This window comes from Abyssibacter sp., from assembly GCF_964229365.1.
GTDB lineage: Bacteria > Pseudomonadota > Gammaproteobacteria > Nevskiales > OUC007 > Abyssibacter.
Map to the genome: position 1 here is coordinate 1 of NZ_CAXRDQ010000071.1, position 56,166 is coordinate 56,166.

The 56,166-nt window shown below is 61.8% G+C and carries 58 protein-coding genes (1 of these 58 only partly in view); 17 read left to right on the forward strand and 41 right to left on the reverse strand.

From position 1 onward, the window contains the following. On the forward strand, positions 1-603 hold a 603-nt coding region (locus ACE1EY_RS11550), incomplete at its 5' end, for a DUF6445 family protein (RefSeq protein ID WP_370300215.1). A gap of 58 nt (positions 604-661) precedes the next feature. Here ACE1EY_RS11550 and ACE1EY_RS11555 read toward each other — a convergent pair. Next, entirely contained in the window at positions 662-1,669 is a 1,008-nt protein-coding gene (locus ACE1EY_RS11555; protein WP_373928081.1) for a fatty acid desaturase, read from the reverse strand. Between the two features lie 275 nt (positions 1,670-1,944). On the opposite strand from ACE1EY_RS11555, the gene ACE1EY_RS11560 reads away from it, so the two are divergent. Next, positions 1,945-2,946 (forward strand): LLM class flavin-dependent oxidoreductase, encoded by a 1,002-nt coding sequence (locus ACE1EY_RS11560; RefSeq protein ID WP_370300217.1) that lies wholly within the window; start codon positions 1,945-1,947, stop codon positions 2,944-2,946. 133 nt (positions 2,947-3,079) lie between these two features. On the opposite strand, the gene ACE1EY_RS11565 is transcribed toward ACE1EY_RS11560, so the two are convergent. The 12 genes from ACE1EY_RS11565 to ACE1EY_RS11620 form a co-directional block, all read right to left on the reverse strand. Continuing rightward, positions 3,080-3,697 (reverse strand): DUF1294 domain-containing protein, encoded by a 618-nt coding sequence (locus ACE1EY_RS11565; RefSeq protein WP_370300218.1) that lies wholly within the window; start codon positions 3,695-3,697, stop codon positions 3,080-3,082. A 308-nt stretch (positions 3,698-4,005) separates the two neighbouring features. Next, positions 4,006-4,296, reverse strand: coding sequence for a HigA family addiction module antitoxin (locus ACE1EY_RS11570; protein WP_291512638.1), 291 nt, complete (start codon positions 4,294-4,296; stop codon positions 4,006-4,008). A gap of 16 nt (positions 4,297-4,312) precedes the next feature. Beyond that, entirely contained in the window at positions 4,313-4,603 is a 291-nt protein-coding gene (locus ACE1EY_RS11575) for a type II toxin-antitoxin system RelE/ParE family toxin (RefSeq protein ID WP_291512637.1), read from the reverse strand. 546 nt (positions 4,604-5,149) lie between these two features. Then, a complete protein-coding gene (locus ACE1EY_RS11580) occupies positions 5,150-5,563 on the reverse strand; it encodes a hypothetical protein (protein ID WP_373928082.1) in 414 nt (137 codons plus the stop codon). Then, a complete protein-coding gene (locus ACE1EY_RS11585; protein ID WP_370300219.1) occupies positions 5,547-6,065 on the reverse strand; it encodes a hypothetical protein in 519 nt (172 codons plus the stop codon). The genes ACE1EY_RS11580 and ACE1EY_RS11585 overlap by 17 nt, the downstream gene beginning before the upstream one ends. 5 nt (positions 6,066-6,070) lie before the next feature. Continuing rightward, the gene (locus ACE1EY_RS11590; RefSeq protein ID WP_370300220.1) at positions 6,071-7,048 is read right to left on the reverse strand and encodes a hypothetical protein; all 978 of its coding nucleotides are present in this window, start codon (positions 7,046-7,048) and stop codon (positions 6,071-6,073) included. 75 nt (positions 7,049-7,123) lie between these two features. Further along, on the reverse strand, positions 7,124-7,657 hold the full coding sequence (locus tag ACE1EY_RS11595; RefSeq protein WP_370300221.1) for a hypothetical protein: 534 nt from the start codon (positions 7,655-7,657) through the stop codon (positions 7,124-7,126). Continuing rightward, positions 7,657-8,049: a TIR domain-containing protein gene (locus ACE1EY_RS11600; RefSeq protein WP_370300222.1), complete on the reverse strand. Its 393-nt coding sequence runs from the start codon at positions 8,047-8,049 to the stop codon at positions 7,657-7,659. Before ACE1EY_RS11600 ends, ACE1EY_RS11595 begins: the two co-directional genes overlap by 1 nt. Positions 8,050-8,164: 115 nt before the next feature. Beyond that, complete coding sequence (locus tag ACE1EY_RS11605) at positions 8,165-8,818, reverse strand: hypothetical protein (RefSeq protein WP_370300223.1); 654 nt, start codon at positions 8,816-8,818, stop codon at positions 8,165-8,167. A gap of 101 nt (positions 8,819-8,919) precedes the next feature. After that, positions 8,920-9,321 (reverse strand): hypothetical protein, encoded by a 402-nt coding sequence (locus ACE1EY_RS11610; protein WP_370300224.1) that lies wholly within the window; start codon positions 9,319-9,321, stop codon positions 8,920-8,922. A gap of 166 nt (positions 9,322-9,487) precedes the next feature. After that, positions 9,488-10,069: a hypothetical protein gene (locus ACE1EY_RS11615; protein ID WP_370300225.1), complete on the reverse strand. Its 582-nt coding sequence runs from the start codon at positions 10,067-10,069 to the stop codon at positions 9,488-9,490. 107 nt (positions 10,070-10,176) lie between these two features. After that, on the reverse strand, positions 10,177-11,772 hold the full coding sequence (locus tag ACE1EY_RS11620) for an isocitrate lyase (RefSeq protein ID WP_370300226.1): 1,596 nt from the start codon (positions 11,770-11,772) through the stop codon (positions 10,177-10,179). 216 nt (positions 11,773-11,988) lie between these two features. Between ACE1EY_RS11620 and ACE1EY_RS11625 the strand changes: the two genes are divergently transcribed. Then, positions 11,989-12,927: a LysR family transcriptional regulator gene (locus ACE1EY_RS11625; protein ID WP_291514784.1), complete on the forward strand. Its 939-nt coding sequence runs from the start codon at positions 11,989-11,991 to the stop codon at positions 12,925-12,927. 73 nt (positions 12,928-13,000) lie between these two features. Here the strand turns inward: ACE1EY_RS11625 and aceB are convergent, their stop codons facing one another. From aceB to ACE1EY_RS11640, 3 genes are all read right to left on the reverse strand, one after another. Beyond that, positions 13,001-14,602: a malate synthase A gene (gene aceB / locus ACE1EY_RS11630; protein ID WP_370300227.1), complete on the reverse strand. Its 1,602-nt coding sequence runs from the start codon at positions 14,600-14,602 to the stop codon at positions 13,001-13,003. A gap of 220 nt (positions 14,603-14,822) precedes the next feature. Further along, entirely contained in the window at positions 14,823-15,305 is a 483-nt protein-coding gene (rraA, locus tag ACE1EY_RS11635; RefSeq protein ID WP_291514777.1) for a ribonuclease E activity regulator RraA, read from the reverse strand. Continuing rightward, positions 15,302-15,811 (reverse strand): disulfide bond formation protein B, encoded by a 510-nt coding sequence (locus ACE1EY_RS11640; protein ID WP_291514776.1) that lies wholly within the window; start codon positions 15,809-15,811, stop codon positions 15,302-15,304. Before ACE1EY_RS11640 ends, rraA begins: the two co-directional genes overlap by 4 nt. A gap of 104 nt (positions 15,812-15,915) precedes the next feature. On the opposite strand from ACE1EY_RS11640, the gene ACE1EY_RS11645 reads away from it, so the two are divergent. Continuing rightward, entirely contained in the window at positions 15,916-17,949 is a 2,034-nt protein-coding gene (locus tag ACE1EY_RS11645; protein ID WP_370300228.1) for a hypothetical protein, read from the forward strand. Between the two features lie 49 nt (positions 17,950-17,998). On the opposite strand, the gene ACE1EY_RS11650 is transcribed toward ACE1EY_RS11645, so the two are convergent. Beyond that, positions 17,999-19,384 carry a class II fumarate hydratase gene (locus ACE1EY_RS11650; RefSeq protein WP_370300229.1) on the reverse strand — a complete coding sequence of 462 codons (1,386 nt, stop codon included), beginning with the start codon at positions 19,382-19,384 and terminating at the stop codon, positions 17,999-18,001. A 158-nt stretch (positions 19,385-19,542) separates the two neighbouring features. On the opposite strand from ACE1EY_RS11650, the gene purB reads away from it, so the two are divergent. Together purB and ACE1EY_RS11660 are read left to right on the forward strand one after the other, a co-directional pair. Continuing rightward, entirely contained in the window at positions 19,543-20,910 is a 1,368-nt protein-coding gene (gene purB, locus ACE1EY_RS11655) for an adenylosuccinate lyase (protein ID WP_291514773.1), read from the forward strand. A 16-nt stretch (positions 20,911-20,926) separates the two neighbouring features. Next, complete coding sequence (locus tag ACE1EY_RS11660; protein ID WP_370300230.1) at positions 20,927-21,394, forward strand: hypothetical protein; 468 nt, start codon at positions 20,927-20,929, stop codon at positions 21,392-21,394. Positions 21,395-21,401: 7 nt separating this feature from the next. Here the strand turns inward: ACE1EY_RS11660 and ACE1EY_RS11665 are convergent, their stop codons facing one another. Together ACE1EY_RS11665 and ACE1EY_RS11670 are read right to left on the reverse strand one after the other, a co-directional pair. After that, positions 21,402-21,803, reverse strand: a complete 402-nt coding sequence (locus ACE1EY_RS11665) for an acyl-CoA thioesterase (RefSeq protein ID WP_373928083.1) — start codon at positions 21,801-21,803, stop codon at positions 21,402-21,404. A gap of 79 nt (positions 21,804-21,882) precedes the next feature. Continuing rightward, a complete protein-coding gene (locus ACE1EY_RS11670) occupies positions 21,883-22,266 on the reverse strand; it encodes a hypothetical protein (protein ID WP_370300232.1) in 384 nt (127 codons plus the stop codon). 191 nt (positions 22,267-22,457) lie between these two features. Between ACE1EY_RS11670 and ACE1EY_RS11675 the strand changes: the two genes are divergently transcribed. After that, positions 22,458-23,045 carry a hypothetical protein gene (locus ACE1EY_RS11675; protein WP_370300233.1) on the forward strand — a complete coding sequence of 196 codons (588 nt, stop codon included), beginning with the start codon at positions 22,458-22,460 and terminating at the stop codon, positions 23,043-23,045. Positions 23,046-23,144: 99 nt separating this feature from the next. On the opposite strand, the gene ACE1EY_RS11680 is transcribed toward ACE1EY_RS11675, so the two are convergent. From ACE1EY_RS11680 to ACE1EY_RS11690, 3 genes are read right to left on the reverse strand one after another with little or no spacing between them, the layout of a single operon-like run. Next, entirely contained in the window at positions 23,145-23,516 is a 372-nt protein-coding gene (locus ACE1EY_RS11680) for a MazG nucleotide pyrophosphohydrolase domain-containing protein (RefSeq protein WP_291514768.1), read from the reverse strand. Continuing rightward, entirely contained in the window at positions 23,509-24,168 is a 660-nt protein-coding gene (locus ACE1EY_RS11685; RefSeq protein WP_370300234.1) for a CoA pyrophosphatase, read from the reverse strand. The genes ACE1EY_RS11680 and ACE1EY_RS11685 overlap by 8 nt, the downstream gene beginning before the upstream one ends. Beyond that, positions 24,152-24,490: a type 1 pili tip component gene (locus tag ACE1EY_RS11690; protein ID WP_291514766.1), complete on the reverse strand. Its 339-nt coding sequence runs from the start codon at positions 24,488-24,490 to the stop codon at positions 24,152-24,154. The genes ACE1EY_RS11685 and ACE1EY_RS11690 overlap by 17 nt, the downstream gene beginning before the upstream one ends. A gap of 144 nt (positions 24,491-24,634) precedes the next feature. Here ACE1EY_RS11690 and ACE1EY_RS11695 point away from each other — a divergent pair, with 144 nt between their 5' ends. The 3 genes from ACE1EY_RS11695 to ACE1EY_RS11705 all read left to right on the forward strand — a co-directional run bounded on the left by ACE1EY_RS11695 (position 24,635) and on the right by ACE1EY_RS11705 (position 26,111). After that, on the forward strand, positions 24,635-24,952 hold the full coding sequence (locus ACE1EY_RS11695; protein WP_370300235.1) for an SCP2 sterol-binding domain-containing protein: 318 nt from the start codon (positions 24,635-24,637) through the stop codon (positions 24,950-24,952). 65 nt (positions 24,953-25,017) lie between these two features. Next, entirely contained in the window at positions 25,018-25,608 is a 591-nt protein-coding gene (locus ACE1EY_RS11700) for a class I SAM-dependent methyltransferase (protein ID WP_291514764.1), read from the forward strand. Further along, positions 25,605-26,111 (forward strand): histidine phosphatase family protein, encoded by a 507-nt coding sequence (locus ACE1EY_RS11705; protein ID WP_291514763.1) that lies wholly within the window; start codon positions 25,605-25,607, stop codon positions 26,109-26,111. Before ACE1EY_RS11700 ends, ACE1EY_RS11705 begins: the two co-directional genes overlap by 4 nt. Before the next feature lie 51 nt (positions 26,112-26,162). Here the strand turns inward: ACE1EY_RS11705 and ACE1EY_RS11710 are convergent, their stop codons facing one another. The 18 genes from ACE1EY_RS11710 to ACE1EY_RS11795 all read right to left on the reverse strand — a co-directional run bounded on the left by ACE1EY_RS11710 (position 26,163) and on the right by ACE1EY_RS11795 (position 48,356). Beyond that, a complete protein-coding gene (locus tag ACE1EY_RS11710; RefSeq protein ID WP_370300236.1) occupies positions 26,163-26,687 on the reverse strand; it encodes a gamma carbonic anhydrase family protein in 525 nt (174 codons plus the stop codon). Between the two features lie 34 nt (positions 26,688-26,721). Next, positions 26,722-27,396: a tRNA (adenosine(37)-N6)-threonylcarbamoyltransferase complex dimerization subunit type 1 TsaB gene (tsaB, locus tag ACE1EY_RS11715; protein WP_370300237.1), complete on the reverse strand. Its 675-nt coding sequence runs from the start codon at positions 27,394-27,396 to the stop codon at positions 26,722-26,724. After that, on the reverse strand, positions 27,393-29,306 hold the full coding sequence (locus ACE1EY_RS11720) for an ATP-dependent DNA helicase (RefSeq protein WP_370300238.1): 1,914 nt from the start codon (positions 29,304-29,306) through the stop codon (positions 27,393-27,395). Before ACE1EY_RS11720 ends, tsaB begins: the two co-directional genes overlap by 4 nt. Positions 29,307-29,331: 25 nt before the next feature. Next, positions 29,332-29,958, reverse strand: a complete 627-nt coding sequence (locus ACE1EY_RS11725) for a tetratricopeptide repeat protein (protein WP_370300239.1) — start codon at positions 29,956-29,958, stop codon at positions 29,332-29,334. Then, positions 29,955-32,228, reverse strand: a complete 2,274-nt coding sequence (gene mrcB / locus ACE1EY_RS11730) for a penicillin-binding protein 1B (protein WP_370300240.1) — start codon at positions 32,226-32,228, stop codon at positions 29,955-29,957. The genes ACE1EY_RS11725 and mrcB overlap by 4 nt, the downstream gene beginning before the upstream one ends. Before the next feature lie 78 nt (positions 32,229-32,306). Further along, positions 32,307-33,032 (reverse strand): phosphate signaling complex protein PhoU, encoded by a 726-nt coding sequence (phoU, locus tag ACE1EY_RS11735; RefSeq protein ID WP_291514757.1) that lies wholly within the window; start codon positions 33,030-33,032, stop codon positions 32,307-32,309. A 24-nt stretch (positions 33,033-33,056) separates the two neighbouring features. Further along, complete coding sequence (pstB, locus tag ACE1EY_RS11740) at positions 33,057-33,887, reverse strand: phosphate ABC transporter ATP-binding protein PstB (protein ID WP_370300241.1); 831 nt, start codon at positions 33,885-33,887, stop codon at positions 33,057-33,059. 56 nt (positions 33,888-33,943) lie between these two features. Then, positions 33,944-35,635: a phosphate ABC transporter permease PstA gene (pstA, locus tag ACE1EY_RS11745; protein ID WP_370300242.1), complete on the reverse strand. Its 1,692-nt coding sequence runs from the start codon at positions 35,633-35,635 to the stop codon at positions 33,944-33,946. Then, entirely contained in the window at positions 35,632-37,917 is a 2,286-nt protein-coding gene (locus tag ACE1EY_RS11750; RefSeq protein ID WP_370300243.1) for an ABC transporter permease subunit, read from the reverse strand. The genes pstA and ACE1EY_RS11750 overlap by 4 nt, the downstream gene beginning before the upstream one ends. Positions 37,918-38,050: 133 nt before the next feature. Beyond that, positions 38,051-39,217: a porin gene (locus ACE1EY_RS11755; protein ID WP_291514754.1), complete on the reverse strand. Its 1,167-nt coding sequence runs from the start codon at positions 39,215-39,217 to the stop codon at positions 38,051-38,053. Positions 39,218-39,325: 108 nt separating this feature from the next. Then, positions 39,326-40,291, reverse strand: coding sequence for a phosphate ABC transporter substrate-binding protein PstS family protein (locus tag ACE1EY_RS11760; RefSeq protein WP_291514753.1), 966 nt, complete (start codon positions 40,289-40,291; stop codon positions 39,326-39,328). Between the two features lie 95 nt (positions 40,292-40,386). Beyond that, positions 40,387-41,691 carry a phosphate regulon sensor histidine kinase PhoR gene (gene phoR / locus ACE1EY_RS11765; RefSeq protein ID WP_370300244.1) on the reverse strand — a complete coding sequence of 435 codons (1,305 nt, stop codon included), beginning with the start codon at positions 41,689-41,691 and terminating at the stop codon, positions 40,387-40,389. Continuing rightward, complete coding sequence (phoB, locus tag ACE1EY_RS11770) at positions 41,688-42,380, reverse strand: phosphate regulon transcriptional regulator PhoB (protein ID WP_370300245.1); 693 nt, start codon at positions 42,378-42,380, stop codon at positions 41,688-41,690. Before phoB ends, phoR begins: the two co-directional genes overlap by 4 nt. Before the next feature lie 153 nt (positions 42,381-42,533). Next, the gene (gene pepN, locus ACE1EY_RS11775) at positions 42,534-45,146 is read right to left on the reverse strand and encodes an aminopeptidase N (protein WP_370300246.1); all 2,613 of its coding nucleotides are present in this window, start codon (positions 45,144-45,146) and stop codon (positions 42,534-42,536) included. A gap of 36 nt (positions 45,147-45,182) precedes the next feature. Beyond that, positions 45,183-46,301 carry a beta-ketoacyl-ACP synthase III gene (locus ACE1EY_RS11780; RefSeq protein ID WP_291513476.1) on the reverse strand — a complete coding sequence of 373 codons (1,119 nt, stop codon included), beginning with the start codon at positions 46,299-46,301 and terminating at the stop codon, positions 45,183-45,185. Between the two features lie 28 nt (positions 46,302-46,329). Next, positions 46,330-47,778 (reverse strand): prolyl oligopeptidase family serine peptidase, encoded by a 1,449-nt coding sequence (locus ACE1EY_RS11785; RefSeq protein ID WP_291513477.1) that lies wholly within the window; start codon positions 47,776-47,778, stop codon positions 46,330-46,332. A gap of 7 nt (positions 47,779-47,785) precedes the next feature. Further along, complete coding sequence (locus tag ACE1EY_RS11790) at positions 47,786-48,073, reverse strand: hypothetical protein (protein WP_291513478.1); 288 nt, start codon at positions 48,071-48,073, stop codon at positions 47,786-47,788. Between the two features lie 13 nt (positions 48,074-48,086). Continuing rightward, positions 48,087-48,356: a hypothetical protein gene (locus tag ACE1EY_RS11795; RefSeq protein WP_291513479.1), complete on the reverse strand. Its 270-nt coding sequence runs from the start codon at positions 48,354-48,356 to the stop codon at positions 48,087-48,089. Between the two features lie 41 nt (positions 48,357-48,397). Here ACE1EY_RS11795 and ACE1EY_RS11800 point away from each other — a divergent pair, with 41 nt between their 5' ends. Beyond that, positions 48,398-48,922, forward strand: coding sequence for an alpha/beta fold hydrolase (locus ACE1EY_RS11800; protein WP_370300247.1), 525 nt, complete (start codon positions 48,398-48,400; stop codon positions 48,920-48,922). On the opposite strand, the gene ACE1EY_RS11805 is transcribed toward ACE1EY_RS11800, so the two are convergent. Next, the gene (locus tag ACE1EY_RS11805; RefSeq protein WP_291513481.1) at positions 48,919-49,377 is read right to left on the reverse strand and encodes a thioesterase family protein; all 459 of its coding nucleotides are present in this window, start codon (positions 49,375-49,377) and stop codon (positions 48,919-48,921) included. The genes ACE1EY_RS11800 and ACE1EY_RS11805 overlap by 4 nt on opposite strands. Before the next feature lie 118 nt (positions 49,378-49,495). Here ACE1EY_RS11805 and ACE1EY_RS11810 point away from each other — a divergent pair, with 118 nt between their 5' ends. From ACE1EY_RS11810 to ACE1EY_RS11835, 6 genes are all read left to right on the forward strand, one after another. Next, positions 49,496-49,981, forward strand: coding sequence for an SUF system Fe-S cluster assembly regulator (locus tag ACE1EY_RS11810; protein ID WP_291513482.1), 486 nt, complete (start codon positions 49,496-49,498; stop codon positions 49,979-49,981). A 6-nt stretch (positions 49,982-49,987) separates the two neighbouring features. Beyond that, complete coding sequence (sufB, locus tag ACE1EY_RS11815; RefSeq protein WP_370300248.1) at positions 49,988-51,439, forward strand: Fe-S cluster assembly protein SufB; 1,452 nt, start codon at positions 49,988-49,990, stop codon at positions 51,437-51,439. Between the two features lie 37 nt (positions 51,440-51,476). After that, positions 51,477-52,226 (forward strand): Fe-S cluster assembly ATPase SufC, encoded by a 750-nt coding sequence (sufC, locus tag ACE1EY_RS11820; protein WP_291513485.1) that lies wholly within the window; start codon positions 51,477-51,479, stop codon positions 52,224-52,226. Further along, on the forward strand, positions 52,223-53,479 hold the full coding sequence (gene sufD / locus ACE1EY_RS11825; RefSeq protein WP_291513486.1) for a Fe-S cluster assembly protein SufD: 1,257 nt from the start codon (positions 52,223-52,225) through the stop codon (positions 53,477-53,479). Before sufC ends, sufD begins: the two co-directional genes overlap by 4 nt. Continuing rightward, positions 53,476-54,720, forward strand: a complete 1,245-nt coding sequence (locus ACE1EY_RS11830; protein ID WP_291513487.1) for a SufS family cysteine desulfurase — start codon at positions 53,476-53,478, stop codon at positions 54,718-54,720. Before sufD ends, ACE1EY_RS11830 begins: the two co-directional genes overlap by 4 nt. Positions 54,721-54,881: 161 nt before the next feature. Beyond that, positions 54,882-56,166: the start of an EAL domain-containing protein gene (locus ACE1EY_RS11835; protein WP_291513488.1), read on the forward strand. The gene runs 1,787 nt beyond the window's last position; the window shows 1,285 of its 3,072 coding nt (coding positions 1-1,285); the start codon lies at positions 54,882-54,884; the stop codon falls past the right edge of the window.

Below are 56,166 nucleotides of genomic sequence, written 5' to 3' on the forward strand. Positions count from 1 at the left end.
ACCTCCTTTCTCGTTGTAGACGATTTTCTAGATAACGCCAACGACCTGCGAAACGCCGCGCTGCAGCTCAGCTACCCGGAGCAGAGCACCTACTATCCGGGCCGGAATTCCGTCCAGCGCATCGACCTGCAAGGACTCACCGAGGGCATTTCGCAGTTGGTTGGCGAGCCGCTGAAGCCGGCGTTGCCGCGAGAGGCTCACGCCAAGTGCAGGATCACGCTGGCGAAGGACGTCGGCACCGCCAAAGTGCACATCGACCGCGCCCACTGGTCAGGCATCCTGTACCTCAGTCGTCCTGAAGACTGCCGCGGCGGCACGGAGTTCTTCCGCCACCGGCCGTCCAACTCGGACCGCGCGCCCTACGACGACCGCGAGGCCCAGCAATGGGGTTACGCGTCGGCAAAAGCGATGGTGACCGAGGCCGGCGAACAGACGCTGGACGATTCGAAATGGGAACACACGATGACGATTCCCATGCGATTCAACCGGCTGGTCCTGCTGCGGCCCTGGCTTTGGCACACCGCGGGCGAGAACTTCGGGACAACGATGGAAAACGGGCGGCTGGTCTATCTGATGTTCTTCGAATCCGCGCCGCGCGTCTGATACCGCCCCGCGCTCTCGGCCGCCTGTGCGTCGTCGGGGACGGCCAGGGACCACATCACTACGCTCGTGTGGCGCGTGCCTCGGCGACAGAGACCAGGCGTTCGCGCTCGGTATCCCACAGCACGTAACGCAGCGACGCCCGAACATCCGCCAGACCAATGCGGCGCACGTCCTTGAACAGGCGTGAATAGCTGCGGTGACAGTCAGCAATCTGGTAGTTCGGAATACGAGCCGACAGGTGGTGCACGTGGTGATAGCCGATGTTGGCCGTAAACCATCGCAGCACGCGGGGCAGCACCAGAAAACTCGTGCCGTGTATGGCGGCGCGGTTGTAGCACCAACCTTCGTCGCCCGTCGCATAGGCGTGTTCAAAATTGTGCTGCACGGTGAACAGCACAATCCCGACCGCACCGGCCAGCGAAACGCTCAGCACATACAGCACACCGAACAGTACCGGCCCCAACCACCAGGCCATCGCGACCCAAGCGCCCAACAACACCAGATTGTTCAGCAGCATGTGCCTGCCTTCGGCAGGCGTATCCCAGTAACTGGAATTAAACGCGGCGGCGTGGGTTCGCAGCGTGCGTCCGCCCCGCCGTGTATAGCGCGCCCAATGCGTCAGCCACTGCAGCGTTCCCTTGATCCAGGTCAACCGAGGGTTGATCAGCACGTAGACCAAGCCCGCCACCGGCGCGAGAAAAATCGAGCGAGCCCGCACGTAATCCCGTTGCTGAGACGGACTGAGGGCATCGAACTCGGCGACCGACAGAATCGCCAGCGGGCCTCGGTAGCGCTCCCAGTTGCCGTTGGTCGCGTGGTGCACATTGTGGTGGCGCGACCACACGTATTGAGGCATGCCCGAAAGCACGCCAAACAAAAAGCCGAAACCCTGATTCAGTGCTGGGGTGTGGAACAGGCTGCCGTGCCCGCATTCGTGCATCAGCACGAAGGATCGAACCAGAAAAAGCGTCATCAGGCCGAGAATCGGCACGCTCATCAGCGGCATGGTAGGCACGACCATTGCGGCAGCCACCCACAGTCCCGCCAGCGGGATTAGCGTGGTCATGCATTGGCCAAGCCCGGCCCAATTGCAGGAGCGCGCGTAGCGCGCAACCATGGCTTGCTTTTCTTGTTTGAGCGCAGCGACAGCTGGCACAGACCACCCCTTCCCCAAGTCCGGTGCGAACCGTCTAATCAACCCCGACGCTCGAGTGAGGGTGGCGCAGCCGCGCGCTCATTCTAGGGGAAACTCCGATCGGGTGCTGGCATTCGCACCGGGCCGTCCCCATTCACTGCTCATTCATGTCACGCCATGCGGTGTCCACCACACGCGGGAGCCCAATGACCAAGCTATCCGTTCTCGATCTTTGCCCGATCAACGAAGGCAGTACCGCGAGTGACGCGCTCGCAAACTCGGCCGACCTCGCCCTGCACGCCGAGCAATGGGGCTACGAGCGATTCTGGCTGGCCGAACACCACAACATGCCCGGTATCGGCTCCGCGGCAACCGCCGTGGTGATCGGCCATGTGGCGGCGGCGACCTCGCGCATCCGCGTTGGTGCGGGCGGCGTCATGCTGCCCAACCACGCACCGCTGGTCATCGCCGAACAATTCGGCACGCTGGATGCGCTGTTCCCCGGCCGGATCGATCTCGGGCTCGGCCGAGCCCCGGGTACCGATCAGAACACCATGCGCGCGCTGCGCCGCTCCTTCGATCAGCAGGTCGATCGCTTTCCGGACGACGTGCTCGAACTTCAGCGCTATCTCGGCGGCGATGCCAACGCCTTGCCGCGTGGTAACGATATTTTTGCGACACCGGGCGCCGGTAGCCAAGTGCCGCTCTGGATTCTCGGCTCCAGCCTCTACGGCGCCCAGCTGGCCGCGCGGCTCGGACTGCCCTACGCCTTCGCCTCGCACTTTGCGCCGCAGATGCTGGATCAGGCCATCGCGGTCTACCGCAGCCAGTTCCAGCCCTCCGCACAGCTCGACAAGCCCTACGTGATGCTGGGATACAACATTTGCGGATCAGATACCGATGAGGCTGCGCGCTACCTCGCCAGTTCCGGCGCGCAAATGCTGCGCAACCTGCGCCTGGGTCGCCCCACCAAACTGCCGCCACCGGTCGACCACTTCGAAGCCAGCCTACAACCCGCCGAACGCGCCATGCTGGATGCAACCCGCGCCTGCTCAGCCATCGGCTCGAAGGACACCATGCGCTCAGCCATGCACGCCTTCATCGAGCGCACAGAGGCAGACGAACTCATGCTGGCGGCGCACATCTACGACCACGACGCGCGGCTGCGTTCGTACGAAATGGCCGCCGAGGTGTGTGGCGTGGAGTGAGACTAGGCCGAGCCTACGCAGCCCTCAGGGCCTCTCGATACCAGGCCATTCCCGGCTCGATGGAGTCCGCATAGGTCGGCGAGCTTTCCCAGAACTTTCTCAGCGTCGATAATTAGGCAGCGTTGCTCCAGAGCTATCGTATTATCTGCTTAATTGAGTCAACATCCCCGCCCGCGACCAAGTATGCAAATGCCAACACGTTCAGACCCGCTGTCATCCAAAACACCGACAAGAATTCACGCTTGCTAGTTTTGTGACGGAAATAACGCTGTGCCACCACTCCGCCAGGCCAGCCACCAAGCAAGCCCATGAGATGCAACGAGGATTCCGCGGTACGCCATCTTCCAGACTGGGCTGATGCCTTATCCCACCCGTATGCAAGAAACGTCATCACGCTTAGCACGGCGTAGACGAATAGAACAAACCACGGCAATCGACCAAGATATGCCGATGCGATCACCAATAAACAGAAAAACAAAGTGAACGAAATTGGAACACGGCTGCTACCAAGCCTATGAGGCTTCGGCTTGTTCACATGTTTCTGGTCCGAGAAGCGCACGTTCTCTGCCCTTGATTTACCGTTCTTTCCCTCTGCCACGACATAAGTGATTATGTCGCCAACAGAAGGTCGCCTAGCACCATTCGGGAAGGCTTTGATGTGCACAAAAACCGAGCTGCCGTCACCATGCCAAGAGACGAAGCCGAAACCCCGCTCATCATCCCAGCGCGTAATTCTTCCTTGTAAACGCATGCAATTATTTGTCTTTGTGGCCTAACGCCTAAGTTCAGCGGAATTTGTGGCGATGCCTGTTTTTGCGGCAGCAAAAAATGGGTGGAGGGTCAAACGTCCGCCGCAATGATGGAATGGACTCCTTCCGCCGTTTTACCGGCATCTGAGTGAAAATAGGGACAGACCACAGTTTTGAGCAACACACCCTATTTATCGCTTACCCCCTTCCCTGATTCGCCCCACTTCCCTCGCGAGTAACCATAAAACGTGGTCTGTCCCCTATTGTTCACGCTGCGTCCGGCGCCGAAAGCACGTAGTTGATTGAGTTGTTATACGGCAACTTTCTCAAGAGGCTGGATGTGTTGAGACGGCCTAGTGGACGACAGATCATGGTTGGCCTGAAGGTTCAGCCAGAACTCTGGCGATGTGTTCAGCGCCTCCGACAGCAGCCACGCCGTTTCAGGAGTGACCCCGCGCTTTCCACGGACAATTTGATTGACCCGCTGAATGGGAATGCCGAGGTGATCTGCAAGGGCGCGCTGCGTCTGACCCATGGGCTCCAGGAATTCCTTGAGCAAAACCATCCCAGGATGGGACGCTTGGCGATTTGATGGAATCATGATTTACCTCTCTGCATCAATGGTAGTCAGCGATACGGACATCGCTACAATTTGATCCGAGCCACCGAAACACGATGCGCCATTGAGCATTGATACGAATGCTGTGAAATCCTGCGAGATCGCCACGAAGCGCTTCAAGCCGATTTCCCGGCGGCGAGCGCAAATCATTCAGTGATGCCGCAGCATTCAGCAGATCAAGCTTGAGCAGGGCTGACTCAACGATGTTGGCCGGAATCCGTCGTGCCCTGGCGCTGTTCTTGCCATGGAACAGATCTTCGGTTGCTCTATCTCCGAATGACTGAATCATGCCCCAACATTAACGGATGCACGACATCCGTGCAACGCCGGTCGGCTGTTGCCGTACGCCTGAGCTCAGCGGCGTTTGAGGCGACGCCTGCTTTGCAGCAGCAAAGCGGGTGGCGGGTCAAACGTCCGCTGCAGTGATGGAATGGACTCCTCCCGCCGTTTTACCGGCATCTGTGTGCCAAGCTGGTGTTTCTGAGTGAAAATAGAGTGAAAATAGGGACAGACCACAGTTTTGAGCAACACACTCTATTTATCGCTTACCCCCTTCCCTGATTCGCCCCACTTCCCTCGCGAGTAACCATAAAACGTGGTCTGTCCCCTATTGTCCTGTCCCCTATTGTCTCCCCTATTGTCTCCATCAGGCGTGAGCCAGGTCCGATTGAACGACGTTGCGTGGCTGCTGAATACCCGGCCAAGAAAACGTTTTGACTTTCAGACCCCGCAGGAGCTTTTCGACCAAGCAGCGGCGGATTACCTCAATCATGTTGCACTTGATTCTTGAATCCAAGCTGTCCCGTATTGTTCTTTTGCACGCTTCAGCTTCATGTTACGTGCCATCCTTCGATAGGGAATAACCTGAACCAAACAGGTCTTTAGTGACATGGTAGGTCACGCCATTAGAGGACTGGGACAATTCTGCGGCACATCCGATTGCTCTTGAAAGCGCTCCAGCAAATCTAGCCTGTACGATTTCGCCCGGGTCTTCCACGCTTCTTATCGCTTCCGACCAAAGATTGAGCTCATTGACCTTTCGATAACACCCCGTCACAGCGTCGTCTCTAAGAGTGTTGAGAAGTTTTGTTACCTGATCTTCCTGTGCCATAGAGGCCCAAGAAAAAAGAGACAAAATCACTACGACTGGCACATAACGCCTTGCATAAGGGGCGCGTTTGGAGCGTAGCCCGCAGGGCGTAGCGGAAAATGCGCCCCACTCCATGCAATTGTTAGCTTTCATCTTCATCAGGTTTGAAATATTCCCGCTTCTTTTCCGCTCGTGATGCCTTATCACTCAATTCAATCTCTAGATTATTAATGTGGATAAACTCAAGTATTGCCGAGATGGCAAACAACAATGCAGTTGATGCAAAAAATATAGCCAGCCAGCTAAGCCAAATTGGCGTGTTGCTGGTGCCGATAGCGAATGCTGCTCCAGCCAGCAAGCCTATTGCAACTGCTGAAATAACACCGAGGAGCAACCGAGCTTTTAGCTGATGAATTCTGTGTTGCACATTTTCGATAAGGCGCTTTTTCGACCAGTAGGCTAGCCCCTCCAACTTCGATATGTTGACTAGCTTTGAAACAACCGCGAGTGTAACGCTTTGAACTATTCCAGTTACAACGGCGAAAGCTGCCAATGCGCGGGCAGCAGCTTTTGCTTCAATTTGGGGAAGCAAATTGTCTGCTACAAGGTAGCTAATCAAGGCTAGAGCGCCGTAGAACAATAATCTCTTTGAGTTCAACATGATGACTAGGCGTCGATGACTATCTTGTCATCTGATACCAGTTCATTTAGCCAGTTCTTAATTCGCTCCCACATTTCATCACGCCTGATCAATCCCTTGCTGTTCGTGGGAACTGACACCGGCTTCTTGAGCTTTATTTCATCTCGAGTTATTTTTCCAGAGCGAGTATGGATGGTGTAATCAAGCTCGGAATCCACATGCCGTAATTGATTGGAGATATCATCCATCAACTCAGTCGAATCATCTTTTTGGTTGTTTGACCACGTTAGAAATAGACGAACTTCAAGAGAACGCTCTCGCATGATGTCACTAGCGGAGAGCTTGGATGGGAGGTTGATCTCTGCTGGCAACAAAGTACGCAAAGCCTCCCAAGCGGAACCGCTAGGCTTTAGTGAAATAGACTTAGTATCAGAAATTTCACCACTTACTCGCGGGGCTGGCGTTTTCGACGGCGACAAGTCCACAGGGGCTTTGACTTCAATGCCCTTCGTGTTCCCAAGCTCTTTTTCTTTCTCAATCGGCGGCTGGTCACACAAAGCGACAAAATCTTCATCCGAAAGCACCCCTTCTTCTCTGAGAAGCCAATTCACATACTCTTCAAACTGAAGCGATTTTAGCGATGTAGATTGCGCGAGAATTACCGCATTGCCTTGGATACCGAAGTACAAAATTGAGTGCAGGAACTCTGTTTTATCGCCAGGTGGGGCAATGCTAGATAGCTCTAATTGCTCCGCATCGTCATCGAATTCTGCAGTTGGCTGCTGGTGCCCTCTCGTGTAATCAAACATCTCGCCCACACGCAGGCCCTTGAACGGGCCGTTGTAGTTGATAAGGCGAAACCGTCCTTCGTGATCTGTACTCTGTCTTCGTGACAACGCCGCAGACTTCGACTTCAACGCGCTTGTCAGCAGACTTTGCAGATCGCTCCCATTGGCTTCGTTGTTAAAGCGGGCGACCTTGAATATGAGATTTTTAGTTGTCATATGAACTCTGCCAATGAAAGCTAACGCTGGACTTGAGCCGCGCGCACGCAGTGCGCGTCGGACTCCAAGGACTTGTTATGCGACGCCACACCGAATCCAACTGACGAACCCCGCCCAAGGAAATGTACGGATTAGAACCACAAAGTGTAGAAACAGAAACACCCATGGCACCCAACTTTCTATGTGGCTGATAGGCCGATAAAGCTTGGGGTTGTTTCCCCGCTGCACAGCGTCCCATTCTGCATCGTAGGGGCTGATAGGCAATCGCTTTTCGATGTCTTGAACGACCTGCCATTTCGCGGAATTCAGATTGCGGTACGCGATAACGATGTTGTACCAGAACAAAGTCATTAAACAGCCCGCAAGGGCGAGTAGCCACATGTACTTTGGCTCTGAACCGATGGTGAGGTAACCCACGAAAGCCAGAATCGCTGAGTTGACGCTTAAGAAGTACGTGTTTGCGGATGTGCGACGCTGACTGATCCGGTCCGCCATCTCCACGTACAGCTTGTACTGCTCAAGTAGGTGGGAGTGCCACTTTTCGTTCGGTGGGTAAGTGGCACCTTCTTCCAACTCGTTCCAAAGCTTTGAATCCGGCACCTCGACCATCACCTTGCTCCAGCAATTAGGCGCTTCAGGTTGGGCCAGGTCCAGTTATAGACCTTATCCGCCGAAGACGCCGACGTTGGTTTGGTGCAAGGTTTGTCTGAGTATGCGGCTAAAAGAAAATGGCTCTTTTTTTTGTCCTTGGCGATTCTTAACTCTGCGGCAACCCCCTTTGCGGTGTGGGTGTTGGTTCCGCAGAGAACAATAACGACGTCGACGTTATCCATCCTGCGTCGAACCTTTTCCTCCCAATCGCCAGTAAGGTGATCTTTTACAGAATTGTCCTTGAAGTCGAACGGGCTATCGGGCTTTTTTGCCTGACCGGCCAACATTAGCTTCGCACCTGCGTCATTGTCGTAGTCGAAGCTGATGAATGCACGCTTCTTTTCGGTCATACTGCTCTCCCCCAAGTTGTTTGTTCAGAATACCTTGTGCAGGCATAGCGCCGCATAACGCTGAAGTTGAGCCACGCGTGCGCAGCACGCGTCGGACTCGAACGCCCTGTTATGCCTAGATTTCATTCAACTCCTTACGCATTTTGGCCTGCATCTCTGCGGACTTGGCCTGAATCAACTGACCCTGAGCTTCCAGCGCGGATTGCTTCTCCTTCATGCCCAATTGATCGCAAGCTAAAATTAACTGCGGAAATGCCTTGACGAAGTCGCCGGCGGAATCCATCGACTCTTTCATGAGGCTCTCCAACTCTTCCATAAGCTCGACGAGAGCGTCGCTTGCGGTCAGCTTCAGCGATTGAGACTCACTTTTTAGCACGTGGTACTCGGCTGAAGCATCATTCATAAGCGACATAATGTTTGTGCTAAATCGCGTGATGGCTGCGTCCTTCTCCCCATCGTCTTGAGCACTCAGCATTTCTTGGAAATACTCAGCCATGAATGGCTGCATTTTCGACAACATTTCTGACTGGTAGCTTTTTCCAAAGCTGTCCAGTTTCGATAGGTGTTTTTCGTACTGACTTAATCTGAGCTCGAATATGTGCTTTCTTCGCTCCAAGTCGAGGTCAAGCTCATGCTGCTTATCCGCCAATGCACGCTGATGTGATTGGCTGTTGAAGTACACGAAGGCTCCCCAGCCTACATTTGTAAGCCCCAGAGCCCAGGCAAAGTACCCAGGATTCGCTTGAATTAATTCGTAAATGGCTTCCATGGGGCCGTTCTAGGCATAACGCCTATTAGGCGACCTATCCAACATCCAGATATAGATAGAACTATCCACATCTAGATATCCACGCTCGGTTCCATCCATATCTATATATCCCCTGCTCCAGGCCAAGGCTCAGTATTGCCCTGAATCACGCGGCCGGACAAGCCAAGCCTCTGCACGTCTGATTTCGAGATCTCCCACCAGCGCCGCTGCGGGTTCCATCGCCCGCCTGCGTCCCGAGCTTTTCGTTGGAGGTCTTTCTCGTCATAGCCGATTTGTACGGCGCATGTTCCGGCCTGCTGGGGATGGGGTGAGGCATTGTGCTGTATGGATGTTGGTACGGGCGGCATCCAGAAGCGTTCTTCGATGATGATTTCGATCGTCTTGTAGCGCTTGCGGGCATCTGCATCGTAGACGTAGCGCACCCGCAGCAGCCGATCGCCGTGTTCGGCGAGCAGTTTTTTGGTGCCGGGGTCGCCCGGTCGCAGGGTGAGTCGCGTTTGCATGGATGCTGGGTGCCGGTGTCGGCAAGGGGCTCTCAGTGATTAACGAGAATGCCCTGCTTTTCCGGACATCGGATTTGCACAATGCTGATTCCGGGCACAAAAAAACCGCAGGCGTCGCCACCTGCGGGTTGTTTGTTGATGTTGCCGTTGGTGCTTACACGCGGTGTTACTCAGCCGCCGCCGTTACCACTGCCACGTGCGCCGCATCGATATCGGCGTTGATATAGGCCATGCCCAGGGTGTGCAGGTACTCGAGGCGATCGGCCTTCATCAGGTCGATATCGGGCACGTTCAGATTATTCGCCTGGTAGATGCCGGCAAGGTAGGCCATGTACGCCTCGCCTGCATCATGCAGCAGCAAGGTGGCGGCGCCGACATCCGGTTTGACCTGGGCGTTGAGGCTCTCGGGCAAGGTGGCGGCAAACACCACGGGGTGCTCGTGGCCGCCAAAGCGGCTGCTGCGTTTTTGCACGATCTGCTGCGCCCAGTAGTACGCGAGTTCCTTGCTGGGGGTGAGGTAAACCGGCTCGGTTGTGGCCTGAAAGCTGTTGCCGATGGTGGCCATGGTCTTTTCGGTAGCCGCTTGCATGTCGCGGTCGCCGGAGCGCTTGATGCCGTGCCGGGCAATCGATTCGGCCAATGCGGATGATGTGCCGTGATACCAGGTGTTGCTGGTGGCATAACCATGCTCGCTCAGCAGTGCATGGCTGTCTTTCAGGTGGTCGGGAGGCAGTGTCGAATCAGGCATGGTGGATGGCACTCCGGGTCATAAAAAAAGGCGGCCCCAGCAGGAACCGCCTTTTCGCTCAAGATGGCCCCGGCGCATCGGGCACCGGGGCTTTCAAGGCTCTCGGATCAGCTGAACTGGTTCGAGGTGTTGTTCGCGCCGCCGGCCTTGAGGGCACGGTCGCCTGCGAAGTATTCCTTGTGGTCGTCACCGATGTCGGAGCCCGACATGTTCTGGTGCTTCACACAGGCGATGCCCTGGCGGATTTCCTTGCGCTGCACGCCGGCCACGTAGCCCAGCATGCCCTGGTCGCCAAAGTATTCCTTGGCCAGGTTGTCCACCGACAATGCCGTGGTGTGGTACGTCGGCAGGGTGATCAGGTGATGGAAGATGTTCGCGTCACGTGAGCAATCGGCCTGGAAGCTACGCACCTTGTCGTCGGCATCGGCAGCCAGTTCGGAGTCGTCGTACTTGGCGTTCATCAGGTCGGCGCGATCGTATGCCGACACGTCCTTGCCTGCTTCAACCCAGCGGTCGTAAGCCTGCTGACGGAAATTCAGCGTCCAGTTGAACGACGGGCTGTTGTTGTAGACCAGCTTGGCGTCCGGGATTTCCTCGCGCACGCCGTTCATCATCGCGGTGATGTCGGCAACGCTCGGGGTGGCGGTTTCGATCCAGATCAGATCGGCGCCGGCACGGATGGCCTCAATCGAGTCGAACACGCAACGCTCTGGGCCGGTGCCCGAACGGAACTGGTACAGGCCAGACGGCAGACGCTTGGGGCGCACCAGCTTGCCATCGCGGCTGATCAGCACATCGCCTGGGGCGGTGTCTTCCGGTGCAACTTCTTCAACGTCGAGGTAGGAGTTGTAGCGGTCGCCCTGGTCGCCCGGCTCGTTGACCACGGCAATTTCCTTGGTCAGGCCAGCGCCCTCGGAGTCGGTGCGCGCAACGATGATGCCGTTGTCGATGCCCAGTTCCAGGAATGCGTAACGCAGCGCGCGAATCTTGGCGTGGAAGTCGGCGTGCGGCACGGTGACCTTGCCGTCCTGATGACCGCACTGCTTCTCGTCGGCAACCTGGTTTTCGATCTGCAGCGCACAGGCGCCGGCTTCGATCATCTGCTTGGCCATCAGGTAGGTGGCTTCGGCGTTACCAAAGCCAGCATCGATGTCGGCAATGATCGGCACCACGTGGGTTTCGTGGTTGTCGATGGCGTTCTGCACTTCGGCTTCCTTGGCCGAATCGCCGGCTTCGCGCGCTGCATCCAGCTCGCGGAACAGCATGCCCAGCTCGCGGGCATCAGCCTGGCGCAGGAAGGTGTAGAGCTCTTTGACCAGCGAAGCGACCGTCGTCTTTTCGTGCATCGACTGGTCAGGCAGCGGGCCAAATTCAGAGCGCAGCGCAGCGACCATCCAGCCCGACAGATACAGGTACTTCTTGTCGGTGCTGCCGAAGTGCTTCTTGATGGAAATCAGCTTCTGCTGGCCCACGAAACCGTGCCAGCAACCCAGCGACTGGGTGTACTTGGTCTTGTCCTTGTCGAACTCGGCCATGTCACGACGCATGATGTCGGCCGTGTACTGGGCGATCTCCAGGCCGGTCTTGAACTTGTTCTGCGCGCGCATGCGGGCTGCAGATGCGGCATCGATCTCATCCCAAGAGCTGCCTGCAGCTGCTTTGACGCGCTGCAGTGAGGCGATGTCGTCCTTGTACTGTGTCATATTGAAAACCTGTTGATTGATCAAAAGACAAGAGCCGCAAGTCGTGGTGTTGGTCGCCGGGGCTCCTGAAACGCGGCCGCATTCTAGCGACCCTTGGATAATAATTCTAATAAATGGCTATTATTCTCACTATTCATGCAATGAATAGATGAAGCCCTCGCGAGTTGCACCGAATTGCGTATGCGGTCGCGCAGGCTATCTCAATGATGAACCGGTATGAACCTCAAGCACATTGACCTGAATCTACTGGTGTATCTGGATGTGTTGCTGCAAACCTGCAGCGTCACCCAGGCCGCCGAGAGTATGGGCATCAGCCAGCCGGCCATGAGCAATGGCCTGCGGCGGTTGCGCGAGTTGTTCTCCGACCCGCTGCTGATTCGCACCAAGGACGGCATGGCACCCACCGAGCGCGCAAGGGCCTTGCAGCCACTGGTTCGGAAAATCGTTGCCGATGTCGAACTGGCCGTGGAACCCGACAAGGGCTTCGAGCCCGCAAACGCCGAGCGTGTATTCAGGTTGTCGGTGAGCGATTACAGCGAATGCACCTTGCTGCCGCCCTTGCTCCGCGCCATGCACAACATCGCGCCAAACATCACGCTCGATATCTTAACGCCCAGCGACGTCAGCCACAGTGACGTAGAGGGTGGCAAGGTCGACCTGGTCATCAATCGTTTTGATGACCTGCCGCAGTCGTTTCACCATCAGACCATCTGGCGCGACAGCTTTTCGTGCATGGTCAGCCGGCACAACCCGATTCGCGACCACTTCGATCTGAGCAGTTATCTGGACGCCAGCCATGTTTGGGTGAGCAAAACCGGCATGGGCATCGGCGTGGGTGTGGAACCCGGCACCATGCAGCAGCTGGGTTGGGTGGATGATGCCCTCGCCCGCCTGGGCAAGCGGCGCAAAATCCGCGTGTACACCCGTCATTATCAGGCCGCCATGCAGCTGGCCGAACTGGATGACCTGGTGATCACCCTGCCCAGCAAGTCGGCCAAGCTACAGAAAGACAATCCCGATGTGGTGATTCTGCCGCCGCCGTTCGAGATACCCGAAACCGAGCTGAAGATGGCGTGGAGTTCGTTGTTGCAACACAACCCGGCGCACCAATGGCTGCGCGGGCTGATCGCCAGGGTTGCCAGCGAACTGGACTAGCGAACTGAACTAGCGGACTAGCGGAACAAGCCGGCGGGCGATGACGCGATCTCGCGCATGCCGTGATGGCCACTCACGGCAGCAGTTCGTAGGCCGGCAAGGTCAGAAAGTCTGCCAATTCGTCAGCAATGCACAGCCGGTGCATCAGGTCTCGCGCGGCGGTGAAGCGTCCTGATTCGAAACGCGCCTCCCCCACTTCGGCTCTGATGTTTTCCATCTCTTCCGAGAGAAGCTGTTCAAACAGCTCGACGGTGACCTCGCGGCCGTCCTCGAGCTGCCCCTCGGGATGATGAATCCACTGCCAGACCTGCGTGCGTGAGATCTCGGCGGTGGCGGCATCGTCCATCAGGTTGTACAGCGGCACGCAGCCGTTGCCGGAAATCCACGCTTCGATGTACTGCACCGCCACACTGATGTTGTTGCGAAGGCCGACCTCGGTGATCGGACCTTCGGGTTGCCGCAACAAGTCGTCGGTGAAGATGCGCCAGTCCAGCGGCTTGTCGATCTGGTTGGGGGTGGGCATGTGCTCGTCGAACACCGCCCGCGCCACCGGCGCCAGACCCGGATGCGCCACCCAGGTGCCATCGTGGCCGTTGGCGACTTCGCGTTGCTTGTCGGCACGCACCCTGGCAAAGACCTTTTCGTTCGCGGCCTCGTCGTTCTTGACCGGGATGAACGCGGACATGCCACCCATCGCCATCGCGCCGCGCTGGTGGCAGGTCTGGCACAGCAGCTTGGAGTAGCTGTCCATGCAGTGCTGCGCCATGTCGACCACGAAGCGGTCGGCCATCACCCGGCCCGGCTGCAGCTTGAGCGTCTTGATCATGCTGAAGATGTAGTCCCAGCGGCCGCAGTTGAGGCCAACCACATGGTCGCGCAGTTCGTAGAGGATCTCGTCCATCTCGAAGGCTGCGGGCAGCGTCTCGATGAGTACCGTGGCCTTGATGGTGCCGCGGTTGATGCCAAGCTCGTCCTGCGCCGCGTTAAAAATGTCGTTCCAGAGCCGCGCTTCCAGGTGGGATTCGATCTTGGGCAGATAGAAATACGGCCCGGAGCCCTGTGAGAGCAGCGCCTTGGCGTTATGGAAGAAGAACAGCGCGAAATCGACAATGGCGGCCGTGGCCGGGGCGCCGTCGATGCGCAGGTGGCGTTCGACCATGTGCCAGCCACGGGGCCGCACGAGGAGCGTGGCCCGTGATTCGTTCAGGCGGTACGCCTTGTCGCTGCTTGGTTCGGTGTATTCGATGGTGCCGGCGACGGCATCCATCAGGTTGAGCTGACCATGCATCAGGCCAGACCAGGTGGGCGCCTGGCTGTCCTCGAAATCGGCCATGTAACACTGCACCGGCGCGTTCAGGGCGTTGATGACCATCTTGCGATTAACCGGGCCGGTGATCTCCACGCGGCGGTCTCGCAAATCTCGTGGAATGCCGCGGACGCGCCAGCTCGCCTCGCGAATGTGCTGGGTGTCTGGCAGAAATTCGGGTGTTACGCCCCGGTCGAACAGCGCCTGCTTGGCCGAACGTGTGGCCAGACAGGCCCGCACGGTTGGCCTGAACCGGCTGACCAGCTGGCGGGTGAACGCAACAGCCTCTTCCGTCAGGACCCGTTCAAAACCGGGTTCGAACGGGCCGAGGATGTCGACATTGCCTACCGTGGTGACCGTTTCCGTCATGTAAGTCGTGGTTGACCTGAATGCACAGCGGTACTGCCCGGCGGGGGAATTGCGCAGGAGCCCGACAGGGCGCGCATTATAGCGACGGCAGGCACCTAGGGAATCGCGGGTCTGTTCACGCCGCAAAGCGGCTGCCTGAAAACAGGCCGGGCGACATTCTCAGTAGCGTGAGCTTATTTCCGCAGGCCACTGAATTCGCCAGCATTTCCGCTATAGGCGTTTACAGTTCCAGCGCTTCAGCAGCCGTGATGAGGCCGTCGACATCAGCGTAGAGGTAGTCGCCTTCGCGGAACTCCACGCCACCGAACTTCACCGGCAGGCCGAGTTCGCCGATGTTCTGCTTGCGACTCTTGAGCGGGTGGGCCGCCACTGCCTTGACGCCGACCGAGCAGCCTTCGATTTCTTCGCAGTCACGCACGCAACCGTTGACCACCACGCCGGCCCAGTTGTTGTCCTCGGCGAGCTCGGCCAGGTTGCCGCCCAGCAGTGCGCAACGCAGCGACCCACCGCCGTCGACGACCAGCACGCGGCCCTCGCCCGGCTTTTCGAGCTCGCTACGGACGAAGCTGTTGTCCTCAAAACACTTGAGCGTGCGAATCGGGCCGGAGAACGCCAGCACACCGCCGAAATCGGCGAACATCGGCTCGGCGACCTGAATTTTGTCGCTGTGGGCATCGCAAAGATCGGTGACGGCGTAGCTCATTCCATGACTCCGGCTGGTTTGGTTGGACGCGAAGCCGCGATGATGCCCCAGATCGCCAGCGCAACGAAGCCCACCAGCGTCCAACCCGGCAGCGAGAGACCGAGAAAGCTGGCATCGATGATGGCGCAGTTGCCGTCGCCGGCCAGCACCGTTTGGATCACATCCCAGGCCGGCATGATGTCCAGCATGTAGTCCAGCGACGGGCCGCAGGCCGGGACCTGATCCGGCGGAAGGCTTTGCAGCCAGACATGCCGCCCGGCGATGGCAATCCCCATCCCGGCGGCGACGATCGACAGCCCCGCATAAACCCAGCGTCCGAACCCGCGCGGACCGTGCAGCGCCGCCACCAGCATCACCACGCCGACGCCGACCATCGCCACACGCTGGAAGATGCACATCGGGCATGGCTCCATTTCGAAGGCGTACTGCAGCACCAGCGCAAAGCCCAACGCGCCAAACGCAATCAGCGCACCCGCCGCCATCATCGGACGGAACGTCATCAACATCGGCAACTCCCCTTCTCTGCGGTGGTCAGTGTTTGAGGACCACGTTCGTATCTGTTTGCATGGGATTGACACCCCGCTCGTATGCGCCTGCATGGAGGCACGTCATGAAGACCACCATTGTCCCAAATTGTTTGCTCGGAGGCGCGATTGCACTGTCGCTCGCCGCCTGTGGTGACAGCGATGGCGGCAACGGCAGTTCACCGCCGGATGCGTCCATCGTGGTTGCGACGAACGCGGCGGATGCCTCCGCCTCACTGGATGTTTACTCCCCGGATCTCGATACCCTGGCCAGCCAGTTCAACTCCGGCAGCAACGAAGGCATCTCCTTCGATGAAACCGGCACGCTTTATCAGGCTGGCGACAGCGGCGACTTCACCGGGCTGCGCGTGTTCGCAAACTTCGCTTCACGGGCCGATGGCAGCGAGTTCGTGACCGGATTCGACCGTCAGCTGGACGGCTCTGCCGCGCTGGCCGGCGGCTTCGCCGGCAAGGGCATCGTGGTCATCGACGCGCTCGGCCGCGTGGTGGTGGCGGACAATGCCGCCGCCGACATCAAGGTGTTTTCCAGCACCGCTGGCGACGGCGCCGCGCCGCTGAACACCATCGCCACCGTGGCGGCGCCCTGGGATATCGCCTACGACGAATCCAGCGATCGGCTTTATGCCGCGCTGACCAACGGCACGGTCGAGATCTTCGATGATTTCTCCACCGATCTGAATGCCGTGGCGGATCGCAGCATCTTTCCCGCGGATGGGGATGGCGCGCAGTTGTCTGTCAACCTGCACGGCATCGCAATCCTGGACAATCAACTGGTCGTCACCGATGTCGGTGATGCCGCGGTGGCCGACGACGGGCAGATCTTCACGCTCACCGACGACGGAACGGTGGCCGGCGGCATCAGCGCCGATGCGCGTATCGGCGGGCCGCGCACGCGCCTGGGCAATCCGGTGGATGTCGTGCTGGTCGGCGACACGGCCGTTGTTGCCGAAAAAGCCAACGGACTGGTCCTGAGCTTCCGGGGCGTCACGTCGGCCTCCGGCGACATTGATCCCGACTATGCCCGTCCGTCCGCCGCGCCGGAATCCGTTGCGGTACTGCGCCGCAGCACCAACCTGCCGGTGGATACGTCGGATATCACGACACCTGACAGCGTGATGGCCTTGGTCGTGTCAACAAACCCGGCGCCGCCAGGCGGGCTGTTTGGCGGCGTGGGCGACACCGGGCAGATCGTTTTGCTCGAAACGGATCTGTCAGCCGAGATGGGCCGCGTGGACGCCAGTGCCGGCGGTACGGTCGGCACCCCGGCGCGACAGCTGGAGAGCATTCAGGTCGATGCGCGCGGCCATGCCTATGTCTCGTATGACAACGGATCGGCTGGCGCCGCCAATGCCGGCATGCTGGTCATCAACAAGGTCGGTGCTCGCGGTGATGCCGCGGTTGACGACGCCAACACCGACCGACTGATCGCCGGCGCCGGTTCGACGCTGAACAGTCCCAAAGGCGTGGAGATCGTGCAGGCGCAAGGTTTGGTGCTGATCGCCGACAACGGCGAGCCCGGCATCAAGGGCTTCAGCCTGGAAGCCGATGGCAACACGACTCCGGTGATCAACGTGACCGATGTCGGCGTCGCGTCAATCTGGGATCTGGACTACGACCTGGCCGCCGACCGGCTGTTCGTCGCCGGCACCGATGGCTCGGTATTGGTGTATGACAACTTCGGGGCGCGCGCCGCAACCGAGGCCGGCGCTACCGTGTCGCGCACGATTGTGCCGGCATCGGGCGGCACGCAGATCTCCATGAACCTGCACGGCATTGTTCACGTCGCGGCCAGTAACCAGCTGATCGTGACCGACGTGGGCGACGCTGCCGATGCCACGGACGGACAGCTATTCGTGATCGACAATGCCTCCGGCGCCAATGGCATGGTCAACGTGCGTGCGCAAATCGGTGGCGACCAGACCAGCCTGGGCAACCCGGTGGATCTGAGCTTTGACGGGAACGCCGCGTACATCGCGGAGAAGTCCAATGATCTGGTACTCCGCTACAACGATGTGCTGAACCTCTCGGGGCAGAACAACGTGGCCGCAGATGCGCAGATTGCGGTGACCAAGCCGGAATCGGTGTCGCTGGTCCGCTGATCGCGCCCTGAACCGCCAAGGCCGCCGTGGCACTCGCCGCGGCGGCTTTTTATTGCTCGCCGGGAAGGCCGCCGCGCGTCAGGGCCATCGGGTCCAGCAGCGCCTTTAGACGTTCTTCGCCCAGGTCGGTGTGCTCCATCGCGACATCCAGCACGGGCCGGCCCGTCTTGTACGCTTCCTTGGCGATCTTCGAACCCAGGTCGTAGCCGATCTCGCGGTTGAGCGCGGTGACGAGAATCGGGTTACGCGCCAGGGCCGCATCCACGTTGTCGTGATTCACCGTAAACCCCTGAATGGCCTTGTCGGCCAGCACCCGCGCCGAACTCGCCAGCAGCTCGATGGATTCGACCAGGTTCGATGCGACCACCGGCAGCATCACGTTGAGCTGAAAGTTGCCAGACTGCGCGGCTGCGGCCACAGCGGCATCGTTGCCGATGACCTGCACGGCCACCATCGCCACCGCTTCCGGGATCACCGGATTGACCTTGCCCGGCATGATCGATGAACCCGGTTGCAGGGTCGGCAGTTCGATCTCCCCCAGCCCGGCCAGCGGACCGGAGTTCATCCAGCGCAGGTCATTGGCGATCTTGGTGTATGTCACCGCCAGGCTGCGCAGGTGGCTGGAGACTTCCAACAAGGTATCCAGACTGGCCTGGGCTGCGAAATGGTCCAGCGCCTGTGAAAACGGCAGCCCCGTGAGGTCGGACAGCTCCCCGGCGAATACCGAGCCGAAGTTCTGGTGGGCATTGATACCCGAACCCACCGCGGTGCCCCCCTGTGGCAAGGCATAGAGCCGCTTGCGCACATCGGTGAATCGATTGAGCCCGGCGTCGAGCTGCGACGACCATGCGCGCAACTCCTGGCCGAACGTGATGGGCATGGCATCCATGAGGTGCGTGCGCCCGGTTTTGGCGACGCCATCCAGTTCGTCGGCACGGGCTTCCAGCACATCGATCAGGTGCTTGACGTTGGGCACCAGCGATTCGGCGATCCCCAGCGCACAGGCCACGTGAATGGCCGTGGGGATCACGTCGTTCGAGGACTGGCTCATGTTGACGTGATCGTTGGGATGCACGTCGGCACCCGCCTGCTTTGCCAGCGCCGCGATGACCTCATTGGCGTTCATGTTGCTGGAGGTGCCTGACCCGGTCTGGAAGATATCGACCGGAAACTCGGCATCGTATTCGCCATCGGCCACTTGCTCGGCGGCCGTGATGATCGAAGCGGCGATCGAACCGTCAATCAGGTCCAGAGCCCGGTTGGCGCGGGCGGCGGCGGATTTGATCAGACCCAGCGACCGGATCATCAGCCGCGGCATTCGCCGGTCGCTGATCGGAAAGTTCTCGACGGCTCGTTGCGTCTGAGCGCCCCAAAGCGCATCCGCGGGCACTTCAAGTTCACCCAGGCTGTCGCGCTCGATTCGGGTCTTGCTCATGTGCTACCTACCACTCCGCCCGTGAGCTGGGTTCAAAAACGGTGGACCGCAGGCTAACGCGTCTGCCATCCAGACCCAAACGCGAACAGCTTGGCTGCGCCCAGGATCGTCATGGCTCCGTTAGAATACGCGCCCCCCTTCACCCCATGTGCTGCCGCATGAAGCTCACATCGCTGTCCGCTCTGTCCCCGATTGATGGTCGTTATGCCGATAAAACATGGGACCTGCGCGAGATATTCTCCGAATACGGCCTCATGCACTACCGGCTCCGGGTCGAGATCTCGTGGCTGCGCGCACTGGCCGCACAGCCGGATATCCCGGAAGTGCCCGCGTTTTCGGCGGATGCCGAAACCCTGCTGGACGACATTGATCAGAGCTTCGACCTGACCGCCGCGCAGCGCGTCAAGACCATCGAGGACACGACGAATCACGACGTCAAGGCCGTGGAATACTTCCTCAAGGAACGCTTCGCGGCGAAACCTGAGCTGGCGGCCGTGATGGAGTTTCTTCATTTCGCCTGCACGTCGGAAGACATCAACAACCTCGCGCATGCGCAAATGCTGAACGACGCTCGCAAGCGATTCATGCTGCCGGCACTGGATGATCTGATCGAACGGCTTCGCAGCATGGCGCACGAGCTGGCCCGGCAACCGATGTTGTCCCGCACCCATGGGCAACCGGCTTCGCCGACGACCTTGGGCAAGGAAATCGCCGTGTTCGTGCATCGCCTGCGCCGGCAACGCGACACGCTGGCCGCCGTGGTGATCCAGGGCAAGATCAATGGCGCGGTCGGCAACTTCAACGCTCATATGGCGGCCTACCCGGAAGTCGACTGGCCCGCGCTTTCGCAGTCGGTACTCGATCGGCTGGAGATCGCACCGGCGCCGGCGACGACGCAGATCGAACCCCACGACTACATCGCCGAGTATTTTCACGCGGTGATGCGGGTCAACACCATCCTGGTCGATTTTTCGCGCGATATCTGGGGCTATATCTCGCTGGGCTATTTCAAGCAGCGCATGGTCGAAACCGAGGTGGGCTCGTCAACCATGCCGCACAAGGTGAACCCGATCGATTTCGAAAATGCCGAGGGCAACCTGGGAGTCGCCAACGCCATGATGGCGCATCTGGCCGACAAGCTGCCGGTGTCGCGCTGGCAGCGTGATCTGTCGGACTCCACGACCTTGCGCAACCTCGGCGTGGGCATGGGCCACGTGATGATTTCCCTGCAGTCGCTCAACCGGGGCATCGGCAAGCTGGAAGCGAGCCCGGACACGATGGCTGCCGATCTGGACGCCAACTGGGAAGTGCTCGGCGAGGCCATCCAGACAGTGATGCGCCGCTACGGCATCGAAAAGCCCTACGAACAGCTCAAGAAGCTCACGCGCGGCCAGCGCGTGAATCAGGCGCGCATGGCCGAGTTCATCAACGGCCTTGCCCTGCCGGACGACGTGAAGGCCCGGCTGCTGGACATGACACCCGCCAGCTACGTGGGTAACGCGGCGGAGCAGGCGCTGGCCTGCTAGCGAGCTGGCAAAGGTGATGGAGGGCGCACACGATGATCTGGAGCAGCGACTCTGGCACATCGCTGCGGGGGCCGAGCGGGAGCTGGCGCTGTTTTCGGAATCGCTGACGCCTCGGATTTACGGTTCCACCGAACTGGCTGCAACACTGCGCAGCCTGGTGACCGGGCATGCCAGACACCGCGTCCGCATCCTGGTGCGGCGTCCCGAGCAAGTGCTCTCCGACGGCGCCCATCGACTGGTTGAGCTGGCGCGGACCATCCCCAGCAGAATCCAGATACGAGCGGCCACACCGCCGGCGGACACGCTGCGGGCGGAATGGATCATCGCCGACCGCCAGGGCTACCTGCTGCGTCACGAATTCACCGACGACCATGCCGTGGCCCGTCGCGACGACCCCGGCCGTGCAGCCGCGCTGCTGGCGCAATTTGAGACCTACTGGGCACACGGTGCGCCGAGCCGCGAACTGGCGGCGCTGAGACTCTAGGGCTTCCCTAGGACGCCTGTCCCAGGTCCGGCTCGAACGCGGTCAGCGCGTCGCGCAACGCATCCGGCACAGGCACCGTGGCTTGCGCGCCATAGTCGAACCAGACGGTGATGGCTTCGCTCACGGCGACCAGCTGATCGCTGTTCGTCCGGAACATTGCAACGTCGAATACGATGCTGCTGCGGCCGAGCTTCATGACGCGGCAACCCAGGTCCAGATCGTCTGGATATTTGAGCTGCTGAATGAAGTCGCAACCGGTTCGGGCAAGAATCAGATCCTGATTCGGCGGCAGCTCCACACCGGAAAAATGCGCATCGCGATAGGCCAGCCGCGCCGTTTCGGAGAAGGTGAAATAGCGGGCATTGTTGACATGGCCGAGGCTGTCCATGTCGCCCCATCGGATTTGCAATGGATACCAGAAACGGTACTCGCTGCGACTACGTTGCGGTGCGGGCAATTCGAACGCCTTGCTGGAGTGAGGATGGGGCTCAGGCGTCGTCGCTGTTGCTCAGACGGCTGTAGCTGCGCATGTTCAGGAACAGAAACAACCCGCAGGTGACGATGTGTATGAGCGCGAACAGATCGGACTGCGCCTTGAAATCGAAGGTGTAAAGGCAGAACCAGAAGCTGGTGCCCACAATCAGCACCTGCAGCACCAGCCAGGCCGAGAACTTGGGCGCGACAGCTTGCGCGGCGATTACCGACACCAGAAAAAACGCGAACACCAGCCCGCTAACCGACGCGTATTCCAGCGTGAACTGCGGCGGCATGTCGATGTTGAGATAAAAGAAGCGAGGCGCCCACACGAGGAACAGAGCCACGCACAACACGAAATAGCTGATCAAGCCAATGCCCGATAAAACCGCCCGCATACCCCTGCTCCTGTAATGATTGTGGTGTGCCCTGATCGGCCCAGTGGCGAAAGCGCTCCATGGGACCAACGGCGATGAAGCCAGGAACACCGATGCGGCGACGATTCAATCAGAGCGGACCTGTCCAAGGCAAGCACCGTCCCGGCTGCTATGCTCTGATTTCGTTGCCACAGGGCCGAATTGGGGGATCAATGCGTTACGCCACTCTTCTCGCTGTTGCTGTCACGTTGACTCTGACGGCCTGCGCCTCAACACGAGGCGTCGATCGACTGGCCTTCGGCGAGTACCTGCGGGCCGGTTACGAGCTCAGTGAGCGCGAGCTGCGCGCATTGCAATACTACGTTTCCGACGACATCCATTTGCGCAGAGCCGTGCAATCGGGCAACCGCTCGGTGGGCGGCGGCATTCTGGTCGAACGCAATGCTCGCGTGGTCGATGAGATCCTGATCAAGGCCGGTACGCCAGGTATCGCGGTCGGCAGCGGCAACGATTGGCTCGCGGTGAGTTTCGAGCCGGGCTCTTATATTTATTTCAGCTCACGCAATGACGGCGTCCACGTGATCGGTGATCCGGGCCGCGAGGGCAATCTCTATTACCTGTGGGCCACCGATTGGGTGGGCGGCCCCGGCATCGTCTATGTGAACGGCGTGGCGTATCAGGCGGAACCCGCCAACGCCTATACGCATCTGCAAGTCGAGCGAAAGGCACTGGCGCGATCAGAAGCGCGGGACCGGGTGCAACCCGGACGACGCCTTTACGACGACGGGCGCCGCGACTAAGGCGCCAGAAGCCGATAGCGCTGGTGCAGAGGGCTACCCTCGCCCGTCGCGAGGGATTGGCCGTGGGCGTGCCGAGGTGACGCGCTCAGGCCGGGCGCGTCACGCGCGTTCGCGTTCCTCGGCCTTGGCTTGGTCCCACGCGGCATCCATCGCAGCCAGGTTCTCCGCGCAAAGAGTCTTGCCCGCCGCTGCCATGGCGTCTTCCACATAGGCAAACCGACGCTCGAATTTCGCATTGGCGGCGATCATCGCATCGGTGGGTTCTACCTTCAGATGCCGGGCGAGATTGACGATCGCGAACAGCAGGTCGCCCAGTTCCTCGTATCGAGCGGCCGTGTCGTCCCCGGCCTGCTCGAGTTCGTTCAGTTCCTCTCGCACCTTTGCCCAGACACCGTCCAGCTCCGGCCAGTCAAAGCCCTTGGCCGCCGCCTGACGCTGAAGCTGCGCCGCCTTGCTCAGTGCATCAAGCATCACCGGCCACCAGGCTGGCGAGGTCGTGCAGCATGCCGGCCGTCGCACCCCAGATTCGCCAGTCCTGCCACATCAGTTCCATGAATGGCAGGTCAATGCCCATCCGTCCGATGGACTTGCGCACATAGGCGCCGAGATCCAGCGCATGCTCCAGCGGTATTTCGAACACGGAATCGACCTCTACACCATCGGGCTCGTAGCTCACGCCGGCGTCGACACGCGCCACGACGGGCGTGACGCAGAAGCGCGAGATCGTGGGGTAATCGTGAAGATAGCCAAGAATCTCGGAGGCTCCGGGATCGAGGCTGATTTCCTCTTCGGCCTCGCGTAACGCGGCGTGCGCAATCGAGGTATCCGACGATTCGACACGCCCGCCGGGACAACTGATCTGCCCGGCATGATCACGCAGGCTGTGCGAGCGCTGCGTGAGCAGCACGCGCGGACCATCGGCACGGTCGATAATCGGCACCAGCACCGCCGCCGGTCGCAACGACCGCTGCCAATGCGGGCCGAGGAGACGATCGATGCCCAGCGGCAAACCGAGGCGTGTCACCGGCCGCGGGGCGTCCGCGGTGGTTCCTAGCAACGCCTGGCGCACCTGATCCAGCGGGTTCAACGCGGCGCTCTCCAGAGGACTATTTCCCTCCGCCATCCGTATTCGCCTGTTTCAGCCGCTCAACGTAGGTTTCGACCAGCATGCGATAACGCGGCGTGAGACCCGCATCGGCGTAGATCGGATCACCCTCCTCGTCGACCTCGGCAACCGGGCCTCGCTCGTAGGGGAACTCCGCTTCGATCTGGTCCAGCGCAGCGGACAGCAGGTCGGTGAGAATTTGTTCTTCGCTGCGGCCGGGGAACAGCTCGCTGAGCGCAGCGAGCTTGGCGGCATCGAACAGCGGAAGGCGGATTTCGTACAGTTTCGCAGCTCGCGGAGCGGCGGCATCCTGTTGCCACTGCTCAAGGAGTTGTTTCATACCCATCGAAGTATTTGCTCGCAATCCAAGCATTCACTATACGCCGAAGTCATCCATTCGTTGCCACCGCATGAAGCCCGCAGTTAGCATGCGATCTCTACTTTTTATCCTTGCTGCGAATTGCGGCAATCCAGGAGACAGACGATGGACATGGAGACAATCTTCAAGAAGATGCCGGAAGCCTTCAACGGCGAGGAAGCCGGTGACCTGTCGGCGACCGTGCAGTACAAGGTCAGCGACCCGAAGTACTGCGTGATCGACAACGGTAACCTCACCGTCCACGACGGCGTGACGGATGATTCCGACGTGACCCTGACGCTGGATGACGATGATTTCGTCGCGCTGATGACCGGTGAACTGAACGGCATGACCGCGTTCATGACCGGCAAACTCCAGCTTGAAGGTGATCTGATGCTGGCGCAGAAGCTGTCGTCGATGTTCGATGCCGGCCAGTTGAGCTGAGCCGACATAGCAGCCAAACCAGGCACGCGGGGTTCGCCCCGCGTGCCTTTTTCTTGTCCGACGCCGTGACTGAACGCCTGCCCGAGATCGATTGGCAATCAGCCGATGTGGCCAGACGCGTGGCCGGCGGCCGGCGTCAACCGTTGGCGCGGGCCTGCGGGGTGGGCAGCATCAACCCATTGCGCCTGCTCGATGCCACGGGTGGCTACGGGCGCGACGCCTTCGTGCTGGCGGCCTTGGGCGCGGAGGTGACTCTGTGCGAACGTCTGCCCATGCTGGCCAATGCACTGCAACAGGCCCATCAACGGGCGCTGGAATCCGCCGCAGTTGCCGACATCGCCGCGCGTATGCGTATCGAACCGCAGGATGCAATCGACTGGCTGCCACAGACCTCCGCGGCTTTCGACGTGATTTACCTGGACCCCATGTATGCCGCGCCGGGCCAACGAGCCCGTGCAAAGGCACCTTTGGAGACGCTGCGGCATCTGACCGACGGCGATCCCGATGCCGATCACCTCGCCAACCTGGCCTGGGAACACGCGCGCCGGCGCGTGGTCATCAAACGTGCACCCAAGGCGCCGGCGCTGCTGGACCGCAAGGTGTCTTACGTTCTGAAATCCAACCGCGTCCGCTACGACATTTACGTGCGCTCATGATGCACCTGACATTGATTCGACACGGCAAGTCCGACTGGAATGAACCCGGCATTCCGGACTTCGACCGGCCGCTCAACGCCCGTGGCCGAGGCGATCTTCCGACCATGGCTGCCCGATGGCGCGACCACCATCCGCTGCCGGATCAGGTGCTCGCCAGTCCGGCGGTCCGCGCCGCGACGACGGCTCGAGGCCTGCTGCTGGAGCTGGATCTTCCGACCGAGCAGATCGAGTATCAGGCGGCGCTTTATCTCGCGTCAGCTGACATGATCTGGCGCGTGATTCACGCGCATGCCAGAGGGCGGGAACTCTGGGTGGTCGGGCATAACGAGGGGATCAGCGAACTGGCTGCGGCCCTGGTGCCGATGGAGATCCCGCCGCTGCCCACCTGTAGCTGGATGCGCTGCGCACTGAATCTGTCCGCCTGGCCGGAGCATCTGCCCAAAGCGCAGGCTCGATTCGTCGAGTTCGCGACTCCGAAGGGCCACGAGGACATGCGCGGATAGCCTCGCGATCCGCGCCCTGTAGCTGCGCGGTAACCGACTGGGTCTTGGCCTTTAGCCCACGGCCCGCAGTTCGGTCGCGAACCGCTCGGCGTTGTGGACGTAGTGATCGGCCGATGCCTTGAGCATCTGGGCCACGTTCGGCCCCAGCTCTTTCACGACACGCCCCGGTGAGCCCATGACCAAGGAGTTGTCAGGGATCTCCTTGCCTTCAGGGATCAGAGCATTGGCGCCGATGATGCAGTTTCGGCCGATCACGGCACGATTGAGAATCACGGAATTGATGCCGATCAACGTGCCCTCACCGATGGTGCAACCGTGCAGCATGGCCTGATGACCCACCGTCACGCCCTCGCCGATCGTTAGCTTGATGCCGACATCGGTGTGCAGCACCGCACCATCCTGAATGTTGCTGCGCGCGCCGATGATGATGTCGTCGCAGTCCCCTCGGACCACGCAGCCAAACCAGATGCTGGTCTGTGTCTCGAGCCGCACCCGGCCGATGACGGTCGCGTTGTTGGCCACGAAATGGCCTTCGCCAATCAGCGTCGGGGTGTCGTCTCCTAGGGCGTAGAGCATCCGTTTCTCCTTGCTTGATGTCCGAATTGTTTGATCATGCCTTGCGCGCGGATGAGTGAACCACCTGGTCACGCAGGTAAACCGGTTCCAGCTCGCTTGCCGGCAGCTGCGCTGCGCCTAGCAGCGCCAATTCGGCGATGGCGCGTGCCGAGGGCAGTCGAACACCGCTATCCACCTGTTCGCAGCCCACAGCGGCACCCAAAACCTCGGGATGGCGCGACCAGCCGGTTCCTGCGGTGAGCACCGACCTCTGATCCAGCGCCGGTACCGCGTCGGGCGGGCAGACACGCTCGGCGACAACACACTCTGGCAGCGCGCGTGGTGTCACCGCATAAGCGCCGAAATAGACGCCACCGGCTCGTGCATCAATGGCCACCGCAACCCAAGCGCCCTGCTCGCTTGCGGCCTCCCAGGCCATCGCCGCCAGATTTGAGACAGGCACTACCGGCACGTTCAGGCCATGCGCAAGCCCTTGCACGCAGGCCACACCAATGCGAACACCCGTGAAGGCGCCGGGTCCGCGGCCTACGGCGATGCAGTCCAGCACCCCGAGATCCGCCTCCAATTCGGCCATGACGGCATGAATCATCGGCATGAGCGCATCGGTGTGGCCGCGACCCAGTTCAACGAAACGCTCGGCCCAGACGCCGCCTATGGACGCGGCGACCGAGCAGGCCTCGGTGGCCGTGTCGATGGCTAGAACGTTCATGCCGAGACCTCCCGCAGAAATGACAGGATCGGCAGGCGATCAGTTTCCACCGGGAAAGGCGGCAGGCTGTTCAGAAATGCCTTGCCATAGCCGGTCCGATGGATGCGCGGGTCGAAGATCACCAGCACGCCGCGGTCCTCGGTGCCGCGGATGAGCCGGCCCGCGCCCTGCTTCAAGGTCATGGCGGCATGCGGAATCTGATAATCCCGGAACGGCTCCAGACCCTGTGCCTTGAGATGCTCGACCCGTGCCCGCAGCAAAGGGTCGCTGGGCGCCAGAAACGGCAGGCGGTCGATCATGACCAGCCGCAGTGCGCGTCCGGGTACGTCCACCCCCTCCCAGAACGATTGCGTGCCCACGAGCACAGCATTGCCGTCGGTGCGAAACGCATGCAGCAGCGCATGCTTGGATTGTTCGCCCTGCTGCAACACCGGCACATCGACGCGCTCGCGCAGCGCTTGCCCATACTCGCGCACGGCCGCGTGGCTGGTGCACAGCAGGAATGCCCCGCCGGCGCTGGCGTCGATCAGCTCGGCGGCCTGCTCGATCACCGCGGCGCGATAGTCCGGGGCGCGTGGATCAGGCATCGCCGGCAGGAACAAGCGTGCCTGGCGGTCGAAATCGAAGGGGCTGTCGAACTCGGCCTCGCGCGCGGTTTCGGCGCCGATCTCGCGCTTGAAATGATCGAATCGCCCGTCCACCGCCAGGGTCGCCGATGAAAAGATCCATGCTGCGGGTTCGCGCGCGCGACTGGCCTGGAAGCGGTCGGCAATCACCAGCGGTGTGGAGCGCAGCGCGAAGTTCGTGCGGCTGACCTCGGCCCAGCGCACATGCTCGATGTCCTCGCCGCTGATCAGGGTCTTGAGGCGAGCGTTCAGCACGATCGCGCGCTGGCTGCAGGTTGCCAAGCCATCGGAGGCCTGCTCCAGCGGGTCCAGCCGCGTGCAAACCGTGGTCTGTGCCGCGCCCAGGGCCTCCAGCGCGGCCAGTGCCGGCGCGCTGGCGAACGCGGATTCCCAGGCCTGCCGGCCACCGACATGAGGAAGCTGCCGAAACAGCTGATCCACCGCTTCGGACATGGCCAGCAACGCATCCACGAGTTCGGCATCGGCCAGTCCCGCGTCCTCGGCTTCGCGTTGGCTGTCGCCGGCCAGTTCGCGCAGTTGCCGCGCGGAAATCGCGTAGCCGAAGAATTGTCCGGCGATCTCCGGGACCTGGTGGGCCTCGTCGACGATCACGATATCGGCACCCGGCAGCAGTTCCGCAAAGCCGGTGTCTTTCAATGCGAGATCGGCGAACAGCAGATGGTGGTTGACCACGACGACATCCGCCGCCTGCGCCTTGCGGCGTGCATCCATGACCCAGCAATCCTCGTAGCGCGGACAACGCTGTCCCAGGCAGTTCTCGGCGGTGGATGACACCTGCATCCGCACGGGCGCGTCTTCCTGCAAGCCCTCGACACCGGCCAGATCCCCATCGCGGGTATGGCCCGCCCAGCGGCGGACCCGTTGCAGATCACGGCGCAGATATGGCGACAGACTGCCGTCGTCCAGCGCCTGATCCATCCGGTACAGGCAGAGGTAATTGGAACGCCCCTTGAGTCGGGCGATACGACCACCGATTTCCAACGCATCGCGCGTGGCCGGCAGGTCGCGCTCGAACAGCTGGTCTTGCAAGGCGCGCGTTCCGGTCGAGATCAAGGTGCGCTGACCACTGAGCAAGGCCGGAACCAGATACGCCAATGTCTTGCCGGTTCCGGTGGCGGCTTCAACGACCAGGGGTTCGCGTGTCTCAATGGCCTGGGCGACGGCCTGGGCCATGGCCGATTGCTGCGAGCGCGGCGTGTAGCCGGGAAACGCAAGCGATAACGGTCCGTCGGCCGCGAAGGCACGCGAGACAGCCGCACTCATTGCTGCAACGCCGGCGGGCGACGGATCACGTCTGTGAAAGCTCCGCCTGCTCGGCGGACCTGGCCGCATCCTCGGCCTGTGCCGCATCGCCCTCGGCACGCCAGGCCGCTTCCGCAATGCGCCAGGCCGGGCCGAGCACATAGGGGTTGCCAGAGGCCAGCGACCGGGCGCGGTGAGCCATTTGGCGGGCCTGGTCGGTGTCGGCCTGTTCGAGGTGAATCTGCCCCAGAAGCAACCACAGGAAAGCGTTGCGTGGCTCGATGCGCAGCGCACGTTCGAGCTGCGCGGCGGCGCCCTGCAAATCACCCTGATTGCGTAATGCCGCTGCTTGATCGGCCAACGCAATCGCGGCCGGGCCTGCGTCGTCGCGCAGATTCTTCGGCCCGCTGAAGCTGGGAACCGCCTCGGGCTCCTCGGGCAGCGGTTGTGCCGGACCGCCCCAGGGCCTGGTGCCAAACGGCTTGGTGTCGCTGGTGGCGGTATCCGGCGCCGTTTGCTCACGCGACCGGCTGCCACGGTGATAACGACCGTCGTCCTCGACCACCGGGGGTTCCGGATAAGGCCAAACCGGTTCGTTCTGACCTTGCTGGCGCAGGCTGCCGCAGCCGCTGAGCAGCAGGCCGAGCAGCAGGCTTGTGACGAAATACTTCATGATCCGAATAGCCGTTCCCAAAAACTGTTGTCCTGCCCCTGCTCCGACTGCCGCGCGCAGGGCGCCCACTCCACGGGGGCCGAACCCGGCAAATACGGTACCAGCAGACGGTCCATGCAGGCGGTGTCAGCCAGGGCATCGGCGGCCGGCACCACCCAGGTGGGTTCGGCGCCCGCACCGTAGAGATCGAGAGGCCGCGGGTCGAGTGAGGCCATCAATCGCGCCCACAGCTGCAGGGCGCCCGATGCACCGGTCAAGCCGGCTGGCTTGTTGTCGTCGCGACCGACCCAGACAGTGGCCTGAACATCGCTGCCGAAACCGGCGAACCAGCTATCGCGCAGCTCGTCGGTGGTGCCCGTCTTACCTGCCAAGGCGCCAGGTTGCAGATAGCGTGCGGCACTGCGCGCCGTGCCGTCGATCATGACGCGGTTCATGGCCCATTGCAGCAATGCGATGGCGCCGGCATCAGGCCCGCCACGCAGCTTGCGGCCGTAACGCTCCAGCGGCTGCCCCATTCGATCCTGCACGTCTCGAATGGCCTGCAGCGGCGTCACGAAGCCACCGGCGCCAATCGAGTTGTAAAGCTGGGCCACCTCCAGCGGCGAGCGCTCGACGGCCCCCAGGGCCAGCGACGGCAACGGTGCCGGCTTGGTGTCATCGCCCAGCAGAACGTACTGCCGCGCCACATCCTGCATGCCGACGCCCAGCGCCAGCTGAACGGTGGCGAGGTTGTAGCTCTTGGACAGCGCCTCGAAGATCGGTACGTCGCCGTGCAGTTCGCGATCGTAGTTTTCCGGCATCCACACCGTGCCGTTCGGCATTTCCAGACGCACGGGCGCATCCGGCAGCAAGGTTGTGAGACGGTAGCGGTCTGGTTTGGACAGAGCCGCGAGATAGACCAGCGGCTTGGCCAGCGATCCGATCGGCCGCTTGGCATCCAGCGATCGGTTAAAGCCTGCATAGCCGGCCTGGCGGCCACCGACCAGAGCGAGGATTTCCCCCGTCTCCACGGATGTCACCACCGCAGCGGCCTCCAGGGTGCCCGCCTCGATCTTCCGGCCCTGCTCGATTGCATCCAGCCCTTCGCGGATCGCGCGCTCGGCTGCCGCCTGCACCCGCGGGTCGAAGGCGGTGAAAATCCTCAGCCCTTCGCTGGTGAGGTCCTCTTCACGATACTGGGCCTGCAATTGTCGGCGAACCAGATCGACATAGGCCGGATACTGCGAGGTGCCACGGTCGCCGCGGGCACGCACGCCGAGGCTGGCGTCCGCCGCCTGGCTTGCTTCCGGCTCCGAGATCAGCCCGTCCCCGGCCATGCGCTCGATCACCAGGTTTCGGCGCGATAGCGCACGCTGCGGGTTCCGGCGCGGGTTGTAGTACGACGGACCCTTGACGATACCCACCAGCAGGGCGACTTCCTCCGGCAGTAACTCGCCCAGCGGCTTGCCGAAGTAAAACACGCTGGCGAGGCCAAAACCGTGCACCGCGCGCGGCCCGTCCTGCCCGAGATAAACCTCGTTCAGGTACGCCTCGAGAATCTCTTCCTTGCTGTAGTGGATTTCCAGCAACACGGCCATGAGTGCTTCCTTGGCCTTGCGTATCCAGGTGCGCTCGCTGCTGAGAAAGAAGTTCTTGATCAGCTGCTGGGTGATCGTGCTGCCACCCTGAACAACCCCGCCGGCTTGCAGATTGGCCCAGGCCGCGCGGGCGATCCCGCTCCAGTCGATGCCGTAGTGCGAATAGAAATCGCCGTCCTCGACCGCGATGAGGGTATCGAGCAGTAATGGCGGAACGTCTTCCAGACGCAGCAGTACGCGGTCCTCTCCGTGCTTGGGGAAGATGCTGCCGATGAGCATCGGGTCCAGACGCATGATCGGAACCTGGTTGCCCGCCGGCCCGGTGATACCGCGGATGCCACCATCACCAAAACCAATGGACACCTGGCGCGCGGGCTCGGTGCCGTCCCAGAACTGAAAACCGCGGGAGGCCAGTTCCAGCGAATCACCGCGTAATGCATAGGTGCCAGGACGTTCGACGGTATCGCGTGCTCGGTAGCCGAGCCGCCGCAATTCGTGCACCACGTCGTTGGGGCTCAGGCGACGGCCGGCGTAAATGTCCAGCGGGGCTGCGTAGATTTGCGCAGGCAATGCCCAGCGCACGCCGTCAAAGCGGGCGCGCAGTTCAGCGTCGAGCCGGAAGGTATAAAGCGCCAGTGCAGACGCTGCCAGGCAGACAAACACCAGCCCGGCGACAAGCAATCGTTGGCGCATCAAGTTGCGGAAATTTCGGCCAGAAAACGGCCGGAATCATACCAGACGGCGGGTCTGAGCCCCCGTCCCTGGCGGGGCTTAGCCGTTGCCTTCCAGCTCCGCCTGGACCTGGGCCAGACTGGTGTGGCGAACGTCCTTGCCCTGAATCAGATAGATCACGTACTCGCTGATATTGCGGGCGTGGTCTCCGATTCGCTCCAGCGCACGGATGGCCCATTGCAAGTCCATCACCGGCCGGATCGTGCGGGGATCTTCCAGCATGAAGGTCAGGCACTGGCGCGAGATCGACTCATACTCCGAGTCCACCCGGCGATCTTCCTTGGCGATCTCCAGGGCTTCTTCCGCGTCCAGGCGCGCGAAGGCGTCCAGCACGCGATGAACCATCATCGATACCCGGCGTCCCATCGCCTCGACGGCCGGCAGTGAGCCGTTCGGTGGCGGATTGGAGGCCAGGCGCGCAGCCATGCGGCCGATCTTCTCGGCCTCGTCACCAATCCGTTCCAGATCGGTGATGGTTTTCACCACCGCGATGATCAGGCGCAGGTCGGTGGCGGCCGGCTGCCGCCGCGCCAGCACGCGCGTGCATTCCTCGTCGATGCCGACTTCCATGGCATTGACCTTGTAGTCGCGGTTAGCGACCTGCTCGCCAAGCTCGCCGTCTGCTTCCGTCAGCGCCCGCACCGCCTCTGAAACCTGCTGCTCGACCAGACCACCCATGGTCAGTACGCGCTGGCGGATATCATCCAACTCGGCGTTGAATTGCTTGGAAATATGCGTGTTCAGATGCAGGTCAGCGTGGCTCATCTTGGGCACCAAAGGCGTATGTTGTTATCCGTAGCGACCGGTGATGTAGTCCTCGGTCTGCTTCTTTTCCGGGTTCGTGAACAGCCGGTCCGTTTCGCCGAATTCAACCATCTCGCCCAGATACATGAAGGCGGTGTAGTCGGACACGCGAGCGGCCTGCTGCATGTTGTGCGTCACGATCAGAATCGTGAATTCCTTCTTAAGTTCCGCAATCAACTCCTCGACCTTGAGTGTTGAAATCGGATCGAGCGCCGAACAGGGCTCGTCCAGCAACAATACATCGGGCTGGATGGCGATCGAGCGAGCGATCACCAAACGCTGCTGCTGACCGCCGGACATGCCCAGCGCGGACTCGTTGAGCCGGTCCTTCACCTCCTCCCACAGCGCGGCGCCCTTGAGCGCCCACTCGACCGTCTCATCCAGAACGCGCTTCTTCTTCACGCCGGCCAGCCGCAGTCCGTAGGCGACGTTTTCGTAAATCGACTTCGGAAACGGGTTCGGCTTCTGGAACACCATGCCAACCTGCCGCCGCAGCCGAGCGACATCGACATCCTTGTCAAAGATGTTTTTGTCGCCCAGGCGGATCTCGCCGGTGGTGCGCACGGTATCGACCAGATCGTTCATCCGGTTGAAGCAGCGCAGCAATGTGGACTTGCCGCAGCCACTGGGCCCGATGAACGCCGTGACCTCGCCTTTCTTGATGTCAAGGTTGATGTCCTTGAGCGCCTGCTTCTCTCCATAGAAGAGATTGAGGCCGTCCACGGTCATCGAGATATCGGACGTGGTTGATGCCTTGGCACCAATGCCCTCGACATCGATGTGCTCGATGTACGCGTCCTTGTCCTTGCTTTGCATGGGGTGCTCCATAAATCTTCCGGCTAGTGCAATGCGGTAACGGGAATGGCTCGGGATTAGTGTTCAAGCGCCCGGTAGCGTTCCCGCAACCGGTTGCGAATCCGCACTGCGGCCAGATTCAGTATGACGATCACCAGGACCAGTAACAACGCGGTGGCGTAGACCAGCGGTCGCGCCGCCTCGACGTTGGGGCTCTGAAAACCGACGTCGTAGATGTGAAAACCCAGATGCATGAACTTTCGATCCAGGTGAAGAAACGGAAAGTTGCCGTCCAGCGGCAGTGACGGCGCCAGCTTGACGACCCCCACCAGCATCAACGGTGCAACCTCGCCCGCAGCACGCGCGATCGCGAGGATCAGCCCCGTCATCATCGCCGGACTGGACATCGGCAGTACGATTTTCCAAAGGGTTTCGGCCTTGGTGGCGCCCAGTGCCAGGCTGGCTTCGCGCAGTGAGCGCGGAATCCGCGCCAGGCCCTCTTCGGTCGAGACGATCACCACGGGCAGCGTGAGCAAGGCCAGCGTCAGCGACGCCCAGAAAATGCCGCCGGTACCGAAGGTCGGCGACGGCAAGGCTGCCGGGAAGAACAGTTCGTCGATCGACCCACCCAGGGCGTAGACGAAAAAGCCCAGCCCGAACACGCCGTAAACGATGGAGGGCACGCCGGCGAGGTTGTTGACGGCGATACGGATGATGCGTGTGACCACGCCCTGCTTGGCGTATTCGCGCATGTACAGGGCCGCCACCACGCCAAACGGCGTGACGAACACCGACATCAGCATGACCATCATCACGGTGCCGAAGATTGCGGGGAACACGCCGCCTTCGGTGTTCGCTTCCCGCGGTTCGTCGCTGACGAACTCCCAGATCTTGGCGAAGTAGAACCGGATCTTGGCGAACAAGCCCATCGCATTCGGCCGGTAGCCGCGGACGACTTCAGCCAGGGGCACGGTCACGGTCTGGCCGTTCTGGGCCCGCACCGTGATGCTGTCGCGACCGATCTGGTCATTGAGCGACTGCAAGGCCTGCTGGAGTTCGGCGTACTCGGCATCGAGCGTTTCGCGTTCGCGCTCGATCTTCGCTAGCGCATTGTCCGTGGCGCCATCGTTGAGCTCCATCCGGCGTTCGCGCAGGCGCAACTGCTCCAGCTCGTAGTTGATCGCCCCGATGGCACCTTCCTGGATTCGCTCGATGTCGTGGTACAGGTCACGGGCGCGGTTCTGCCTTGCCTGAAACTCGGCCCACAGATCATCGGTGTCGACAGGCGTGCCCTGTTCGCTGACCTGCACCAGGTAGCCGTAGAGATCACCCCACTCCAGACGCTCGAAAACGCTCAGGTCTTCTGGCGTCGTGCGCTCTTGAATCCAATCATCCAGCAGGTAGCGGAAATCGGCACCGTAGATATCGCGGTTCGCGACCTTGACCAGCCGGCGCTCATAGAACTCGGCGTCCCCGCTGACCTTGATCCCGGCTGATTGCAGCCTGGCGGCGCTCACCGTCTCGCTGTATCCCAACTGAGCGATCAGGGGATACGGCTCTTCGTCCGGCTGCACATACACCGCCTCCACCAGCGGCGCGGGCCAGAAGTGCCCGAGGCCGCGGATTGCGATCAGTGTCAGCAATCCCACGACCAGCAGCCCCGACAGGGCAACGGCACCCCCGGTGAGCCAGACCCAGGGCGCACCAGAGGCATACCACTCGCCGAAGCTGCCGGCGCGGGTCCGGGTGATTGACGTCGACTGACTCATAGCGTGCTGTACTTGCGACGGAGACGCTGGCGCACGATCTCCGCCAGCGTGTTGAAGAAGAACGTGAACATGAAGAGCACCAGCCCAGCGAGGAACAGCAAACGGAAATGCGTGCTGCCCACTTCGGACTCGGGCATTTCAACCGCGATATTGGCCGACAAGGTCCGCATGCCCTGGAAGATGCTCATGTCCATGATCGGCGTGTTGCCGGTGGCCATGAGCACAATCATCGTCTCACCCACGGCGCGACCCATTCCGATCATGACCGCCGAGAACATGCCCGGGCTGGCCGTGGGCAGCACCACCCGGATCATCGTCTGCCAGGGGGTGGCCCCCAGCGCCAACGAACCCTGCGACAACTGCTTGGGCACCGAGAACACGGCATCCTCGGCAATCGAGAAGATGGTCGGGATCACCGCGAACCCCATGGCAAGGCCCACGACCAGTGCATTGCGCTGATCGTAGGTAATGCCCATCTCGTTGTTCAGCCACAGCGGCATGCTACCGCCGAACAGCGCCGCTTCGACCGGCCGCGACAGCGCGAACGCCAGCCAGGTCACGGCGATAACGACCGGGATCAGCAGGGCTGGCACCCAGCCATCGGGCACGCGATGCCGGATAGACGCCGGAAAGCGCGTCCACAGAAAGCCAGCCAGCGGAATCGCCAGCGGCAGGAATAGAATCAGCAGGAACGCGCCCGGCATGTTCAGTTCCAGCACCGGCGCCAGCCACAGCCCGGCGAGGAAGCCGAGAATAACCGTGGGCAAGGCTTCCATAATCTCGATGGTCGGCTTGACGATCTGCCGCAGCGCCGGCGACATGAAGTACGCGGTATAGACCGCGCCGAAGATCGCCAGCGGCATCGCGAACAGCATGGCGTAGAAGGCGGCTTTCAGCGTGCCGAACGACAGCGGCATCAGGCTGAACTTGGGCTCGAAATCGCTGGTGGCCGACGACGACTGCCAAACGTAGTCCGGCTCCGGATAGCTCTCGTACCAGACCTTGCCCCAGAGCGACGTGAGCGAGACTTCCGGATGTTCGTTGTGGACATCGAACACCGAGATCTGCCCTTCCCGGCTCTGTACCAGCAAGCGATCAGCACGTGGTGCCAGGGCGATGTCCTTGATCGCGCCCTCGATGACGGTCTCGTTCAGCAGCTCGCGGTGCGACGTGGCGTAGTAGATCGCCAGACGCCCCGCCGAATCGGCGGCCATGAATCCGCGGCGTCGCTGCTCGATGTCGACGGCCGAGATCATTGCGTCGCCGGGAGCCTCGAACTCGCGAACCTTCTGCAGCCGCCAGCCGGCGCCCGCATCACGCACCGGGAACAACTGTGAGATGCGACCGTCGGAGGTGGCGACCAGCACCGAGATGCCACCGTTGAGATAACGCGCATCGATCACACGGGCATCGGGGCCCGCGACGGTGACCGGGCCCAGGCGGTCCGGTTCGCTGAGCCGGCGGATATTGGTGGTGATGACTTCCCCGTCATCAGTCAGCGCATGCAACCAGGTTTCGGCCGGGTCCAGCAACAGGCGTTCGATCCGCCGCTCCGGCGGCAGCTCGAGCAGCACGGTGCCGCGCTCGTCTTCGGTCAGCTCGCCCGAGCCACCGAACAGGCCGACCTCTTGCTCATAACGCACAAGCTCAATGCGGCCATCGGGCAAGGCTGCGGCAATCAGCAGCGACTCGGCGCTGGCCCGCACGTCGAGAGCTCGGACGTCCGTGAGACCGGTGTCAATGGGCGTTTCGCCGTAGGGATACGACAGACTGGATGCGATGCTGCGTCCGGCGTCGCTGAAACGGATCTTGTGCTCCTGACGGGCGACCAGCAGCCCCCCATCTTCCAGCAGCAAGCCGAACAAGCCGCGATTGGGATCAATGCTATCGAACTGCGCTAGGCCAACACCGTCAGGAATGGGGAGTTGGGATTCGCCGCGCATTTCGCCGGTGAGCACATCGAAAAAACGCACCCGGCCGGACGTGCCGACGTGAGTGGCGACCTCCGCCTGCTCTTCGACCGTGAGCAGCAACGCAGGCTCGCTAATCGGCGCTGGGTACTCCGCCACCTTCTCAATCGAGGCCGGCGCGAACAGCGGCATCACGACCCAGGCAAGGTAGAAAAAGATGAGCAGGATGGCCACGAGCACGCCGACGCCACCAATGCCAACGGCGACGGTGGCCATGCGGTCCTTGAAGTACCGCCAACGAATCAGGCGGTCACTACCCGCTCGATCGGTCTGCGCCATGCCCGGATTGGCGCTTCGGGAAGTCTGATCCATGAACGAAGTCTACTGGTCGCTAGTGACAGAACCATGAACCGTGCAGTTCATGGACACAGCGTCGCGTCGAATAATCAAACGCCGGCTCCCCCGCTGCCCTGGTGGAACCGGCGTCAGACTGCTTGTAGTCGACTTAAAAGTCGAACTGCATGCGGGCGGTCACCGCATTTGGCTCATCCGTGCCCTCGGCCACATCGGATGCGATGTAGTTGAGCATGAAGCGAACCTGCGGGTTCCAGTACCAATTGGCGCCAACCGTGAGTGATTCAACCTCGAAATCGATGCTGTCATTTTCGACGTAGTCGTAGCGCACTGCTACTTCCACGGCACCGTGGCTCTTGCGCGGCTTGACCCGGCCGAACTTGCCGGACTTGGCATCGTAGGGACGCACTTCGCCAGTCAGGAAGTAGCTGGTGTAGGCATAGAACGCTGCAACATCCTGCTCGACGGTATCCGTCTCGTAGGTGCCGCCGACGTATTCAGCCTGCACCGACAGCGGACCAGCGAGGCCGGCAAATTCCAGACCGTAGAGCGTGGATTCCGAACGTTCGCCGGTGTTGATGTCGACAATGGCGACACGTGAGGCATCGGACAGATGACCCGCCGGCCGGACACGCACGCGGTTGCGGCCTTGAACGCCGCCTTCCTTCGCCATCGAGCCACCGATGTGAATCTGGCCGTACTCACCGAGTTTCGGCGCAAAGATCACGCGCGCGGTTCCACCCGTGCCTTCGGTGGTGCCATTGTCGCCGCTGGGCCCGTCATCGCCATCAGCATCTTCATCCTGATACGCGTTGTAGGCCGACACGCCATAACCGATCGCGCCGTAGTTGCCCCAATATCCGACACCGACGTTGTAGTCCGGCGAGAACGAGGTGAGGTACGAGCGTTCCATGAACGTGATGTAACGCGAACTCGTGAGGTTTTCCATGGTGAAGTACTGCTTGAACTGACCCACCGTGAGCTTGCCCCCCAGTACTTTCATCGCCAGGTAAGCATCCTTCGTCACGGTATCGCCGTCTGCAAAATCGAACTCGACCTTGTAGTCGAGGCCGTAGATCTTGCCCTTCGAATGGAGACGAATACGGCGGAATTCCGTGCCGCTGGTGTTCTCTTCCGCATCGTTATCGAACACGGCGCCGTCCAGCATCAGACGGCCGCCAAACTCGCCGACAAAACTGCCGTCGTCCGACGTGACCTTGATACCACCCTTGGTGCTCACGTCATCTGCCATCGCCGGCTGTGCAGCCAGACCGGCCACGCAGAGTGCGAGCGCCATTCCCTTGATAGATTTTTCCACTTCCTTGACTCCGAACGCTGTTAGGAACACTGGGCTCCAGGCTCTAAAAGAAAGCGGGAGATCTTGGATCAAGATCTCCCGCCAGGTCATGCATGGAACTTGCGGGCCTTACTTGACCTTCGCCAGTTCCTTGGCTGCCTGGGCCGCAGGCAGCGGAATATACCCGTCCTTGACGACAACTTCTTGTCCGACCTTGGACAGCACCATCGCCAGGAACTCGGATTCCAGCGGCGACATCGGCTTGTTCGGATGCTTGTTGACGTAGACATAAAGCACACGGGCCAGCGGATACTTGCCGGAGATCGCGTTTTCTGACGAGGCTTCGTAGAAGGTATCGCCCGTGTCCTTGGACAGCGGCAGCGCGCGCACACCGGAGGTCTTGTAGCCGACCCCGGAGTAGCCGATGGCATTCAGACCGGTCGCCACGGACTGCACCACCGAGGCCGAACCCGGCTGCTCGTTCACGCTGTTCAGGAAATCGCCCTTACAGAGCGCCACCTTCTTGAAGTAGCCGTAAGTGCCGGACACGGAGTTGCGACCGTAGAGCTGAATCGGACGGTTCTTCCAGGCACCGCTCATGTCCAACTGCCCCCAGCGATTGATCGGGGAATCAGCACCGCACTTCTGGGTCGAGGAGAACACGGCATCGACCTGTTCCAGCGACATGCCCTCAATCGGGTTGTCCTTGTTCACGAACACGGCCAGCGCGTCGATCGCAACACCAACCGGGGTGGGCTTGTAACCGAACTTGCGCTCGAACGCCTCGATCTCGCCGTCCTTCATCTGGCGGCTCATCGGGCCGAGATTGGACGTGCCCTCGGTGAGTGCTGGCGGCGCGGTGGAAGAACCGGCGGCCTGCACCTGGATGTTCACATTCGGATACAGGCGCTTGAACTCTTCGGTCCACAGCGTCATCAGGTTGGCCAGGGTGTCGGAACCCACACTGGAAAGATTGCCGGAGACCCCCTGCGCCTTTTCATAGACGGGGAGCTTCTCATCCACTCCAGCGGCGGATGCGGAGAGCGGCAGCGCGACGGCCGCTGCAGCAGCGACCAGGCAATGTCTCAATTTCATGGGAATGTCCTAGGGGGGTTGGATCGGTGAACTAGCCAAAGGCTAGTCGCGGGGCGTGTGAAGGCTATGAACCTTAAATGACAGTTTTGTGACAATCAGGCTGCTTGTTCCTGCAGCCGCTCGGCGGGGAAATGACAGGTGAAGCAGCTGCCCTTGCCCTCTTCGCTCTCGATCTCGAGTTCACCCTGATGCCGTTCGAGCGCGTGCTTGACGATGGCCAGCCCCAGTCCAGTCCCGCCGGTTTCGCGTGACCTGGCCACATCCACCCGGTAGAACCGCTCGGTCAGGCGAGGCAGATCTCGTGTCGAGACGCCGATGCCGGTGTCTCGGACACTGAAATGCGCGCCGCGTTCATCGCGCCACCAGCGCACCTCGATCCGTCCGCCGCTCGGTGTGTATTGAAGCGCGTTGAAGACCAGGTTCGACAGGCAGCTATACAGCTCGCTGCGGCGTCCGGTGAGTTGAATATCCGGCTCGATCTCGAACAGCAGCTCATGCTTGCCCTGCGACAACTCCCTGGCCTCGTCCTCAAGCTCCCTGATCACTTCGGCGACATCGATGGGCTCCAACCCGACATCCAGGGTGGCTGATTCCAGCCGCGCCAGCTTGAGCAGGTCGGTAATGATGCGCTGCATGCGCAAGGCCTGATTACGCATTTCCGTAACCGGCATCCGCCAGGCCGCAAGCTCTTCGCCGGTTTCCTGTTCCATCATGTCGATGTACCCGCTGAGTACGGTCAACGGCGTGCGCAGTTCATGGGAGGCATTCGCCACAAAGTCACGGCGGGTTTGCTCGAGGCGATGCAGGTGGGAGACATCCCGCGCTATCAGCAGGCGCTGCTGGTTGCCGTACGGCACGATCCGCACATTGAGCGTCACGTGCTCGTTGTTTGGCGCCGCGATTTCCACGCCACCGTCGTACTCTCCAGATTCAATGTAGCGATTGAAGTCCGGGCTGCGGAGCAAAAAACCGATGCGCTGGCCGACATCACGCTGGGTGCCGAAACCCAACAGGCGCCCGGCCGAGTGGTTGAACCAGACGATCTCGTCATCGCGGTTGATCACCACGGCCGCGTCCGGCAATGCTGCCGTGGAGGCCTGGAACTCCGAGACGATCGCGGCGAGACGGCGTTTACGCTTACGATTGCGGCGCTTGAGGCTGTAGATCCCTTCGAAGATCGCGCCCCAGAGGCCCGTCGCCTCGGGGATTTCGCTCAGACGACCACCCGACAGCCACTTGGTCAGACGATAGGCCTGGACGGTATGCCAGAACGCGTAGGGAGCAATGGCGGCGACCAGACCCCAGGCCATCGATTCCAGCAACACGCCAACGGCCATGCCCAGCGCCGCCCACAGGACGATGCGCCGGAGCTCGCTTTGCCATGCCAGGTCGGCGGTCACACCTTGGTCGAGAAGCGGTAGCCGGTACCGCGCACGGTCTGGATGTAGTCGGCAAACCCGAACGGTGTCAGGGCCTTGCGCAGACGACGGATGTTAACGTCCACGGTGCGCTCCTCGACATAGACGTTCTGCCCCCAGACACGATCGAGCACCTGCTCACGGGTGTAGACGCGCTCGGGATTACTCACGAAGAAGTTCAGCAGCCGGTATTCGGTTGGACCGAGCTTGACGGCCTCGCCATTCGCGGTCACGCGCTGGCTGGCTGTATCGACCTCCAGACCCTGGACCTCGATGCGTTCTTCGGCGCCGCCGGGCAGCACGCGGCGCAGCACTGCCTGGATCCGCGCGATGAGCTCCGCCGTGGAGAAGGGTTTGGCGATGTAGTCGTCCGATCCGGTGTTCAGGCCGCGCACCCGATCCTCTTCCTCGGCACGAGCCGTGAGCATGATGATGGGCAGGTCGCGGAGGTTGGCATCGGCACGAATCTCACGTGCGAACTCGATGCCGGACACACCGGGCAGCATCCAGTCCAGCAGGATCAGATCCGGCCGCCGACCGGCGATGGACAAGCGGGCGTCCTGGACGTCAGCAGCCTCCGTCACGGTCAGCCCTTTACGCTCCAGCGCAAAGCGGACCATGTCGCGGATGGGCGCCTCGTCCTCGACGACAAGTATGTGTTTGCCTTGCATTAATGGCGATTTAGATGAGCGGGTTGTCACCGACTGCGCACTCCCCCCGCGCTGTACGGCGCGGAAACCCTATGACCCGACGATGACGAAACTGTGACACCCTCGTGATCATCCGCCAAGCCACCGCTACGGCGGCTTGGCCGGACGATGCGCCTAAAGCGCCGCAGAGACGATCTCGCGCACATCAGCTGACAGGTTGTCCTGCTGCGCTATACGCGTCAGTTCGCCGCGCATGCGCTCGCTCCGTTCGCCGAGGATGCGGGCGACCTGAGTCAGTGGCCGCACCAGACGCGCTGCGACCTGCGGGTTGCGTGCATCCATCGCCAGCACCTCGTCCGCGAGCACGCGATAACCCTCGCCGTCGAGTCGGTGGAAACCGGCGAACTGGCGCTGGCCGAACGAGCCGAACAAGGCACGGACCCGGTTCGGCACGCCGCGGTCATAATCCGCGCGGCCAGCCAGTTCCAGAATGCCCGCGGGCTGGCCCTGAACGGCGGATACCGCTTGCAACTGGAACCACTTGTCCATCGTCAGCGGCTCCTGCGACCAGGCGTCTGCGAATTGCTGGAACAACACGGCACGTTGCGGGTGGTCGAGATCGTTGATCGCGGCCAGCGCGGCGAGACGATCCGTCAGGTTGTCGGCCGATGCCAGCAACTCGGTCGCGCGCGATACGGCGCCTGTGGCGTCGACCAGGCTCAGCAGCTTCAGGCAAGCGCCAGCCCGGCGGCGGCGATGCGCCTGTTCGGCATCGAATCGGTACGGACGAACCGTTTCGATCGCGTCGTACCAGTTCAGAAGTTGGGTCACCAAGCCGTCGGCCACACCGGTCCGCACACAGCGATCGGCGACCAGGGCGGCATCGACATCCACCGCGCCGAGCGCATCGGTGAACTCCACCGTGGCGGGCAGGTCCAGCCATTCGCCAACAATCGGCTCGGCCGGGTCGGTCGCCGCGACAGCCTCACAGAAGGCCGTGATGCGCGCGCGGCCGCGGTTGTCGTCACCCTGCAGGAAATCATTGAACGCCGCATGCAGCAGCCGTTGACCCGCCTCCCAGCGGGCAAAGGCATCGTCCTCCGAGCGCATCAGCAGCGCGAGATCCAGGTCGGGCTGTTCGAAGTAAAGCCGCACGGGTGCAGAGAATCCACGCAGGGCCGACAGGACCGGACGCTCGCTCAGCCCAGTCCAGATGAGGTCGGCCTGGGGCCGATCCAGCACGAACACACCTTCGGCAGACTGCAGCAGTTCGGTGCCGGGCGAGGCCGTTAGCCGCGATCCGCTTTGGTCGAACAGACAGAGGCTGAGCGGGATTGGTGCGGGCTGCTTGTCCGCCTGCCCGCGCGTGGGGTCGAGCGTCTGACTCACGGTGAGCCGGTAGCTGCCGCTGGCCGCGTCCCACTGATCACGCATCTGAACGCTGGGCGTGCCAGCCTGGGAATACCAGATGCGAAACGCCGAGAGATCCGCCCCGCTCCCCGCCTCAATCGCGGCCACGAAATCCTCGATGGTGACGGCCTGACCATCATGGCGCTCGAAGTAGACGTCCATGCCTTTGCGAAAACCGTCTTCACCCACCAGCGTCCGCATCATGCGGATGACTTCAGAGCCCTTCTCGTACACCGTCGCGGTGTAGAAGTTGTTCATCTCCACATAGGATTCGGGCCGCACCGGGTGGGCCATCGGTCCGGCATCTTCCGGAAACTGATAGGCGCGCAGGCCGCGAACCTGGTCCACGCGCGCCACCGCTGGATCATTCACGGTCTCCGAGAACTGCTGCTCACGGAACACGGTCAAGCCTTCCTTGAGGCTTAGCTGAAACCAGTCACGGCAGGTGATGCGGTTGCCGGTCCAATTGTGGAAGTACTCATGGGCGATCACGTCACGCACGACGCGGTAGCCGGTGTCGGTAGCCGTATCCGGGTCCGCCAGCAGGCAGCTGGTGTTGAAAATGTTCAGACCCTTGTTTTCCATGGCCCCCATATTGAAGGCGCCGGCCGCGACGATGAGATAGCGATCAAGGTCGTACTCCCGGCCGTAGTGGATCTCGTCCCAGCGCATGGATTCAATCAGCGACTCCAGCGCGAACCCGAGTCGCTTGCCTTGCCCCTTGTCGGCGTACAACTCCAACGACACACGTCGGCCGGATTGCGTGGTGTAGTCCCCATGCAGCTCTTCGAATTCGCCGGCAACCAGGGCAAACAGGTAGCAGGGCTTCGGATAGGGGTCGTCCCAGACCGCCCGATGGCGGCCATCGTCCAGCTCCTCACTCGCGACGCAATTGCCGTTGGACAGCAGCGTCGGATAGCGGGCGCGGTCGGCATCGATGGTGACGCGAAAGCGCGACAACACGTCGGGACGGTCCGGGTAGTACGTGATCCGCCGGAAGCCCGTGGCCTCGCATTGGGTCACCAGGTAGGGCTCACATCGGTACAGGCCTTCCAGCGCAGTGTTCTGCTCTGGATGAATCCGCACGCGGGTCCGTAGCACGCAACGATCGGGCAGCTTGTGCACGACGAGCCCGGATTCGCCGACGTCGTAGTCGGCCCAGCTGGCTCCGTCGACCGCCAGGTCGAGCAAGGTCAGGTCGTCGCCATCCAGGGTCAGCGTGGTGGGCTGGCCAGGCTGGCTGCGGCTGAGCGTGAGTTCTGCCGTGACGACCGTCGCGCCATCGCCGATGTCGAAATGCAGCTCGGTCCGGTCGACATGAAAGGTGGGTGACTCGTAGTCACGCAGGTATTTGACTTGGGTGGTGGTATTTCGCATAAAAATCAGGCGTAGTCGCCAGGATGGCCGCGGCGGCTATCGCTGGCGAAGAATGACGGACCCCGCCGAATAGCCGGCGCCAAAGGCGCAGAGCACGGCGATGTCACCGGGCGCGAGGCCGGACTTGTGTTTGTGGAACGCGATCACGGAACCCGCGGAGCTGGTATTGGCGTATTCGTCCAGCACCACCGGGGCCTCCTCTTCACTGGGTTCGCGTCCGAGCAGCCGCTTGCTGATCAGCTGATTCATGTTCAGATTGGCCTGATGCAGCCAAAAGCGGCGAACCGCCGAGGCTTCCAGCCCCTCGTCCGCCAGCTGTTCGGTGATCAGGGCAACGACCATCGGCACGACATCCTTGAAGACCTTGCGACCTTCCTGAATGAACAGCCGATCCTCATCGGAGCGCGGCGTGGCTTCGGAGCGATTGAGAAACCCGGCGTTGTTGCGGATGTTGCTCGAAAACTGCGTCTTCAAGCGTGTGCCGATCACCTCGAAGCCGCCCGCTTTCGCATCCTCCGCGCGCTCCAGCACGACAGCCGTACAGGCATCGCCAAAGATGAAGTGGCTGTCTCGGTCGCGGAAGTTCAGATGCCCGGAGCAGATCTCTGGGTTCACCATCAGCACGCAGTTGGCATTGCCGGACGACAGCGCGTCCACCGCCGCCTGCATGCCGAAGGCTGCCGAGGCGCAGGCGACATTCATGTCGTAGGCATATCCGCCGCAGCCAAGGTATTGCTGCACCTCCACCGCCACCGCCGGGTACGAGCGTTGCATGTTCGATGCAGCACACAACACGGCGTCCACATCCGCAGGCCTGCGACCGGCCTCTTCCAGCGCCTGGGTCGCGGCAGCGACGGCCATCTCGCACATCTGCGACGGTTCATCATTGCTCCGCGTAGGTAGCTGCGGTCGCATGATCTCCGGATCGAGAATCCCGCCTTTGTCGAGCACGTGGCGACTGCGAATGCCCGAGGCCTTGACGATGAACTCGGCGTTCGACAGAGGCTTCGGTTCAACGCGTCCGGCGGCGATGGCCTCGGCGTGTTCGGTATTGAACGCGGTGGCCCAGGTGTTGAAGCATTCGACCAGTTCTTCGTTGCTGATCGACTCGGGCGGCGTGTACAGGCCCGTCCCGGATATCACGATTTTGCTCATGTCGGGTTCCGACGAATTTCAGGAAAGTCTAGCGGATCAAAGGTCTTGGCGCGGTGTTTTCGCGGTCAATCATCCCCGCGTTCAGCAACGCCCGCTCGACCACGTAGCGGGCGACCGGCTCACGGCGAACGCTCAGGTGCGATCCGTGGTACCAGACCGGCGCCTCAAGCCCCCAATGCCGGGCCAGGCGCGCCACCTGAGCGGGCGGCACCAGCTGATCCGCCAGGGCACCAAACACGGCGCAGCGATCCGGCCGCACCATCGATGCCCGAGCCAGCGGCGACAGCGGGTGCATGACGCGGCGGAGCATGGCGTCACTGACACCGAGCGACTCCACGGACCGCCTCGGTAGCACGGGGAAATGCCGCCACAACACATCGACGGCATCAGCCAGCGGAATCCCGGCAATGACGCAATCCAGATCGGCCTCGTAAGTGGCCAGCAGTGAAGCGTTGTAGCCGCCAAGGCTGTAGCCCAGCACGGCGATCTGCTCCGCCGACTGCGCCTCGGTCAGCCAGCGCACGCAGGCGCGCAGATCGAACAAGGCCTGTGACTGTGCGTGAACAAGGTCGAGAAACTCCCCGCCCAGATACCCGTCGCCACTGCGGCGTCCGATGCGGCGCGGACCGTGCAGCGGCAGCACGGGCATCAACACATTGAGGCCGAGCTGATGATGCAGCCAATCGGGAGAGAACAGGGACAGGTCGATGGCTGGCGTCCCCATCCGGTAGCCGTGTATCGCGATCAGCCAGGGACGCGGGCCGTCCTCATGGCGCAGCATCCACGCGTCCATATGCCGAGGCGCCAAATGGGCGCCGTAGCGCGATGCGCCGGGCAACTCGTCATGCGCCCGGAATGCGCTGGTCCACCGCAGATGCGTGAAGGGATGGCCGAAGACCTGCCGTTGGCGCGTCGTCACCTCCTGCGGCGTCTCCGGCGCGGCGTGATACTGCGCGGGGTTCATGACCCAGCCCTGCGCCTGCATGACCGTATCGGCTTCCAGCATCTCCTGTGCGATGCGCTGGGCGTTGCGCGGCCCCGGAATCTGCGCGGTGGCGACGAAATAGCCGAGCAGCGCATTATCCAAAGCCACTTTTGCGGCGAGCCGCGGCTCGGGCTCCGCCAGGGGGATCCCGGCCACCGGAGCCTGCTCGACAATGGCCAGCCAGCCGGATGTCACGAAAATCACCACGGCGAGCACCAGCAGCAGCCAGCCGCCCCAGCCCGCCGCGAAACCGAGAATTGGCAGCAGTAGCACGCCGACCACGGCGAACGAGGCCATCATCTGATGTGGACGTGCATCGCCGGGATGCAACCAGGCCATGATCGAAGCGGCCACCAGCGCCAAGCCGATCGGCAACAGCACCACGCCGCCCCAAACCGCCGCATGCAGCGCCAGCCAGCACCACACCAGTGCCGCCATCACCGCCGGTAAGGCGCGCCACTGTCTTGCTCGGTGTATCAGCACCTGATCCACACCGACCTCAGCTGGGTGAAAACAGGCGGACGACCAGTCCGATCGAGGCCAGCCATAAGGCCAGCCCCGCCCAGTGCCATGGACGCTTGCGATACTGCCCGACCACGGCCAGCGCAGCGCCTGCCGTTGTCACCGTGAAGATGACGGTCGTGGTGACGAGAAATCCCAGCTCCTCGCCCAGTTGCGGCTCCCGGTCGAGGTATACGACATAAATCAGGCAGACCACGGCCAACACGGTCGCCAACACGGCGGCCAGCGCCATGACGGCGCAGTTCAGGTAGAACAGATAGCGCATGAGCGTTTTTTGATCAGGGTTTCTTGGGTGGAGCGCGCCGCACGGAACGGCTGGCGCCGACAACACGACGCGCGATCTTCGGTTGTATCAACGCAACGCGCACCAGCGTGGTCGCCAAACCCTGCATGATCTTGTCGCGATAGCGGAACACGTTACCGACCAGCTTCAGCGGACGCTCACGCATGACCACCAGCTCGTCCTCCGGTTCTTCGCCGTATCGCACGGTGAAGCTCATTCGGATGTCGAGCCGTTCGGGGTTTCGTTGTGGCTTGGTTCGTGCCATGACAGCCTGATTAGACTGCATCAGCCCAAAAGATTCGAGCCATGACCGTTCTTTCCGACCCCGCCCACCGCCTCGTCGTCTTCGCCCATGGCATGGAGAGCGGCCCTTGGGGCACGAAAATCCTGGCGCTGGCCGACGTTGCCAAGCGTATGGGCTTCGCGGTCGACAGTCCCGACTACAGCCATACAAAAGACCCGCATGCGCGCGTCGCGCAGCTGCTCAAGCAGAATCCGCAGTCGGATTGCCTGGTGCTGGCAGGCTCATCCATGGGCGGGTATGTGAGCGCGCAGGCCTGCGCCGGGCTAAAGCCCGCCGGCCTGTTCCTGCTGGCCCCGGCGCTTTACTACCCTGGATTCGAGGAGGAACCAGCGGACATCCCGCCAATTTGTACCGTGGTCCACGGCTGGCAGGATACGGTCATCCCGCCTGCCTCAGCGCTGCGCTTTGCGCAAACCCACCCGGCCGAATTGCACCTGCTGGACGACGAGCACCGACTGATCGACTCGTTACCGCTTATCGAGGCACTGTTCGAGCGATTTCTCGCACGGGTAGTGGCCGGTCGCTAGCCCGGATCAACAGCAACAAACCCATTGGCGAACTCGGCCGGCATGCGGCGAGCCCGTCCGGTTTGCAGATCAACACAGGCCCATAGCGTCGTGCCGCGCAGCACCGTGGCGCCGTCTGCGGCGCGCACGATCTGATACGCGCGTTCCATGGTCACACGGCCGGGATTGTCGGTGATCCAGGTCGCCACATGCAGCTCGTCATCGACAAACGTGGCGCGCAGGTAGTCCAGCGTGTGCCGCCGCGCGACAAACCCCGCGTTGATGCGCTGGTACAGCTCCCAGCCCAGACCCAGATGCACCGAATGCGCCCAGGCCACGGCCTCAAGCCACCCGAGATAGACCACGTTGTTGGTATGCCCCAGCCGGTCAATGTCGCCCGGTTGCACCGTTCGAACCTCGGTGTAGGGCGACGGCACGTCAAAGACGACCGCCGGGTATGCGTTCGCACTGTTCATGGCCTGGAGTATACGGGGTGCGTATGAGCCTCCGGTTGAGACTGCGGCACCAGAACTCTATAATTAGGACCAATTAGGTCCTCTTTTATTCATCGACCTGCGCAGAGGTTCTCGGCCCATGCTCCGACTCGCCAAGCTCACCGACTACGGCACGGTCATCATGACCACGCTGGCGCAAAGCGACACGCGCCGCAGCGCCACCGATCTCGCCGCGGCAACGACTCTGCCGGCCGACGCCGCGCGCAAGGTGCTCAAGGACTTGGCACGGGCCGGGCTCGTGCAATCGGAACGCGGCGCACATGGCGGCTATGCGCTCGCACGTCCGGCGACAGACATCTCCGTTACCCAGATCATCGAGGCGATCGAAGGGCCGATCGCGCTAACCGAATGCTCGATTCATGACCATCGTTGCGACATCGAGCAATCCTGCGGCACCCGTGGCAACTGGCATCTGATCAACCGCGCCGTGCGCATGGCGCTGAATCAGGTGTCGCTGGCCGATTTGGCGATGCCCGGCTCCGGCCGCATAGCCGCCCTGGCCCGCCGCTTCGCCCCGCCCACGTCGGTCAGCATTCCGGCCGACTCCATTCAACGCACAAGCTGACCTGTTATGGCGACCAGTACTGAAGAAATCCGCGATTGGATCAAGACCCGCAAATACGAGGCGGGCTTTGTCACCGATCTGGAATCCGACACGCTCCCGCCGGGACTGGACGAAGAAGTCATTCGCTTCATTTCGGCCAAGAAGAATGAGCCGGAGTGGCTGCTGGAATGGCGATTGAATGCCTACAAGGTCTGGCAGGACCGCCTTGAGCCGCAGTGGGCGCATCTCAATATCCCCGACATCGACTACCGGGCGATCTCCTACTACTCGGCGCCGAAGTCCATGGCGGACATGCCGAAGTCGCTGGACGAGGTAGACCCGAAGCTGCTGGAAACCTACGAAAAGCTGGGCATTCCGCTGGAAGAACAGAAGCGGCTGGCCGGCGTCGCGATGGACTACGTATTCGACAGCGTGTCGGTGCACACGACCTTCCGCGAAAAATTGGCCAATGCCGGGGTGATTTTCTGCTCGATTTCCGAGGCGGTGCAGTCCCATCCCGAACTGGTCCGCAAGTACCTCGGCACCGTGGTGCCCGCCCGCGACAACTTCTTCGCCGGGTTGAATGCGGCCGTGTTCACCGACGGGAGCTTCGTCTACATCCCCAAGGGCGTGAAATGCCCGATGGAGTTGTCGACCTATTTCCGCATCAATGAAATGAACACCGGGCAGTTTGAGCGCACCCTGATCATCGCGGAGGAAGGCAGCGAGGTGTCGTACCTAGAGGGCTGCACCGCACCGCAGCGCGATGAGAACCAGTTGCATGCCGCCGTGGTGGAGTTGGTGGCGCTGGATAACGCCAAGATCAAGTACTCGACCGTGCAGAACTGGTATCCCGGCGACGAAGACGGCCGTGGCGGCATCTACAACTTTGTGACCAAGCGCGGCGACTGCCGCGGGCGCAATGCCCACATAGCCTGGACGCAGGTGGAAACCGGCTCGGCGATTACCTGGAAGTACCCCTCCTGCGTGCTGCGTGGCGACAATTCCATCGGTGAGTTCTACTCGGTGGCGGTGACCAACAACCACCAGCAAGCCGATACCGGCACCAAGATGATCCACCTGGGCAAGAACACCCGCTCGACGATCGTCTCCAAGGGGATTGCCGCGGGCCAATCGGATCAGTCCTATCGCGGGCTGGTGCGCATCAGCCCCAAGGCCGAAGGCGCACGCAATCACACGCAATGCGATTCGCTGCTCATCGGCCCGAACTGCGGCGCTCACACGTTTCCGTACACCGAAGTCCGGCATCCATCGGCGATTCTTGAACACGAAGCGACCACCTCGCGCATCGGCGAGGACCAGCTCTTCTACTGCCGTTCACGCGGCATGTCGGAGGAAGACGCCGTGTCGATGATCGTCAACGGCTTCTGCAAGGACGTCTTCCGCGAGCTGCCCATGGAATTCGCCGTCGAAGCCGGCAAGTTGCTGGCCGTCACGCTGGAAGGCGCCGTCGGCTAAGCCATTCACCTCATTCATCTTTACAACGGTTTCATCCATGCTTGAAATCAAGAACTTACATGCCAGCGTCGACGACAAGGCGATTCTCAAGGGCATCGACCTGACCATTGGTGCCGGCGAGATTCACGCCGTCATGGGTCCGAACGGCTCGGGCAAATCCACCTTGGGTGGCGTGTTGTCCGGTCGGCCGGGTTACGTGATCACCGAAGGTTCGGTGCACTTCAATGGCAAGGATTTGCTGGAGATGGAGCCTGAAGAGCGCGCCGTCGCCGGCCTGTTCCTGGGCTTTCAGTATCCGGTGGAGATCCCCGGCGTTTCGAATGCCTACTTCATGAAGGCCGCCGTCAATGCCTGGCGCGTGGCGCGTGGCGAACCCGAGATCGACGCCATGGGCTTTCTGGCGGATATCCGCAAGGCCATGGAGGCGCTGGAACTGCCGACTGACATGATCCATCGCGGTGTCAACGAAGGCTTTTCCGGCGGTGAGAAAAAACGCAACGAAATCGTCCAGATGCAACTGCTCAAGCCGAAGTTGTCGATTCTCGACGAGACCGATTCCGGCCTGGACATCGATGCGCTGAAGCTGGTCAGCAACGGCATTAACGCCTTGCGCAGCGCCGAGCGCTCCTTTGTACTGATCACCCACTATCAGCGTCTGCTCGACTACGTGCAGCCTGATCATGTGCATGTACTTGCAGGCGGCCGCATCGTGCGATCCGGTGGCGAAGAACTGGCCCGCGAACTCGAAGAACGTGGCTATGGCTGGGTCACGGGTGAGGCAGCGTGAACTCGGTTGCCCTAGACACGCTTGAGAACGTCTTCGAGTCCGGTGCCTGGCCCAGCCGCGAACGCGACTGGCGTGCGCAGGCCCTCGCCAAGCTGCAGCACGAAGGGTTTCCAACCAAGCGTCAGGAAGCCTGGAAGTACACCGACCTGTCGGATCTGGACGAAACCCCATGGACGACGGCGACCGTCAGCGAGGACGCCGTGCCCGACGTCGCGCTGCTGCCAGACACCGACCGGGTGGTTTACATCAACGGTATTTTCGACGCCGCGCGCTCGAATCTTGGTGAACTGCCCGCCGGGGTTGAGCTGAATCCGGAAAAGCTGACGGCGCCCGCGCAGGCACCGGTCGACGCCATGTCGGGCCTGAACATCGCGCTGGCGCGTCACGGCCTGTATCTGCACGTACCTGCTGGCGTGGCGCTGCCCCGGCCGCTGGAAATCTTGAATCTGACCAGCGATGGCGCCGGTGGCGGCATGCATCACGTGCGCCACCAGATCGTGCTGGAACAAGGCGCGTCGGCCACATTGCTCGACCAGTCCTTATCGCATGAGGCCGCGGCACTCTCGACGCAGGGCTGGAGCATCGAGCTCGCAGCCGATGCCGCTTTGAATTTCACCCGCCTGCAGGACACCGCCCAAACCCACAAGGCGGTCGACCGTTTGCACGCGACCGTTGCCGATGGCGGTGAGCTGGTCGCCAATCTGCTGGAGCTGGGCGCCCGCCCCGGCCGGCTGGACCTGCATGTCACGCTGGACGGAGAACGCGCCAGCGCGCAGGTCAATTCCATGCTCTATGCGATCGGAAAATCCCACGTGGATCACCAGATTCGCATCGACCACCGCGCACCGAACTGCGTGAGCCGGACCCAGGGCCGCGCGCTTGCCCAGGATCGCGGCCGGGTGGTGCTGGATGCTCTCGTCCATGTGGCCAAGGGCGCGGACGGCACCGATTCGGAACAGCAACTGGCGAGCCTGTTGCTGACGCCGGGCGCCGAGGCGAACGTGAAGCCGGAGCTGGAAATCTACGCCGACGACGTCGCCTGCGCCCACGGTTCGACCATCGGCCGGCTTGATGATGACGCGGAATTCTACCTGCGCTCGCGTGGGCTCTCACGCGACGAGGCGCGCGCATTGTTAACGCAAAGCTTCGTGCGTCCGGCATTGCGGCAGATTCCGGCGGCGTTTCGCGCCACCGTCAAGCGCCACCTGGAAACTCGCCTCCCCGGCGCCGCAGCGATGGAGAATTTCGCATGAGCGCCGCCGAAGCAGCGACCAGCACCTTGTTCGATGTGGACGCCATCCGCCGGGCGTTCCCGATTCTCGATCAGCAGGTACGGGGCCGCCGCCTTGCCTATCTCGACAACGCCGCGACCACGCAGAAGCCACAGGTCGTGCTCGACGCCCTCGTCCGCTACTACCAGCACGACAACGCCAACGTGCACCGCGGCCTGCATACCTTGGCCGAACGCGCGACCGAACAATACGAGTCCGCGCGGGACCGTCTCGCCGAGTTCGTCAATGCCCGTGATCGCAGCGAAGTCATCTGGACACGCGGCACGACCGAAGCCATTAATCTCGTCGCCCAGTGTTTCGCCCAGTCGGAGCTCAAAGCCGGCGACGCGGTGCTGATTAGCGAGTTGGAACACCACTCGAATATCGTGCCCTGGCAGCTCGCCTGCGAGCGGTCTGGCGCGACGCTGCGCTGGATCCCGCTGCGCGACGATGGAACGCTGGACCTGAGTGATCTGGATGCGCTGCTTCAGGGGGTCCGCCTCGTGTCGGTCGCCGCATGCTCCAACGCGCTCGGCACCATGCATCCGGTTCGCGAGATCGCCGATGCCGCGCATGCGGTCGGCGCGGCCGTCCTCGTCGATGCTGCGCAGGCGACCGTGCACCAACGCATGGATGTGCAGGCCTGGGACGCCGATTTTGTGGCCATGTCCGGGCACAAGGCTTATGGGCCGACGGGCATCGGCGCACTGATTGCACGCAGGTCGTGGCTGGAGCGTCTGCAGCCCTGGCACGGCGGCGGCGAGATGATCGAGACCGTGACGCTGGAAGGCAGCACCTGGAACGAGGTGCCCTACAAGTTTGAAGCCGGCACGCCGAACATCGCCGGAGCGATCGGCATGGCCGCCGCGCTGGACTGGTTCGACGGCCTGGATCACGCCGCGTTGCTCAAACACGAACAGGCCTTGCTGGCGGCGACGGTCGCGGGGCTAGGAAGCATCCATGGCTTGCGGTTCATCGGCACCGCCCCGGTCAAGGCGCCCATCGTGTCCTTTGTCATCGATGGCGTGCATCCGCAGGATCTGGCGACACTCATCGATCAATCCGGTGTGGCCGTACGCACCGGCCACCATTGCGCCATGCCGACGATGACGCGATTCGGAATTCCCGGCACGGTGCGTGCCTCAATGGCTTGCTACAACTCCTTTCAAGACATTCAACAACTTATAGACGCAACTGAAACTGCGGCTGAAATCCTGAGCTAGCGCGTCATCTAACGGCTCGCCGCGACTCAAGTTTGTTGGAATCTGGGCGTTAGCCACCTACACTCGGTCATTCTGCCAGTTTGCCGAATTGTGGGGCCTCGTTGGCGAATGTGACACACGACTCGACCCGGACGCGTTCGCGCCACCCATGGTGGAGCGGATTGCAATTCCAGTTGATCGCAGTGGCCTTTGTGCTGCTGTTGTTGCTGGTCGCCGCCGCGGTCTGGCTCAGTGATCAACTCGTCCGCTCCCAGCTGATCTCCGAAGCGGAGGAAGCCGCCGTAGCCCGGACTTCGGCCACCGAATCGTCATTGTCACGCTCTTTGCGGGACGCGCCGGCTCTCGCCCGCCCACTGGCGATCGCGCTGGAGCAGTCCATACGCGACGAGACGACAATCAGCCGTCTTGGCGTGGGACTCCTGGAGTCCGCCGCCCGATCCTCCGATGGACTTATCATCGGGCTGGCGCTGTGGCCTGCTCCCAACAGCTTCGCGCGAAACCGCGAACGCGCCGCCTTTCAGTGGCAGATGACGCCCGACGGCATCACCCGCCGTGACGATTTCAATGACAGCGCGCGCATTCCTTACCAGGGCGAACTCTGGTACACGCTGGCGCAATACGCGCCCGCCGGCCAATGCGCGTGGACAGGCCGTCGCACCGATCTGCTGCTCAACCAGGCTGTCGTCACCTGCGCGGTGCCGGTGCGTCAGGACGGACGCTATCTCGGAGCGGTCTCCGTCGACTATTCGGTGAGTGGCTTGCAAACCGCCTTGCAGCAGTCACTCCAAACCGAGCGCGGCTATGCCCTGCTCTCCGACGCCAGCGGGCGCCTGCTGGCGGTGAGCGACCAGCTGCAGGCGCAGGCATCCAACGCCGACAATCTGGCCGAGCTGGGACAAGGCATGGCTGGCCTGGCACCGCTCGCCCTGGCCCTACACCGCGCTGAAGAGCGGCGGGTCCGGCGGTCGATCGATCTGGATCGGTATCAGGCCGAAACCGTATCGGCGTTGCGCGATGCCACCCGGGACCTGGGCCGAGCCGAAGCCGAATCGCTGCTGGCCGTTCTGTGGACTCGCGGACAGCAAGCTGGCGAGTGGTCACGCGTCACCCTGCCGCCCGAATCCGCCCTCGGCGAAAACAGCTTTGCCCGATTCGGCACCGTGGGCGAGACCGGTTGGCGCTTGATCGTCATCGAAAACGCCAGCGAAGAAATTGCCGGGGCCAACTACATCGTGACGCAGACCATGGTCGTCACCGTGGGCCTGGTCATCATCGCCATGATTCTGCTGATCGGCCTGATCCGCCTGCGCGTTCTTACGCCCATCCGGCGCATGATCGCAGCCCTGCAACAGTCGGACAGCGTGGATGACGCGCTGAATGTCACGCTGGACGAAGCCGCCCGCAACGAGGTTGGCGAGCTCGCCGCGTGGCTGAACCAGCGATCGC

Excerpts from the sequence above, each read along its gene's own strand:
- ACE1EY_RS11555 (WP_373928081.1), bottom strand. The coding sequence starts at position 1,669 with ATGACCACGCTAATCCCGCTGGCGGGACTGTGGGTGGCTGCCGCAATG.
- ACE1EY_RS11560 (WP_370300217.1), top strand. The coding sequence starts at position 1,945 with ATGACCAAGCTATCCGTTCTCGATCTTTGCCCGATCAACGAAGGCAGT.
- ACE1EY_RS11565 (WP_370300218.1), bottom strand. The coding sequence starts at position 3,697 with ATGCGTTTACAAGGAAGAATTACGCGCTGGGATGATGAGCGGGGTTTC.
- ACE1EY_RS11570 (WP_291512638.1), bottom strand. The coding sequence starts at position 4,296 with ATGATTCCATCAAATCGCCAAGCGTCCCATCCTGGGATGGTTTTGCTC.
- ACE1EY_RS11575 (WP_291512637.1), bottom strand. The coding sequence starts at position 4,603 with ATGATTCAGTCATTCGGAGATAGAGCAACCGAAGATCTGTTCCATGGC.
- ACE1EY_RS11580 (WP_373928082.1), bottom strand. The coding sequence starts at position 5,563 with ATGAAGATGAAAGCTAACAATTGCATGGAGTGGGGCGCATTTTCCGCT.
- ACE1EY_RS11585 (WP_370300219.1), bottom strand. The coding sequence starts at position 6,065 with ATGTTGAACTCAAAGAGATTATTGTTCTACGGCGCTCTAGCCTTGATT.
- ACE1EY_RS11590 (WP_370300220.1), bottom strand. The coding sequence starts at position 7,048 with ATGACAACTAAAAATCTCATATTCAAGGTCGCCCGCTTTAACAACGAA.
- ACE1EY_RS11595 (WP_370300221.1), bottom strand. The coding sequence starts at position 7,657 with ATGGTCGAGGTGCCGGATTCAAAGCTTTGGAACGAGTTGGAAGAAGGT.
- ACE1EY_RS11600 (WP_370300222.1), bottom strand. The coding sequence starts at position 8,049 with ATGACCGAAAAGAAGCGTGCATTCATCAGCTTCGACTACGACAATGAC.
- ACE1EY_RS11605 (WP_370300223.1), bottom strand. The coding sequence starts at position 8,818 with ATGGAAGCCATTTACGAATTAATTCAAGCGAATCCTGGGTACTTTGCC.
- ACE1EY_RS11610 (WP_370300224.1), bottom strand. The coding sequence starts at position 9,321 with ATGCAAACGCGACTCACCCTGCGACCGGGCGACCCCGGCACCAAAAAA.
- ACE1EY_RS11615 (WP_370300225.1), bottom strand. The coding sequence starts at position 10,069 with ATGCCTGATTCGACACTGCCTCCCGACCACCTGAAAGACAGCCATGCA.
- ACE1EY_RS11620 (WP_370300226.1), bottom strand. The coding sequence starts at position 11,772 with ATGACACAGTACAAGGACGACATCGCCTCACTGCAGCGCGTCAAAGCA.
- ACE1EY_RS11625 (WP_291514784.1), top strand. The coding sequence starts at position 11,989 with ATGAACCTCAAGCACATTGACCTGAATCTACTGGTGTATCTGGATGTG.
- aceB (WP_370300227.1), bottom strand. The coding sequence starts at position 14,602 with ATGACGGAAACGGTCACCACGGTAGGCAATGTCGACATCCTCGGCCCG.
- rraA (WP_291514777.1), bottom strand. The coding sequence starts at position 15,305 with ATGAGCTACGCCGTCACCGATCTTTGCGATGCCCACAGCGACAAAATT.
- ACE1EY_RS11640 (WP_291514776.1), bottom strand. The coding sequence starts at position 15,811 with ATGTTGATGACGTTCCGTCCGATGATGGCGGCGGGTGCGCTGATTGCG.
- ACE1EY_RS11645 (WP_370300228.1), top strand. The coding sequence starts at position 15,916 with ATGAAGACCACCATTGTCCCAAATTGTTTGCTCGGAGGCGCGATTGCA.
- ACE1EY_RS11650 (WP_370300229.1), bottom strand. The coding sequence starts at position 19,384 with ATGAGCAAGACCCGAATCGAGCGCGACAGCCTGGGTGAACTTGAAGTG.
- purB (WP_291514773.1), top strand. The coding sequence starts at position 19,543 with ATGAAGCTCACATCGCTGTCCGCTCTGTCCCCGATTGATGGTCGTTAT.
- ACE1EY_RS11660 (WP_370300230.1), top strand. The coding sequence starts at position 20,927 with ATGGAGGGCGCACACGATGATCTGGAGCAGCGACTCTGGCACATCGCT.
- ACE1EY_RS11670 (WP_370300232.1), bottom strand. The coding sequence starts at position 22,266 with ATGCGGGCGGTTTTATCGGGCATTGGCTTGATCAGCTATTTCGTGTTG.
- ACE1EY_RS11675 (WP_370300233.1), top strand. The coding sequence starts at position 22,458 with ATGCGTTACGCCACTCTTCTCGCTGTTGCTGTCACGTTGACTCTGACG.
- ACE1EY_RS11680 (WP_291514768.1), bottom strand. The coding sequence starts at position 23,516 with ATGCTTGATGCACTGAGCAAGGCGGCGCAGCTTCAGCGTCAGGCGGCG.
- ACE1EY_RS11685 (WP_370300234.1), bottom strand. The coding sequence starts at position 24,168 with ATGGCGGAGGGAAATAGTCCTCTGGAGAGCGCCGCGTTGAACCCGCTG.
- ACE1EY_RS11690 (WP_291514766.1), bottom strand. The coding sequence starts at position 24,490 with ATGAAACAACTCCTTGAGCAGTGGCAACAGGATGCCGCCGCTCCGCGA.
- ACE1EY_RS11695 (WP_370300235.1), top strand. The coding sequence starts at position 24,635 with ATGGACATGGAGACAATCTTCAAGAAGATGCCGGAAGCCTTCAACGGC.
- ACE1EY_RS11705 (WP_291514763.1), top strand. The coding sequence starts at position 25,605 with ATGATGCACCTGACATTGATTCGACACGGCAAGTCCGACTGGAATGAA.
- ACE1EY_RS11710 (WP_370300236.1), bottom strand. The coding sequence starts at position 26,687 with ATGCTCTACGCCCTAGGAGACGACACCCCGACGCTGATTGGCGAAGGC.
- tsaB (WP_370300237.1), bottom strand. The coding sequence starts at position 27,396 with ATGAACGTTCTAGCCATCGACACGGCCACCGAGGCCTGCTCGGTCGCC.
- ACE1EY_RS11720 (WP_370300238.1), bottom strand. The coding sequence starts at position 29,306 with ATGAGTGCGGCTGTCTCGCGTGCCTTCGCGGCCGACGGACCGTTATCG.
- ACE1EY_RS11725 (WP_370300239.1), bottom strand. The coding sequence starts at position 29,958 with ATGAAGTATTTCGTCACAAGCCTGCTGCTCGGCCTGCTGCTCAGCGGC.
- mrcB (WP_370300240.1), bottom strand. The coding sequence starts at position 32,228 with ATGCGCCAACGATTGCTTGTCGCCGGGCTGGTGTTTGTCTGCCTGGCA.
- phoU (WP_291514757.1), bottom strand. The coding sequence starts at position 33,032 with ATGAGCCACGCTGACCTGCATCTGAACACGCATATTTCCAAGCAATTC.
- pstB (WP_370300241.1), bottom strand. The coding sequence starts at position 33,887 with ATGCAAAGCAAGGACAAGGACGCGTACATCGAGCACATCGATGTCGAG.
- pstA (WP_370300242.1), bottom strand. The coding sequence starts at position 35,635 with ATGAGTCAGTCGACGTCAATCACCCGGACCCGCGCCGGCAGCTTCGGC.
- ACE1EY_RS11750 (WP_370300243.1), bottom strand. The coding sequence starts at position 37,917 with ATGGATCAGACTTCCCGAAGCGCCAATCCGGGCATGGCGCAGACCGAT.
- ACE1EY_RS11760 (WP_291514753.1), bottom strand. The coding sequence starts at position 40,291 with ATGAAATTGAGACATTGCCTGGTCGCTGCTGCAGCGGCCGTCGCGCTG.
- phoB (WP_370300245.1), bottom strand. The coding sequence starts at position 42,380 with ATGCAAGGCAAACACATACTTGTCGTCGAGGACGAGGCGCCCATCCGC.
- pepN (WP_370300246.1), bottom strand. The coding sequence starts at position 45,146 with ATGCGAAATACCACCACCCAAGTCAAATACCTGCGTGACTACGAGTCA.
- ACE1EY_RS11780 (WP_291513476.1), bottom strand. The coding sequence starts at position 46,301 with ATGAGCAAAATCGTGATATCCGGGACGGGCCTGTACACGCCGCCCGAG.
- ACE1EY_RS11790 (WP_291513478.1), bottom strand. The coding sequence starts at position 48,073 with ATGCGCTATCTGTTCTACCTGAACTGCGCCGTCATGGCGCTGGCCGCC.
- ACE1EY_RS11795 (WP_291513479.1), bottom strand. The coding sequence starts at position 48,356 with ATGGCACGAACCAAGCCACAACGAAACCCCGAACGGCTCGACATCCGA.
- ACE1EY_RS11800 (WP_370300247.1), top strand. The coding sequence starts at position 48,398 with ATGACCGTTCTTTCCGACCCCGCCCACCGCCTCGTCGTCTTCGCCCAT.
- ACE1EY_RS11805 (WP_291513481.1), bottom strand. The coding sequence starts at position 49,377 with ATGAACAGTGCGAACGCATACCCGGCGGTCGTCTTTGACGTGCCGTCG.
- ACE1EY_RS11810 (WP_291513482.1), top strand. The coding sequence starts at position 49,496 with ATGCTCCGACTCGCCAAGCTCACCGACTACGGCACGGTCATCATGACC.
- sufB (WP_370300248.1), top strand. The coding sequence starts at position 49,988 with ATGGCGACCAGTACTGAAGAAATCCGCGATTGGATCAAGACCCGCAAA.
- sufC (WP_291513485.1), top strand. The coding sequence starts at position 51,477 with ATGCTTGAAATCAAGAACTTACATGCCAGCGTCGACGACAAGGCGATT.
- ACE1EY_RS11830 (WP_291513487.1), top strand. The coding sequence starts at position 53,476 with ATGAGCGCCGCCGAAGCAGCGACCAGCACCTTGTTCGATGTGGACGCC.